Below are 55,443 nucleotides of genomic sequence, written 5' to 3'. Positions count from 1 at the left end.
GTCGCCCAGGTAGAGCGACGCGAAGGCGCCCACGTCCAGGGTGAGGTCCGCGGCGCGGTCCGTACGCGTACAGGTGGCGCCGTCCGGTCCGGCCTCCAGGAGGTAGCGTCCGTCGGCCAGTTCCGCTGCGTCCCTGACCTCCAGGACGAGGGAGCCGGCCACCGGGTACGTACGCGCCTCCAGCAGCCGGGGAATGTCCAGCGGCCGGGTCCACAGGTAGTCGGAGTGCCGCACCGTGCGCGCCGCGCGCGGGTCGCCGAGGCGGTGCGGCAGCAGGTCGTCGGGCGGGCGGAGGCCGGTCCTGACGTGCAGGACCCAGTCGATCGAGCACAGGAACAGCCACAGGGCCCGCTCGGCGGCCGGGGTGGTCGCGGTCAGGCGGTCGACGGTGAGGGTGTTCTGCGGCATCTGGTGTTCCCACACGTCGGTCGTCCGGTACGTGACCAGGCCCTCGACCTCGCCGGACGCGGACCGGTGGACGGCGTGGAAGCGCCGGCTCGCGGGGACGTGCGGCAGCGGGACGACGCCCGTCTGGACCTGCCACCAGACGGCGGGCAGGTCGACCGCGCCGGGCTGCCCGGCGCGGAACCGTTCGTGCAGCGCGGGGCCGATCTCCCGGACCTCGGCGGCGTCGGCGAAGTCGACCCGGCCGCCGTCGTCCGGGCCCGCGTGCCGCGGGTCCAGCGCGGCCCGTGCCACGTCGATGTGCCACTCGGTGGCCCAGGCGGTGGGACCGAAGCCGTACCGCCCGTATATCGGGTACTCCGCGGCGATGAGTGTGGCGAGGGCGTCCCCGCGCTCCTTGGCGGCCCGCAGGTCGTCGGTCATCATCCGGGTGAGCAGCCCGCGCCGCCGGTGGGTGGGCGAGACCGTCACGGACGTGACGGCGTCGGCGGACACGCGAGCGCCGCCGGGCACGGTCAGCTCCTGCGGGAAGCTGCGGAACGTGGCGACCCAGCGGCCGTCTTCGTACGCGCCCTGGGTGCGGTCCGGGACGTAGTTGCCGCGGCGGAACTCGATTTCTTCCTTGGACACCTCGGGCGGCCGCAGGAAGCCCACGGTCACGGCTCGCATCCAACCGGGGATGTCCGCGTCGCCGACCTTGCGCAGCTCGATGCTCATGCCCGTACGGTAGCCACGGTGCTGTACCGCCGTCGCGGCATTTTCGCGGGCGGGCCGGGCGCCCGGAAGGCGGGCGCCGCCCCCGGAAGCGGGCCCCAAAAAGCCCGGCGCCGCACCCCTCGAAGGCCCGGCACCGCCCCCTCAGAACGCCGCGCGTATCTCCCCGACCCGCTCGGCGCCGCCCAGCAGCGGCACCTCCTCGATGCGCTCCAGCACCGGCGACTCGACGCCCATCAGGCGCAGCACCCGGGCGAGCACCGGGCCGAGCGTGCGGCCGGCGCCGTCGTCTACCTTGAACGCCAGCGCTCGCCCGTCCGGCAGCGCCACCGCCTGCACGGCCTCCGCACCCATCTTGGACAGCACGCCGGGCAGCGCCTGCATCAGCCAGGTGTCGGGGCGGCGGGTGCCCGCCACGTACTCCGGGTGGGCGCGCATCGCGTCGGCCACCCGTCGCTCCGGCGTACCGGCGTCGGCCAGCACGAAGTGCCGGAACGAGCGGGCCAGGCCGGTCAGCGATATCGCCATCAGCGGCGCGCCGCAGCCGTCCGTACCGATGTGCTCGACGCGCTCGCCGCTGGCGGAGCGCACCGTCTCCAGGGCCAGTTGCTGGAGCGGGTGGTCGGGGTGGAGGTAGGAGTCCAGCGGCCAGCCGTTGGCGGCGCAGGCGGCCAGCATGGCGGTGTGCTTGCCGGAGCAGTTCATGGTCAGCGGCTCGCGCACCCGCCCGGACGCCAGGTACGTCTCCGCCTCCACCGGGTCCAGCGGCAGGTCGGGCGGGGTCTGCACCAGCTCGGGGGCCAGGCCGTGCTCGCTGAGCATCTTCTGCACGAGGTCGAGGTGAAAGCTTTCGCCGGAGTGGCTGGCGGCGGCCAGCGCCAGCCGTTCGCCCGACAGGTCCAGGCCCGCCCGCAGGATGGCGGCGGCCTGCATCGGCTTGTTGGCGGAGCGCGGGAAGACCGGGGAGGTGATGTCGCCGAGCGCGGTCTCCACACTGCCGTCCGCCGCCAGGACCACCAGGGAGCCGCGGTGCCGGCCCTCGACGAAGCCGGAACGCACGACCTCGGCGAGGACAGGGGACATACCGGGCAGGGCGGGCCCTTCGGTAACGGTGGAGGAGCTCATCGGGGGCCTTCCGGGGAGTGACCCGCGATCCCCCCCCGGAACGGTGCGGCCGCCGGGTCAGGAGAGCAGGTCGTCTACTTGTGCTTCACCTTCACGGTACCTGCGGGCGATCTCGGCACTGCAATCGTCCGCGGTGCGCTGCAACGCCTGGCGCCGCCGGGAGACCTGCTGCTCGTAGCGGACCAGGCGGCCCATCGCGTCGTGCAGCTCCTGGTCCGTGCGGGCCGTGAGGTCGGACAGCTCCACCTCGCCGAGCATCTGCTCCGCGAGCTGGCGGTACTCCTCGCTGTGCGGCATCCCGAGCGTCACATGGCGGGCCGAGGAGCGGTGCTGGGACGGCCCGTCCGTCAGGATCTCCGGCAGCCGGTCCAGCAGGGGCGAGTGCGGGGCCGTACGGCGGGTGCTCTCGGCCCGCAGGATGTCGATCCGGCCCTGCAGCAGCCGCCGCACATAGCTCAGGTCGGCCTCCTCCTGCTGCGCCTCGCGCCGCAGGACGCGCAGGTCGGGCAGGCCCAGCCGGTGCAGGTCGGGCCGCGGGACCGGGCGGAAGCGGTCGCGTTGCAGCGGTGGCCGGTGCGGCGCCGTGCCTGCCTGGAACATGGGGCCGTCCTCCGTGCGGGCGGGCCCGGCGGGTGCCGGGGCCGGCGGGGTCGTACGGGCCGCCGTCGGCGCCGTACGGGCGATCGGTACGGGTCCGGGGGTGTGCCCGGGACCGGCAGTGCTCATGAGTCGTTCCGTCCCCTCGTCCGGTGCGGCCGTGCGGGCACGTTGTCCGCGCGACGCACCGCGTGCACGCATCGTGCCACTGCGGGCGGGCCGTCCGCAGGGCCAGCCATGGCCATGGCACCCGAACGGCCCCGGGAGGGTACGGCTGTCGGAGGCCCGGGCGTGCCGTGCATCATGGGCGGTATGCGAGCTGTGGTGCAGAGGGTCGATGGCGCACGCGTCGAGGTGGACGGCGGGACGGTCGGGGAGATCGTCGGGGAAGGGCTGTGCGTGCTGGTCGGAGTGACGCACGACGACACCCCGGAGAAGGCGGCGCAGCTCGCCCGCAAGCTGTGGTCGGTGCGCATTCTGGACGGCGAGAAGTCCTGCTCGGACACGGGTGCGGGCCTGTTGGTGATCAGTCAGTTCACTCTCTACGGTGACGCCCGCAAGGGCCGTCGGCCCACCTGGAACGCGGCGGCCCCCGGCCCGGTGGCCGAACCCCTCGTCGACGAGGTCGTCACGCGGCTCCGCGCGCTGGGCGCGGAGGTCGCGACGGGCCGCTTCGGCGCGGACATGAAGGTCTCGCTGACGAACGACGGCCCGTTCACGGTGCTCCTGGAGGTCTGAGCCGCGGCTCGACCGCCGCGGCTCCCTCCCGGCTGCCCTACGGCTCGACCACGACCTCCTGCGCCGCCGCGGTGCTCTCCACGAGCAGCGGCGCGTCGACGGGCACGTTGCGCTTGACCAGGGCCAGCGCGATGGGGCCCAGCTCGTGGTGGCGGGCCGAGGTGGTGACGAAGCCGAGCTGGCGCCCGTCGGCACCGTCGGCGGCGAGGCGTACGGGCGCGCCGTGCGGCGGCAGGTGCACCTCGCTGCCGTCCAGGTGGAGGAAGACCAGGCGGCGCGGCGGCTTCCCCAGGTTGTGGACGCGGGCCACCGTCTCCTGGCCGCGGTAGCAGCCCTTCTGGAGGTGCACGGCGGTGCCGATCCAGCCCAGCTCGTGCGGGATGGTGCGGTGGTCGGTCTCCCGGCCCAGGCGTGGCCGGTGCGCCTCGACGCGCAGCGCCTCCAGGGCCAGCGTGCCGACGGCGGGGCCGTTGGCCGTGGCGAAGGCCGCCAGGTCCGCGCGGGGCAGGAACAGGTCCCGGCCGTGCGGGGTCTCCCGGACGACGGCGTCCTTCGGCGCCTCGGCGATGGAACCGGCCGGCAGGTGGACGACCGCGTAGTCGTCCGTACGGTCGGCGACCTCGACGCGGTAGAAGAACTTCATGCTCTCCAGGTAGGCGATGAGCGCCTCCTCGTCGCCCGGCTCGGTGTGCAGCCAGGTCGTCTCCCCGTCGTCGACGAGGTAGAGGGCGTGCTCGATGTGGCCGTTGGCGGAGAGGATCAGGGCCTCGGTGGCATGGCCGGGGGCGAGGTCGGTGACGTGCTGGGTCAGCAGCAGGTGCAGCCAGCTCAGCCGCTCGGGGCCGCTGACGGTGACCACGCCGCGGTGCGAGAGGTCGACGAGGCCGTGGCCGTCCGCGAGGGTGCGTTGTTCGCGGAACAGGTCGCCGTAGTGTGCGGCGACCCCTTCGTCGGGGGCCTCGGCCGGGACGGCACCGGGCAGCGACAGCAGCGGACTGGCTTCACGTGGGCGCGGCATACCCCAAGCGTACGACCGGCTACGCGACAGGCCCCGACCCGCCCTCGGCGGGCGGCCCGCCGTCCGGTGTCCGCGCCGCGCCGGTGCCGGTGCCGGTGCACGCCGCGCAGCGCCCGAAGATCGCGAAGTGCTTCAGGTCCGTGTCGAAGCCGAACGTCTCCCGCAGCGTCGCCGTGAACGGTGCGGCCACCGACAGATCGGCTTCGATCACTTCCGAGCAGTCCCGGCACACCAGGTGGATGTGGTGGTGCCGGGACGCGAGGTGGTACGTGGGCGCGCCGTGCCCGAGGTGGGCATGGCTGACCAGCTTCAGCTCCTCCAGCAGCTCCAGTGTCCGGTAGACGGTGGAGATGTTCACGCCGCCCGCCGTCCGGCGCACCTCGGTGAGGATGGCGTCGGGGGTGGCGTGTTCCAGCTTGTCCACCGCCTCCAGCACGAGCTGCCGCTGCGGGGTCAGCCGGTACCCGCGCTTGCGGAGGTCGCTCTGCCAGTCGCTGCTCACCACACCGACAGTGTAGGAGGACGTTCAGTGGCCGCCTACGTTCCGCAGGTAACCGGAGAGCGCGGCGACGGCTGCCGGGTTGCGCGGGCTCTCCACCAGGTCGGCGTAGTCCAGTACGAAGATGCGGTCGTTCTTGATCGCCGAGACGTTCTTCAGCGGCCCGTACGACTTCAGGAACGCCTTCTTCTGTTCGGCGGTCGGCGTGCCGTAGTCGTTGATGACGATCACGTCGGGGTCGCGTTCGACCACCGATTCCCAGCCGACCGTGGTCCAGGAGTCGTTGAGGTCCTTCATGACGTGGTCGCCGCCGGCCTTGGTGATGATGTCGTGCGGCCCGGCGAAGCGGCCGGAGGTCATCGGCTTGTCCTGGCCGCCGTCGTAGAGGAAGACGGTGGGCCGTGCGCCGTCCTTGGGGGCCTTGGCCTGCGCGTCGGCGATCTGCTTGCGGTACGTGGCGATCAGCGCGTCCGCCCGGTCCTCGACGTCGAAGATCTTCCCGAGGGTCTTCAGGTCGGTGTAGAGCGCGTCCAGCGGCGGCATCACGCCGCGTGCGCTGCCCTGGCCGCCGTCGGATCCGTTGCGGCACGACTCGGTCAGGACGTAGCTGCCGATGCCGAGCTTCTTCAGGGAGGCCGGGGTGACGTCGCTGTCCTCGCCGAAGCCGTAGTTCCAGCCCGCGAAGACCAGGTCGGCCTTGGCGTCCAGGGCGATCTCCTTGGTGATCGTCTTCTTGGAGAGCCACGGCACCTTGCCGTACGCGTCCTTCCAGGCGACGGCGTCGATCCTGCCCCGGTACTCCGGCATGACGTAGCCGGCCATGTGGTCCTCCAGGCCGAGCGCGAACATGATGTCGGCGATCCCGACGTCGTTGGTGACCACCCGCCGCGGCGCCTTGTCGTACGTGGTCCGCGTCCCGCAGTTCTCGATCGTGACCGGGTAGTGGCCGGACCCGCCGCCCGGCCCGGACGCCTGGGCGGCGCCCTTCTTCCCGTCCTCGGCGACGTGCGCGCCGCAGCCGGTGAGCACGGCGAGCGTGAGGGCGGTGAGCAGGGCGGCGGAGCGGTGGCGGGTACGCATGGGGGGCCTCATGAGGTGGTCGGTGCGTCGGTACGGGCGGGCAGGCGGTCGAACAGCAGTTGGACGACGCCGGTCTCCGGATGCGGTACGCGGTGCGCGCGCACCCCGAACACCTCGGCCAGCAGCTCCGGGCCCAGCACGTCGTGCGGCGCGCCGGAGGCGACGATGCGCCCGCCGGAGATGACGTACAGCTCGTCGCAGTGCACGGCCGCCAGGTTCAGGTCGTGCAGCGCGGTCAGCACCGTCAGCCCGCTGTCCCGGACCAGCGCCAGCAGCTCGAGCTGCTGCGCGATGTCGAGGTGGTTCGTCGGCTCGTCCAGCACCAGCACCCGCGGCTCCTGGGCCAGCGCGCGGGCGATCAGCACCCGCTGCTTCTCGCCGCCGGACAGGCTCAGGAAGGCCCGCCCGGCGAGGTGGGCGGCGCCGGTACGGTCCAGCGCGTCCTCGCACACCCGCAGGTCGGCGGCGCTCGGCCGCCCCGACCCGCGCTGGTGCGGCAGCCGCCCCATCGCGACGACCTCGGCGGCCGTGAACCCGAACTCGGTCGCCGACTCCTGGGGCAGCGCGGCCAGGTGACGGGCCCCTTCGCGTACGCCCATGGCGTGCAGGTCGGTGCCGTCCAGCCGTACCGTCCCGGCGGCCGGGCGCAGCGCGCGGTAGGCGCAGCGCAGCAGGGTGGACTTGCCGCTGCCGTTGGGTCCGACCAGCCCGACGACCCGGCCGCTGTCCGCGTGCAGGGTGATGTCGTGCACGAGCCGCGCGCCGGCCACGTCCACGGACACCGCGTCGATGTCGATCCGCATCAGGCACCGCCTCCGTACGTACCGCCGTGGCCCCGCATCGGACACCGCATGGGGCCCCGCACCGGGCACTGCATCAGGACCCGCATCAGGCCCCGCCTCCGAATGTGTAGCCGCGCCGCCGCATCAGCAGCACGAAGGCCGGCACCCCGAGCACCGCGGTGATCACTCCGACCGGCAGCTCGACGGGCGCCAGCAGCACCCGGGACAGGATGTCCACCCACACCATCAGCACCGCGCCCAGCAGCGGCGCCACCGCCAGCACCCGGCGGTGCCCGGCGCCCACCAGCATCCGCGTCACGTGCGGCACCATCAGCCCCACGAAGCCGATCGCCCCGCTGACCGCGACCACCGCGCCGGTGACGGCCGCGGTGACCGCGAACAGCTCCCGGCGCAGCCGCCCGGGGTCCACGCCGAGCGCGGCGGCCGACTCGTCGCCCATGGCCAGCGCGTTCAGCCGGCCCGCGGAGAGCATCAGGTACAGCAGCGCCCCGGCCACCGCCACCGCGGCGACCGGCAGCGAGCCCCAGCCCGCCCCGCTGAGGCTGCCGAGCAGCCACATCATGGCGGACCGCGCCGCCTCGCCCCGGTCGGCGGCGAAGACCATCAGGGTGGAGAGGGCGGAGAAGCCGTAGTACATGGCGGAGCCGGTCAGGACCAGGCGCAACGGGGTCAGGCCGTGCGCGCTGCGGGCCGCCGCGTAGACCAGCACCATGGCCAGCAGCGCCGAGCCGAAGGCGGCGGTGGACAGGGCCCAGACGCCGAGCGCGCCGAGCGAGCCGAAGAGCAGGACGGCGTTGGCGCCGACCGCGGCGCCGGAGGAGATGCCGAGCACGAAGGGGTCGGCGAGGGCGTTGCGCACCAGGGCCTGGACGGCCACGCCGATGGCGGACAGCCCGGCGCCGACGACGGCGGCCAGCAGCGTGCGCGGGAAGCGCAGCTCCCACACGATGGTGTAGGCGGAGACCTCGTCGGAGGTGATGGTCCCGCCGCTCAGCCCGGCGCCGAGGTGGCGCAGCACCTCGCCCCACCCGACACCGGAGGCGCCGAGGCCGACGCCGCACACCAGGGACGCGAGCAGCACGACGGCGAGCCCGGCGGCCAGCGGCACGGTGGGCAGCGGCGAGCCGGTACGGGGCCGGTCACCGTCGGGCCCGACGGGTGCGGAGGCGGAGGCGGCGGTACGGGCTGGGGCGGCCAAGGGGCGTACGCCTTCGGCTCGGGCCGCGTCCGTACGGTCCGGGGTGACGGCGCGTGGCGCGAGGCCCGCGGCGATGTCCCCTCGCAGTCCACGGCGAGTTGATCAGGAACCGGCGCCCCCGCGGGTGATCGGGCTGGCGGAACACGCGGTTCCGCACACCGTTGCGGGTCAGCGCCGGACTCTCACCGGACTTCCCCCGCCGGGGCGCTCTGCGACCTGTGGAGGTCTGCTTGTCTACTTGAAGAAGGCGATGCCGTCGTCCGGCAGGTCCTTGATGTCCTTGGCCCACTCGCGCGGGTCGACGACCTTCTTCAGGTGCGCCGACATGTACGGACGCAGCGGCACCTCGGGGGTGGCCTTCTCGCCGACCCACATCAGGTCGCTGTTCACGTACCCGTACAGGCGCTTGCCGCCGCTGTACGGGCCGGAGGCCGCGGTCCGCGCCACGGCGTCGGTGGCCAGGTCGATCTGCGGCTTCTGGTCGGCCAGCTCGCCGTACCAGACCTCCGCGACGCCGCCGTCGCGGATCATCACGATCTCGACCTTGCGGTCCTTGTCGATGCGCCAGTAGCCGGACTCGGTCTCCAGCGGAGCGACCTTCTTGCCCTCGCCGTCGAGCACCCAGCTGTGCGAGGTGTATTCGAGGAAGTCACGGCCGTCGTGCGTGAAGGTGACCTCCTGGCCGAAGTTGCACTTCTCGGAACCGGGGAAGTCGGCGACGCCGGCACCCTCCCAGTTGCCGAGCAGGAAGGCGAGGGGCACGAGGGCCGGGTTCAGGTCGGACGGGATCTCGATCATCAGCTCAGGCGATCTGTGTCGGGGAAGTCTGGTGTGTTCGGGGTTCTCAGCGCTGGCCCTGGTACAGCTTCTTCCAGGTCAGCCCGGCGAAGGCGACGACGCCGACGGCGACCAGGACGAGCAGGGTGGTGAAGACTGCCTCAAGCACGAGCGCGCTCCTCGGACGGAGTGAGGTGTTACGGACCGGAAGCGAGTCTAATCGGCGTGCTCGGTGGTGGCGCTGTGAGGTCGGTCCCGCCGGGAGCCCCGGGCGCCTGACGCACCCGGGACACCCGGCGCCGCCGGTTCAGCTCAGGAGCTGCTGCTGGAGGGCGACGGTCTGGTAGAAGGCCGTCGGTACGGTGCCGCCGGGGCGGGAGTGGACGACGAGGGCGACGGTGTCGCCGGCGAACAGGTAGGCGTACCGCACGGAGCGGGCGCCTCCGGAGCCGGTCTGCCGGTACACCTCCACAGCGGAGTCGAGGACGTCGCCCGGCCGCGCCTGCACGGCCGACTCGTAACCGTCGTCCCGTACGACGGTCCGCGCGTCCCGCAGGTTGACGACCGTGCCCTTCCAGTCGTTCAGCACCGTCAGGCGGAAGTACTGGGCCACCGCCGCGCTCTCGAACTGGACCAGGTGGACCCGGGCCCGGGTGCCGTCCGGCATGGTCCAGCCGCGGGAGGCGGTACGGCGCGGGGCGTAGTCGGCCAGGTGCCGTCGCAGCAGGTCGCCGGAGGGAGCCTCGTACTCCGCCGTGAAGGCGGCGGTGTCCGGCGCGTCCTTCCCGCCGGTCTTGTCGAGGTCCACCGCGGCACCCTCGGGAGCGGTCAGGCGCAGACCGCCGAGGTCGGCGTGGTGGACGCCGGAGGGACCGCCGGCGGTGGCGCCGGGCGTCTTCGCGAAGGGGGCGGGCGCGCCGTGGGGGAGCGGTGGCCGGTGCTGTTCCGGGTACGGTCAGCGGCCGTCGCCCGGCGTGCCCAGACCGGGCAGGTCGGTACGGTCCGCCGCGGTGATCCCGTAGGCGATGCCGGTGCCGAGGAGGCCGCAGACCACGAGGGCCGCCGCGACGCGTGGGAGGGACCGGCGGAGGCGGCGCGGGCGGCCGGCGGCAGGCGGTGTGCCGGGGTCCGCCGGGCCGGCGGGGCCGTCCACGGTCAGTGAGCTGCTGTCGGTCATGCGGTGCCTCCGTGCGTGCCGGACCGTCGGAGCTGCTGGGACAGGTGCCGGGCCCCGCGCGAGGTGTCCAGCCCTTCGGGCCCGTAGGCGGTCAGGACGACCAGGCGGTCTCGCACTTCCCCGGCGCACAGCATCGCTGCCATGCCTTCCGGGCCGGACTCCGCGGGCAGGACGCAGCGCGCGTCGGGGTGGTCCGCCGCACGCGGCCCGGTACGGACTCCGTCGCCCACGAGGGCGGCGGGGAGGCCGCCGGCGGCGCCCGGCTTCAGGCGCAGGAGCTGCACCTCCAGGATCTGGCCGGGCGCCCGGTACGTGCGTACGGCCGACTCGACGACGCCCCGGCGCCGCAGCGCGGAGAAGAAGGCGTCCCGCCGCCCGTCGGGCAGCCAGGCGGACAGCTGCCGTGCCAGCAGCTCGGACTGCTCGGCGCCGACCGTGCTGTCGTTGCGGAAGGAGCCCGGATCGGGCCCGTACGCGGGCCCTCCCGGGGCGGGCAGCAGCTCGGCGCGGAGCGCGGTGGCTCCCGCGCCGGTGGCCTGCGGATCGCCCATGGTGCGGGGCGGGGCTTGGGCCGGGGCCTTCATGAGATTGTCGAGCTGTCGCTGGGCCAGGGGGCGCAGGGCGGCCTCGTCGAGGGGCTTCGTGTCCTGGAAGGTCATGTCCATGACGACCGTGCCGCGCCGGGCCAGCGCGCGGGCGGTGTACAGGGGCGCGCTGCCCGGGAACTCCCGCGCCTCTGCCTCCACGTGCAGCGCGCCGGAGGCGGTCCCGGTCAGTTTCACCTCGTGCGCGTGCCGCGTCGAACTGTTCTCCCGCCCCTCCCGCACATACCGCGCAGCGCTCGCGTCCCACATGTCGCGGAACTGGACGAGATCGGTCCGGACGGTGAGGCCGCCGAGGCCCCAGATGTCGTGCGCGACCCGTTGGAAGCCGCTCGTGACCAGCGCCTTGAAGTGTTCGCCGGGCCCGGTGTAGTCCGCGGCGAACTCGTCCAGCCGTAGCCGGTGACGGCCGAAGACCTGTGGCCGCGCCCCGGCCGGACGTGGGGCGAGCAGCACGTCCAGATCACCGTCGGACCACGGCGCAGCCGCAGGCCGTGGCGCCGCTTCCCCGGTCGCCTGCGCCGACTGGGCCGCCACGCCCGCGGCCAACGGCGGCAACGGTGTCGGCGGCCGTCCGTACTGGACGGCGTAGCCCGTGGCCACGCCCCCGACGACACCGAGCGCGGCGCCCAGGGCGATCAGCGGGCGCGTACCGCCCGCACGGTGCGCCAGGCGGCGCCATAACCCCGGGCGGGGTGGCTGGTCAGGACGGTCGGGCTGCACGTGGCCCCCAGAAAGATCGTGTGCTGGTCGGACAACTGACCAACTGCGGGGCCGAATGGTTGCGTTGGCAAGCGTTCTAAAGTGGCCGTATGGCGAAGAAGCTGGTGATCAAGGTGACGGCGGGGGCGGACGCCCCCGAGCGGTGCTCGCAGGCGTTCACGGTGGCGGCGGTGGCCGTGGCCAGCGGGGTGCACGTCTCGCTGTGGCTGACCGGGGAGTCGGCGTGGTTCGCGCTGCCGGGGCGCGCGGCGGAGTTCGAGCTGCCGCACGCGGCGCCGCTGCCGGATCTGATCGACTCGATCGTGGCGGGCGGCGGCACGATCACCGTGTGCACGCAGTGCGCGGCCCGCCGGGACATCGAGGAGAAGGACCTCATCGAGGGCGCCCGGATCGCCGGGGCGCAGGTCTTCGTGAGCGAGGTCATGCCGGACGGGGTGCAGGCGCTCGTCTACTGAGGGCGCGGCGGCCCGGGGCGGTCCGGGCGGCGGCCCGGCGGCTGCCCGGGGCGCCGCCCGGCCGACGGCCCGGGACGTGGCTCAGCGGCGGCCCGAGCCGGAGCCGGACCCGGAGCCCGGCCCGGGCCCGTGGTCGTCGATCTCACGCCACCACCGGTCCGACTCCGGGTCGCCCGACTCGTCCCACCAGCGCTCACCCGGCTCCCGCCGGTTGCCGACGATCGCCGCGAACGGCGGGATGACCATGGCGACCACACACATCGCCACGGCCGCCGGCACGGACCACAGCCGTACCACGCCCCACGCCAGGACGAAGAGGGCAAGACAGACGCCCATCAGGGCGAAGTACCGGCGGTGCCGGCGCTGCGCGGGCGGACGCTGGTGCGCGGACATGGTTCCACCGTAGATCCGGCCGGGGTGGCTGGGAAGCGCGGCGGGCCGCACCCCGGCCAAGGCGTCCAACCCCCTGGGGTGCGGCCCGTCGGCCGTACGTACTCGTACCGTGTCAGACGGCGATCGCGACCTCCGCGAGGCCACCGTGCTGCGCGACGACGGTACGGTCCTTCGCGGTCGCGCCCGGGACCAGGGCGCGCAGCGTCCAGGTGCCCTCGGCCGCGTAGAAGCGGAACTGCCCGGTCGCCGAGGTGGGGACCTCGGCGGTGAACTCGCCGGTGCTGTCCAGCAGGCGCACGTAGCCGGTGACGGGCTGGCCGTCGCGGGTCACGCTGCCCTGGATCGTGGTCTCGCCCGGCTTGGCGGTCGAAGCGTCCGGGCCGCCGGCCTTTGCTCCACACATATGAGTCGTCCTTGGTGAGGTGGGGTGAGGGGAACGGGAAGGCGGTGCGCCTACTTCGCGGCGCCGAGCTCGATCGGCACGCCGACCAGCGAGCCGTACTCGGTCCAGGAGCCGTCGTAGTTCTTGACGTTGGACTGGCCGAGCAGCTCGTGCAGCACGAACCAGGTGAGCGCCGAGCGCTCGCCGATGCGGCAGTAGGCGATGGTGTCCTTCGCCAGGTCCACGTTCTCGGTCTCGTAGAGCGCCTTGAGCTCGTCGTCCGACTTGAAGGTGCCGTCGTCGTTGGCGTTCTTCGACCACGGGATGTTGCGGGCGCTCGGCACGTGGCCGGGGCGCTGCGACTGCTCCTGCGGGAGGTGCGCAGGGGCGAGCAGCTTGCCGCTGAACTCGTCGGGGGAGCGCACGTCGACCAGGTTCAGGTTGCCGATCGCGGCGACGACGTCGTCACGGAAGGCGCGGATGGAGGTGTCCTGGGCCTTCGCCTTGTAGTCGGTCTGCGGGCGGTTCGGCACCTGCGAGCCGTCGACCAGGTCGCGGGAGTCCAGCTCCCACTTCTTGCGGCCGCCGTCGAGCAGCTTGACGCTGTCGTGGCCGTAGAGCTTGAAGTACCAGTAGGCGTACGAGGCGAACCAGTTGTTGTTGCCGCCGTAGAGGACGACGGTGTCGTCGTTGGCGATGCCCTTCCCGGAGAGCAGCTTCTCGAAGCCCGCCTGGTCGACGAAGTCGCGGCGCACCGGGTCCTGGAGGTCCTTCTGCCAGTCGATGCGGACGGCGTTCTTGATGTGGTTCTTGTCGTAGGCCGAGGTGTCCTCGTCGACCTCGACGATGACCACCTTCGGGTCGTCGATGTGGGCCTCGACCCAGTCGGCGTCCACCAGGACGTCGCTACGGCTCATGTTGTTCTCCTCCGGGGCAGTTACGGGGCACGCGTACGCCGGTGCGCGCTGCGGCGAGGGACGCGGCGCTGCGTGGGGAAGTGGCAGGTGTGGCCTCAGCGGGCCGGGCGGAGACGGGGGAAGAGACCGCCCGTCAGGCAGTGCGACAGAGCATGGCGGCGACGCGGCACAGGTCGACTGCCCGCCGCTTCGTGAGGATCGCCTGTCCCCGCGAACGGGAACCGCTCAGAGAGCTCTGCATGCGACCGATCGTAGGGAGGGGCGGCGGGACGTGTCACCGGCGTGTCGGATGCTGAGACGTGCCGGTCCGTATGGTGGTACGGAGGGGTGGTGCGAGGGGCGTGCGGACCGTACCGCCGCGGCCCGCGCGCCGGTCGGGGTCTGGCGTGCGGGACGAGGTGTCTCAGTGTGCGGACGGCCGGGCGATGGGTGGCGATTCGACCTGTTTCCGGCGGCCGGGGGTGGGGGGAGCCCCGGCCGGGCGGTGTGCCGGGCGGATCAGCCGGGCAGCTTGACGTCCTTGCCGCTGGCCGAGATCGAGAGGCCCTCCCGCGTCGCGACCACCTTGTCCAGCTTCAGGCCGCCGGGCAGCCGGTTCAGCTTCCACTCGTGGTCGGTCTGTGCGCGGACCTGGTCACGGCAGGCGGAGAGCTGGGAGCAGAGGGCCGGGAGGGTGTCGGCACGCAGCCGGACGGTGTCGCCGTTCACGGTGCTCACCGTGCCGGTGACCTCCAGCGAGTTCAGCATCGGCAGGTTCGGCAGGTTCGGGGAGATCTTCACCTGGCTCTTGCCGTTCTTCTCGCCGCCGTAGCTCACCTTGATGTTCCTGCCCGAGGCGGTGGTCAGGTCCGCGTACGAGATCCGGGCCTCGCCGGTGGCGCTCGCGGCGCGCTCGATCGAGGTGTAGTCGCTGGTCAGCTTCACGTCGTGGAACTGCGCCGACAGCTCCTGGATGCGCAGGGTGTGGCCCTCGGCGGTGGCGTTCAGGCCGTCGATCCTGGCGTCCACCCGGTCCAGGCTGCGGCCCGCGACCTGGGTCAGGAACGGGAAGCCGGTGATGGACACCTCCGGCGTACGGTCCAGGCCCTGGCTGCTGCGGATCTTGTCAGCGGCCTTGTCCTCGGCGAAGTTCACGGCGATCCGGTCGGCGGCCACGAACAGGCCGCCGAGTATCACGACGATCACCAACAGCACTCGCAGTGCGCGCATCGAACCACTACCCCCAGGCGTGGGGCCGAAATCGGCCCGGTTTTTCCGGGTCAGGCCCCCGGTCTGCTGCGTGCGAGCCTAACCGGACGAATGGGGGAGGTGCCTTTTCCGGCCGGTGACCGGGGTGTCCCGGGGCGTCTCGCGGTGTCCCGTGGTGTTCCGCGGTGTTCCGCGGTGTTCCGCGGTGTCCCGTGGTGTCCCGCGGTGTCCTGGGGTGCTCCGCGGTGTCCTGGGGTGCTCCGCGGTGTCCTGGGGTGTTCCGCGGTGTCCTGGGGTGTTCCGCGGTGTCCCGTGGTGTTCCGGGGTGTCTCGCGGTGTCACGCCGCGTGAGCTTCGGGGCTTCGGCGCGGCTACGCCTGGGTAGGCCCCCGGTGGGGGAACGTGTGCGATCGCCCAGTAGGGCGCGCAGCCGACGCCAGCCCGACGCACGCCAGCCCGATGTCAGCCCGAAGCCAGCCCGACGAACGGCCGACGAACGGCCGACGAACGGCCGACGAACGGCCGACGAACGGCCGGAGGCGGGCCCGGGATCGTCACCGGGCCCGCCCATGACAGCCGGCGCTCAGGCCAGCGCCCGCCCCAGCACGTAGATCGCCGGGGCCGCCAGGGTCAACGGCAGGGCGACGCCCGCCGTCATGTGCACGAAGCGGGACGGGTAGTCGTAGCTGGCCACCCGGAGGCCGATCAGGGCACAGCCGCCGGCCACCAGGCCCAGCAGAGCGCCGGACGCGCCCAGACCGGTGAGCTGGCCGGCCGCGATGCCCGCGCCGGCGCCGCCGAGCAGGGCGACGACCAGTGAGGCGGCCGACGGCAGCGGCAGCGCGCGGGCGAGGGCGGTCACCGCGACCGCGACACAGCCCACCGTCACGGCGTGCGCCGTGGCGGCGAGCTGCCCGGCGGCCAGGACCACCAGGGCGCTGGAGGTGAGGCCGGCGGTCAGCGCGTACATCCGCTCGTCCGCGCTGCTGCGGTTGCGCAGTTGGAGGACGAGGACGAACAGGCACCAGACGCCGAGGGTGCCGATGGCGACCACGGGCGCCTGGTCACGTTCGGTGGCCAGCAGCGCGACGTCGGTGGTCACACCCGCCAGGAAGGCGAGGGCGATGCCCTGCCGGGCGGGCCACATGCCGTTGAGGCGGAACCAGCCCGCTGCGGTGACGGCCTGGAGGAGCACTACCGGCACCATCAGGGCCACTCGGGGCAGCGGCGCGGCGAAGGCGAGGAGCAGGGCCAGGACGGCGGTGAGGGCGGCGGGCCGCAGGCCGGGCGGGATGATCGGCGAGCGGCCTTCGGCACGGGCGCGCTGGTTGGGCGCGAGCCGCGACAGGTCGGGCGCGGGCTCGGCCGCGGACCGCTCGGGTTCCGGCGCGGCCCGGTGCCGGGACTGGGCCCGGGACTGCGGCTGCGGGGCGCGGGCGGCGGCCGGTTCCGGGGTCTGCTTCGGCAGGTACGCGGTCTCTTCGGCGGACCGGTCCGGTGCGGACGAGCCGGGGTTCGCCGGGTCCGGGCCGCCCACGACGGGCAACTGGACGCCGGTGTCCCAGGTCGGTGCCGTCCAGATCTGGGTCTGCGGATCGTCCTGGCCGCCGCCCGTGGCGTACGCGTCGGATCCGTACGGGGAGGAGCCGTGCGAGGAGGAGCCGTACGAGCCGGCCCCGGACGCGTGCTGTCCCTGGGCGGGACGGCCGTCCGGCCCGGTGGCGTACTGGCCGGACCGGCCGGTCTGTCCCTGCTGCCCGTACTGGTTCTGCTGCCCGTACTGGCCGGACTGACCGGCTTGGCTCTGCTGCCCGTACTGGCCGGTCTGCTGCTGCTGTCCGGCCGCCGCTGGCCAGGCGGTCTGCTGCGGCCGCCCGTACGCGTCGTAGGTCTGCTGGGGGTGTTGCTGCGGGGGCTGCTGCTGGCCGTACGCCGGGGTTCCGTATGCCTGGTGCTCGTACGGCTGCTGCCCGTAGCCCTGCTGCGGCGCCTGGCCGTACGTGCCGCCGTGACTGCCGTACGACTGCGGCGCCGGTGTCCCGTACGCGTCGCCGGACCCGTAGGAACCGTGCGCGTCGTACGGCGCCTGCGAATCGGCCGCGGGCTGCTGCGGGTGCGCGGGCTGCTGCGGCTGCTGCCGCTGGTCCTGCGGCTGGTACGGGTCGTAGGACCCGTAGGGATTCTGCGGCTGGTTCTCGCTCATGGTCTCGCTCATCCTCCCGCGAACGGCGGCAGGACCTCGACGGTGCCGCCCTCGGCCAGCCGGACGGCCGCGTGGTCGCGGCCGCCGACCGGGTCGCCGTCCACCAGGAACGAGCAGCGCAGCAGGACGCGGGCGAACTCGGGGTTCGCGGCGTGCCGCTCGCGTGCCGCGGCCAGTGCCTCGGCGAGTGTCGCCGCCGCGTACGGCTCCTCGGCGGTGCCGGCGGCGGCCTTCGCCGCGGCCCAGTAGCGCACGGTGCCAGTTGTTGTCACGGCGGCCTCTTCATCTTCATCGTCGTTCGTCGTGCGTCGTCAGGGGCCTCCATGATGGCGTACGCCGCGGCGGGTGCCGTTCCGGGCAACTTCGGCGGCTGTCCGGACAAGTTCTGGCAAAACCTCCTGCTTCGTTCAAGTGGTACAGGGAAATTCGATTGCCGCGGGCAAGGGCTCGCATAGGCTCGAACAGTGTTGGTCCGATTGGCGCGGGCGCATCTGCGGCCCCACATGCGCCCCATATCCCTGATCGTGCTGCTCCAGCTCGTCCAGACGCTGGCCACCCTCTACCTGCCCACCCTGAACGCCGACATCATCGACAACGGTGTCGTCAAGGGGGACATGGGTTACATCCTGGGCCTCGGCGGCGTCATGGTCGCCGTGACCCTGCTGCAGATCGCCTGCTCGGTCTGCGCCGTCTACTTCGGTGCCCGCACAGCCATGGCACTGGGCCGTGACATCCGGGCCGCGGTCTTCGACCGGGTGCAGTCCTTCTCCTCCCGCGAGGTGGGCAGGTTCGGCGCGCCGTCCCTGATCACCCGCACCACCAACGACGTGCAGCAGGTCCAGATGCTGGTCCTGATGACGTTCACGATGATGGTGGCGGCGCCCATCATGTGCGTCGGCGGCGTGGTGATGGCGCTCAACCAGGACGTACCGCTGTCCGGTCTGATCCTGGTCATCGTCCCGGTCCTGGCGATCCTCGTCTCGCTGGTCACCCGGCGGATGCGCCCGCTGTTCCGCGGGGTGCAGGACCGTATCGACACCGTCAACCGGGTGCTGCGCGAGCAGATCACCGGGATACGGGTCATCCGGGCCTTCGTCCGGGACGGGTACGAGCGCGAGCGTTTCGCGGGCGCCAACCACGACCTGTACGACGTGTCGCTGCGCGCCGGCCGGCTGATGTCGCTGATGTTCCCGCTGGTCATGCTGGTGGTGAATGTGTCGAGCGTGGCCGTCGTGTGGTTCGGCGGACACCGCATCGACAGCGGCGGCATGCAGATCGGCGCGCTGACCGCCTTCCTCAGCTACCTGATGTACATCCTCATGTCGATCATGATGGCGACGTTCATGGTGATGATGCTGCCGCGCGCCGAGGTCTGCGCCGAGCGCATCCAGGAGGTGCTGGCCACCGACACCAGCGTCACCCCGCCGGAGCAGCCGGTCACCGAGCTGCGCCGGCACGGTGAACTGGAACTCCGGAACGTCGAGTTCCGCTTCCCGGGTGCCGAGGAGCCGGTCCTCAAGGACGTCTCGCTCGTCGCCCGCCCCGGCGAGACCACCGCCGTCATCGGCTCGACCGGCAGCGGCAAATCCACCCTCCTGGGGCTGGTGCCGCGGCTGTTCGACGCGACGGGCGGCGCGGTCCTGGTGGACGGCGTGGACGTCCGCACCCTCGCCCCCGAGACGCTGGCCACCGCCATCGGCCTCGTGCCCCAGAAGCCGTACCTCTTCTCCGGGACCGTCGCCACGAACCTGCGCTACGGCAACCCGGACGCCACCGACGAGGAACTGTGGCACGCGCTGGAGATCGCGCAGGCCCGGGACTTCGTCGAACGCATGGAGGACGGCCTGGACGCGCCGATCGCCCAGGGCGGCGGCAACGTCTCCGGCGGGCAGCGGCAGCGCCTGGCCATCGCGCGGGCGCTGGTGCGCAAGCCGGAGATCTACCTCTTCGACGACTCCTTCTCGGCCCTGGACTACGCCACGGACGCCGCGCTGCGGGCCGCGCTGGCCCGGGAGACCGGCCGGGCCACCGTCGTCATCGTCGCCCAGCGCGTCTCCACGATCCGCGGCGCCGACCGCATCGTCGTCCTGGACGAGGGCCGGGTGGTCGGCACCGGCACGCACACCGAGCTGATGGCGGACAACGAGACCTACCGGGAGATCGTCCTGTCCCAGCTCACCGAGCAGGAGGCGGCGTGAGCAGCCAGAAGGCCCCGCAGCAGCGCGGCCCCGCGCCGGCCGCCGGGCCCGCGCGCATGATGGGCGGCCAGCCCACCGAGAACGTCATGGACTTCAAGGGCTCCAGCCTGCGGCTGCTGCGGCAGATGAAGCCCGAGCGGGCGGTCATCTGGGTGGCGCTGGCGCTGGGGCTGCTCAGCGTCGCACTGAACGTGGTCGCCCCCAAGGTCCTCGGCCACGCCACCGACCTGATCATGGCGGGCGTCGTCGGGCGGCAGTTGCCCGGCGGCATCAGCCGGGCCGAGGCCGTCGCGCACCTGCGGGCGCAGGGCGAGAACGGGCTGGCCGACATGCTCGGCACGATGCCGGTCGTGCCCGGCGTGGGCATCGATTTCGGCGCGGTCGGCGTGGTCCTGCTGTGGGTCTTCCTGATCTACCTCGGCGCCTCGTTCTTCGGCTTCGTGCAGGCCCGGATCGCCACCCGTGTCGTGCAGCGGACCGTCTTCCGGATGCGCGAGCAGGTGGAGGAGAAGCTGGCGCGGCTGCCGCTGCGCTACTTCGACAAGCAGCCGCGCGGCGAGGTCCTCTCCCGCGCCACCAACGACATCGACAACATCGCGCAGACGCTCCAGCAGACCCTGAGCCAGATCGTCGCCTCGCTGCTGACCATCGTCGGTGTGCTGGCGATGATGTTCTGGATCTCGCCGCTGCTGGCCCTGGTCGCGCTGGTCACGGTGCCGGTCTCCATCCTCGTCGCGACCAAGGTCGGCAAGCGGGCGCAGCCCCAGTTCGTGCAGCAGTGGAAGACCACCGGCAAGCTCAACGCGCACATCGAGGAGATGTACACCGGCCACTCCCTGGTGAAGGTCTTCGGCCGCCAGAAGGAGTCCGCCGAGCTGTTCCGCCGGCAGAACGAGGCGCTGTACGAGGCGGGCTTCAAGGCCCAGTTCATCTCCGGGATCATCCAGCCCGCGATGATGTTCATCGGCAACCTGAACTACGTCCTGGTGGCGGTGGTCGGCGGTCTGCGCGTCGCGTCCGGCGCGCTGTCCATCGGCGACGTGCAGGCGTTCATCCAGTACTCCCGGCAGTTCAGCCAGCCGCTCACCCAGGTCGCCTCCATGGCCAACATGGTGCAGTCCGGCGTCGCCTCGGCGGAGCGGGTCTTCGAGCTGCTGGACGCCGAGGAGCAGGAGCCGGACGCCGCCCGGCCGCAGCGCCCCGGGCACGTCAGCGGCCATGTCGTCTTCGAGGACGTCTCGTTCCGCTACGAGGACGACAAGCCGCTCATCGACGCCCTGTCGCTCGCCGTCCACCCGGGCCAGACGGTGGCGATCGTCGGCCCGACCGGCGCCGGCAAGACCACGCTGGTCAACCTGCTGATGCGGTTCTACGAGGTGCGCGGCGGCCGGATCACCCTGGACGGCGTGGACATCCAGGCGATGACCCGGGAGGGGCTGCGCTCCCACATCGGCATGGTCCTCCAGGACACCTGGCTCTTCGGCGGCACCATCGCCGAGAACATCGCCTACGGCGCTCCCGAGGGCACCTCGATGGACAAGATCATCGAGGCGGCCAAGGCCACCCACGTGGACCGCTTCGTGCGGACCCTGCCCGACGGGTACGACACCGTCATCGACGACGAGGGCGGCAACGTCTCGGTGGGCGAGAAGCAGCTCATCACCATCGCCCGGGCGTTCCTCGCCGAGCCGGCGATCCTGGTCCTGGACGAGGCCACCAGCTCGGTCGACACCCGCACCGAGGTGCTCATCCAGCACGCCATGGCGCGGTTGCGCACCGGCCGCACCAGCTTTGTGATCGCGCACCGGCTGTCCACCATCCGTGACGCGGACCTGATCCTGGTCATGGAGTCCGGCGCGATCGTGGAGCAGGGCACGCACGACGCCCTGCTGGCGGCGGACGGCGCCTACGCGAAGCTGTACGCGGCGCAGTTCGCGGAGCCGCTGGCGGAGGCGGAGTGACCGCCCGCGGCTGAAGCCCGGCCGTCGGTCCGTGCGCGACGGTCCTGTCGACGGCCCGTAGCACCCGGCGGCGGCCCGTACCTCTCCCGGTACGGGCCGCCGCCGTGGTCACGTCGCCTGTTCCGCCACCCGTTCGGCCGTCCATGCCGCGATCCGTTCGAGGAGTTCCCGGGGCGCCGCGTTCTCCGCGTGGCCGAAGCCGCGCTCCAGCCACAGCGTGCTGGTCGCCGGGTCGGCGGCCGCGGCGAGCATCCGGGGGTGGTCCAGCGGGAAGTACGGGTCCCGGTCGCCGTGCACGACGAGCAGCGGGGTGGGCGTGATCCGCGGGACGGCCGCCACGGGGGAGAGCGGCACGGGGTCCCAGTCCTCCGGGTGGACACGGGTGCGCAGCCCCAGGCGGGACACCAGGCGCCCCGTGGGCCGCGTCACCACCCAGTGCAGCCTGCGCATCGAAGCCGTACCGCGGTAGAACCACCGCGCGGGAGCGCTCACCGACACCACCGTGTCGGTATGCGCATCCGTGCGCCCCTCGCGCGCCCCTCCGTAGAGCGCGGCGTGCCGCAGCACGACCGAGCCGCCCATCGAGAAGCCCACGGTCGCGACCCGGCGGTAGCCCAGGGCGCGCGCCCAGCCGACCGCCGCGGCCAGGTCCAGCACCTCGCGGTCGCCGACCGTGGAGCGCCCGCCGGACCGCCCGTGGCCCCGGAAGGAGAACGTGATCACGCCCGCACGCTGGGCGAAGACCGCGGCTGCCCGGCGCAGCGCGGGCCGCTCCAGCGCCCCGGTGAAGCCGTGCGCGAGGACGACGGCCAGACCGTCCGCAGGGGTGCCCGAGGGGGCGTGCGACGGCAGGTGAGCGGCGTCGATCCGGACCCCGTCCGCCGTCAACAACGACGTGCGCCGGCCACTCGAAGTGATCGACGGAACACAAGATCGCGCAAAATCCGCCTCGGGTCCGGAAGTCATGTGGGCTATTCTGCTGGGCAAGAAGGATCCGGGCAGCGTTGCCCCCGGGTCCTTTTGTGCTTTCACCCGCGTTCACGCGCGGATGAGCGCACCGGCGCTCCACAGGGCCCTGAACGGGGCTCGGGAGCCACCCGTACGAAGCAGTGCCGCATACGCCCCCATGGCCAGGAGCGGGCATGGGAGGGGCCCCGTTCGCAGGGACCGAGGAGGAACCAGACGCAATGGGCGAGCGAAGCGTGCAGGACACCAAGGGCAGTAAACGGCCGGCCGGGACCCGGGCGGGTGATCGGCGATGAGCTCGCTGCTACTGCTGACCAACGCCCTCCAGCCCTCGACGGAGGTGCTCCCCGCGCTCGGCCTGCTGCTGCACAGCGTGCGGGTCGCCCCCGCCGAGGGACCGGCCCTGGTGGACACCCCCGGGGCCGACGTCATACTGATCGACGGGCGGCGCGACCTGCCGCACGTACGGTCGCTGTGCCAACTGCTGCGGTCCACCGGCCCCGGCTGCCCCCTCGTGCTGGTGGTGACCGAGGGCGGTCTGGCCGCCGTCACCGCGGACTGGGGCATCGACGACGTGCTGCTCGACACCGCGGGCCCGGCCGAGGTCGAGGCCCGGCTGCGGCTGGCCATGGGGCGCCAGCAGATCACCGTCGACGACAGCCCGATGGAGATCCGCAACGGCGATCTGTCGGTGGACGAGGCGACCTACAGCGCCAAGCTCAAGGGCCGGGTCCTGGACCTGACCTTCAAGGAGTTCGAGCTGCTCAAGTACCTGGCGCAGCACCCGGGCCGGGTCTTCACCCGCGCCCAGTTGCTCCAAGAGGTCTGGGGCTACGACTACTTCGGCGGCACCCGCACCGTGGACGTGCACGTCCGTCGGCTGCGGGCGAAGCTGGGGCCCGAGCACGAGTCGCTGATCGGCACCGTACGCAACGTCGGCTACCGCTTCGTCACGCCGGAGAAGCCCGAGCGCGCGGCGGAGGACAAGGAGCCGCAGGGGCGGCGCGGCGGCCGGGCCGCGGTGAACGGCGACGGTCCGCAGGACGGCGCGGGCGCGGGCGTGCGCCGTTCCGCGCCCTCGCGCGCCGGCGCCGGGAGGGAAGCCGCCGTGGCTCGGCCTGCCAAGAGTTGAGGCCACCCGCGTAGACTGCCGCGCGTGGCCAAGGTGACGCGGGATGATGTGGCAAAACTGGCGGGTACCTCGACCGCCGTGGTGAGTTACGTCATCAACAACGGACCGAGGCCGGTCGCCCCGGCCACGCGCGAGCGGGTGCTCGTCGCGATCAAGGAGCTGGGGTACCGCCCGGACCGGGTCGCCCAGGCGATGGCGTCCCGGCGTACGGACCTCATAGGACTGATCGTGCCGGACACCCGGCAGCCGTTCTTCGCGGAGATGGCACACGCCGTCGAGCAGGCTGCCGCCGAGCGCGGAAAGATGGTCCTGGTCGGCAACGCCGACTATCTCGACGAGCGCGAAGTGCACTATTTGCGCGCCTTTTTGGGGATGCGGGTGGCCGGGCTGATCCTGATCAGCCAGGGGCCCAGTGAGCACGCGGCGGCCGAGATCGACGCCTGGGACGCCCGGGTGGTGCTGCTGCACCGGCGGCCCGACGCCATCGACGACGTGGCCGTGATGACGGACGACGTCGGCGGCGCGCAACTGGCGACCCGGCACCTGCTGGAGCACGGTCATCCGTACGTCGCCTTCCTCGGCGGCACGGAGCAGACCCCGAAGTCCGGCGACCCGGTGACCGATCACCTGGAGGGCTGGCGCCGGGCGATGGAGGAGTCCGGAAAGTCGCTCGAAGGGCGTTATTTCCAGGCGCCGTACAACCGTTACGACGCCTACCGGGTCGCCCTGGACCTGCTGGCCGGTCCGGACCGGCCGCCGGCCATCATGTGCGCCACCGACGACCAGGCGATCGGCGTCCTGCGGGCCGCCCGCGAGCTGCGCATCGACGTACCGGGCGAACTGGCGGTGGCCGGATTCGACGACGTCAAGGAAGCCGCGCTGACCGACCCGCCGCTGACCACGGTCGCCTCCGACCGGGAGGCGATGGCGCGGGCGGCGGTCGACCTGGTGCTGGACGACGGCCTGCGGGTGGTCGGATCGCGGCGCGAGCGGCTGCGGCTGTTCCCGGCCAGACTGGTGGTCCGGGGGTCGTGCGGCTGCGGCCCGGCCGCCGCCGGCGCGGTGCCGGCCGCCGAGCGCGCCGCCCGCGGCTGATCTTCCTTACACCGGGCATACCTACTTCTGTCGGGCCTCTCAGGGCGTTCTCAGACGGTTCTCATGGTCGGCTCGCACAGTCGGGTACATGACCGAAACCTACCGCCGCAGTGGCGACGAGACTCCTCAGCACCAGGGTTACGCCCACGGGCCGCAGGCGCAGGGCGGGACGAGCGGGACGGGTTACCCGCCTCCGCCGCCCCACCCGCCGTACGCCGCGCCGCAGCCGGCGGCCGGCACCCCCGAGGGCCCCGGCACCCCCGGCGGCACCGCCGGTTTCGGCGGCTCGGGCGGTCCGGGTGGACCGGACGGCCCCGACAGCACCGGCGCCCCCGCGCCGCGCCGCCGGGCCCGCCGCCCCGTCGCCCTGATCGCCGCCGTGGCGCTCGCCTCCGGTCTGATCGGCGGCGGCAGCGCCGCCCTGATCGGCAGCGCCACGGACCGGCCGCAGACCAACACCACCACCCCGGCCGTCAACGCGGGCTCCGCCAAGAGCAGCGGCAGCGTCTCCGCGGTGGCCAAGGCCGTCACCCCCGCGATAGTCGAGATCAAGGCGCGGACGGCGAGCGGCGAGTCCACCGGCTCCGGCGTGGTCATCACCCCGGACGGCGAGATCATCACCAACAACCACGTGGTGGCCGGCGCCTCCTCGGTCGAGGTCACCTTCAGCGACGGCACCAAGAAGCAGGCCGACGTGGTGGGTACCGACCCGGACAAGGACCTGGCCCTGATCAAGGTCAAGGGCGCCAAGAACCTCACCACCGCCTCGCTCGGCAACTCCGACAACCTGGCGGTCGGCGACGAGGTCGTGGCCATCGGCTCCCCCGAAGGGCTCACCGGCTCGGTCACCAGCGGCATCGTCTCCGCCCTCAAGCGCGATGTGACGGTCCCCAAGGACGACGGCCAGGAGCGGCAGCCGCAGCGGGGCGGGCCGGGCTGGCCGTTCGAGTTCGGCGGCGAGCAGTACAACGGCGACACCGGGCAGTCGAAGACCACGTACAAGGCCATCCAGACCGACGCGGCGCTCAACCCCGGCAACTCCGGCGGCGCGTTGATCGACATGAAGGGCCAGGTCATCGGCATCAACTCGGCCATGTACTCGCCCAGTTCCGCGCAGGGCAGCAGCTCGGCGGGGAGCGTCGGCCTCGGCTTCGCCATCCCGATCAACACCGTCAAGGCGGACCTCGACAACCTGCGGGCGGGCGGCAGCAACAAGAGCTGAGACGGCGGCCCCCCTCCTCTCCCCTTCCCTCTCCTTCCCCCGCCCCGAACCTCACGCACGAGAGGACCCCCATGGCCAGCAAGATCACCGTCCCGGTCCACCGCGCCCGCCGTGCCGTCGCCGCCGTCATCGCCTGGAGCGCGGGCGCGAAGCGGCACAGCGCGGGCGTGCTGACCGTCGACCACGGCGCGGACGCCCGTACCGGCCCCGCCGACCTGGACCTGGCCCTCGACCTGGCCGAGGCCGACGCCCGGGTGCGGCCGGCCCGCGCCGGGCGTCCCACCGAGGTCGCGGCGGTCGCGCGGCCGCGCCCCAAGCGGGGCAGCGCGGCGGGTACGGCCCGGCCGCCCCGGGCCGCCGCCCGGAGATGACCGGCGCGCCCGCCCACCCCGGCGCCGACCCCCGCGCACCGGGCGCCGTGCGGACCACCGACGAGACCGTGCCGAGCGACGTACCCCGGCCGCCGGCGTGCGAGGCTGACATGCTGGACCGCGGAACCCCCGGTCAGCCGCCCACACCCACACCCGAGGTAGTCACAGCGATGAGTCCCGCCGAGCACGGTGACCAGCCCGCCCGCATCCTGATCGTCGACGACGAGCCCGCCGTCCGGGAGGCGCTGCAGCGCTCCCTCGCCTTCGAGGGCTACGGGACCGAGCAGGCCGTCGACGGACTCGACGCGGTCGAGAAGGTCGCCTCCTACGACCCCGAACTCATCGTGCTGGACGTGCTGATGCCCCGGATGGACGGGCTGACCGCCGCCCGGCGGCTGCGGGCGAGCGGCGTGACCGTACCGATCCTGATGCTGACCGCCCGCGACACGGTGGGCGACCGGGTCACCGGGCTCGACGCGGGCGCCGACGACTACCTCGTCAAACCCTTCGAACTGGACGAACTCCTGGCCCGTATCCGCGCGCTGCTGCGCCGCACCTCGTACGCGGCGGCAGCCGGCGCGCAGCCCGCCGAGGGGGAGGCGCTGACCTTCGCCGACCTGCGGATGGACCTGGCGACGCGGGAGGTGACCCGCGGGGGGCGGCAGGTCGAGCTGACCCGTACCGAGTTCACCCTGCTGGAGATGTTCCTCGCGCACCCGCGCCAGGTGCTCACCCGGGAGCAGATCCTCAAGGCCGTCTGGGGCTTCGACTTCGAACCGACCTCCAACTCCCTCGACGTGTACGTGATGTACCTGCGCCGCAAGACGGAGGCGGGCGGCGAACCGCGGCTGGTGCACACGGTGCGCGGCGTCGGGTACGTGCTGCGCTCCGAGGGCGGCGCCGAATGAGCCACGTGCCCGCCCAGGGCGGTACCGCCCCGAGCGGCGGTGCGTGGCGGCGCCTGAAGGAGCGCGTCGTGCACCGCTACCGGCTGCTGCCGCTCCGCTCCCGGCTGGCCCTGCTCACCGCGGTCGCCGTCGCGCTGGCCGTGGCCGCCTCGGCGGCCGCCTGCTGGCTGGTGACCCGGGACCGGCTGACCGAGCAGTTGGACGAGACGCTGGCCAACCAGACCGTGTCGGCCAGCATCGTGCAGGCACTGGGCGACAAGTGCACCGGTTCGCTGCCCGGCAACGTCTGGCTGGGGGTGCCGACCGACTACACGATCCAGATCGTGACCCCCGACGGCAACGTCTGCACGTCGTGGTCGAAGACCGCCATCCCCGCGCAGAAGGCGGACGTGGACGTGGCCAGGGGTCTGTCCAAGCAGTCGTTCCACACCACCCGGACCGACGAGGGCAAGGAGATGCGGGTCCTCACCCGCTCCTACGGAGGCCCGCTGACCGACCGGTTCGGCCCGCAGGTCGCGATCTCCGTCGCGACCCCCATGGACCCGGTCACCGACCCCCTCAACCAGCTCGCCCTGATCCTGCTGATCGTCACCGGCGTCGGTGTCCTCGGCGCCGCCACCGCGGGCCTGTGGGTGGCCCGGGCCGGACTCAAACCCGTGGACCGGCTCACCGAAGCCGTCGAACACGTCGCCCGTACGGAGGACTTGACGATCCGCATCCCCGCCGAGGGCGAGGACGAGATCGCCCGCCTCTCGCGCTCCTTCAACTCCATGACCGCCGCGCTGGCCTCCTCCCGGGACCTCCAGCAGCAGTTGATCGCGGACGCCGGGCACGAACTGCGGACGCCGCTGACCTCGCTGCGCACCAACATCGACCTGCTGGTACGCAGTGAACAGTCCGGCCGGCAGTTGCCCGCCGAGGACAAACAGGCGCTGCTGACCTCGGTGAAGGCGCAGATGGGGGAGCTGGCCGCACTCATCGGCGACCTCCAGGAACTCTCCCGCACACCGGAAGCCCGGCCGGGCGGCGCGGCCTCCGTACCGGTGGTCGCGCTGCACGACGTCGTGGACTCGGCCCTGCGCCGCGCCCGGCTGCGCGGCCCCTCCCTGGACATCACCGCCGAGCTGGACCCCTGGTACGTACGGGGCGAACCGGCGGCCCTGGAGCGCGCGGTGGTCAACCTGCTGGACAACGCGGTCAAGTTCAGCGCGGCGGACGGCGCCGTCGAGGTCGCGCTGCACAAGGGCGAGCTGCGGGTACGCGACCACGGCCCCGGCATCCCGGAAGAGGAACTGCCGCACGTGTTTGAACGCTTCTGGCGCTCGCCGTCCGCCCGCAGCCTGCCGGGCAGCGGCCTCGGCCTGTCGATCGTGGCCCGTACGGCCTACCAGGCGGGCGGCAGCGTCGAGCTGCGGGCGCCGGCGGGCGGCGGCACGGAGGCGGTGCTGAGCCTGCCGGGGGCGGCTGCCCCGCCGCCGGAGCTGCCGTAGCCGGTGGCCGGTGGCCGCGGGCCCCCGCCCCGTGGCCACCGGCTACTTCTTGCCCTTCGCCGCGCTGCCGATCGGCAGCCCGGAGCCGGTGATCCGCACCCGGATGCCGTCCTTCTCCACGGAGATGTCACGCAGCCGCACGTCACCCGGCGTGTCGGGCAGCCGGAAGGACAGCGACAGCCGGTCCGCCAGTTGCGGCTTGGTCAGCCCGGACAGCGCGCCCAGGATCTTCGGGTCGATGCCGACCTTCTGGAGCAGCCACGGGTGGTCGACCACGACATCGACGAGGTTGACCTGCATGAGCTGCTCGATGAAGCGCGGCGCGCCGGTCAGCTCGTGCAGCTTCTTCTCGTTGCGCAGCGCGTCGTCGATGGCCTGCTGCGGGATGCCCAGGCGCTCCGCGATGGCCGGCACCGCCAGCAGCGACTTCACCTTGGCGGCCTGCCGGCTCACCTCGGCCGCGGCCTTGCGGGTCAGCCGCAGCCCCTCCTCCTTGCCGGTGCCGGGCCGGTAGACGGCCACGTCGGCGATGTCCAGGCGCATCTTGCCGATGTCGGTGGAGATCCCGCGGTCCCCGGCCTGCCGGATGTGCGCCTCCGCCCGTACGCGCAGCTCGTGCCCGGCGATGGGGAGCTGTCCCACGGCCCGTACGGAGTTGGGGCCGAGTTCGCTGAACCGGACCTGTGAGGCGCCCAGTTCCCGGTTCATGTCGTCGAACGACAGCAGTACGGTGCCCTGCACGGAGCCGACCGTCGCGCCGGTGAGGGAGGCGGGCAGGTCGCCGTCGAGCCGTACGTCCCGCGCGCTCGCCTCGACCTTGGCCAGCGACACCCGGTCGGCCGCCAGGTCCGGCACGGTGACGTCCACCCGGTCGAGCCGCTTGCCGAGCACCTGCGTCAGGAAGGGGAAGCCCTTGATGTCGACTTCCGGGTTGGCGTTCAGGTGCAGGGAGTTCTTCAGCTGCTCCTCGGCCTTGTTCTGCGCGTACAGCACGGCGAACCGGTCCGAGAGCGCCAGGAACGCCCCACACACCAGGAGCGCGATCAGGAGTTTCACCGTCTTCGACACCGCCGCGAACCGCCTGATCCCGCGCTTGCGGCGGCGGTGGTTCGGCGGCGTCCAGGCGTGCGGGTCGTCCTCGTCGGAGCGCAGGCCCAGGCCCAGCGGATCGTCGCTGTCGTCGCGCTCGTTGAGGTAGGTGCGCCGGGTGAGCGGCGCGACGCCCGTCGTCCCGTCCGCGCCGGGCTCCGGCTCGGGGTCGGCCAGGGCGGCGAGGTCCGCATACGGATTGATCTTCTCGAACCGCGCGGTGTCGCCGGTGCCGCCGGTATCACCGGTACCGGCTGTACCGGCCGTACTGCCCATATCGCCCGTGCTGCCCTGTTCGTCACGCGTGGCCGCGGTGGGGGACCGCCGGTCCGCCGCTGCCGTCTGCGCTGGTGTCCGTGGTTCCGATGGGTCCGGTGTGGGGGAGGGGTTCGAGGAGGGTGAGGGTATGCGTGTGGGGATGCGCATCAGGACATCCCACCACGGTGACGGCCCTCGAACGCAAGTCCTACTGGCGGTAAGTGAGGTATACGCGGGCTTGTCCCGTCCGCTTGGCCGGAACCCGCCGGTGCCGGCGCCCGGGAATTCCCGCCGTGGCCAGGCGTTGACCAGTGTCGGCACTCCTGTGTCAGTACGCGTACGCCAGCACTCGTACCACGCCTCCTGAAAGGGCGCAGCGATGATCGTAGTAACCGGGGCCACCGGCAACATCGGCCGGAGTCTGGTCGGCCGACTCCTCGCGGAGGGCGCCTCCGTACGGGCCCTGACCCGCGATCCCGAGCGGGCCGGGCTGCCGTCCGGCGCCGAGACGGTACGGGCGGACCTCACCGACCCGGCCGCGCTCGACCCGGCCCTGCGCGGCGCCGACGCGCTCTTCCTCAACCTGGCCGCGGGCGGCGGCGACGCGGGCCCCGCGATCGTCGAGGCGGCGGTGCGGGCCGGCGTGCGCCGCATCGTCCTCAACTCCTCGATAGCCGTCACCGACGGCCCGGAGGACGACGACAACTTCGTCTCGCGTATGCACAGCGTCGCCGAGCGCGCGGTCCGGGCCTCCGGCCTGGAATGGACCTTCGTGCGCGGCGGCGCGTACGCCACCAACGCGCTGATGTGGGCCGAGGAGATCCGGGACAGCGGCGTGGTGCGCGACCCGCTGCCGGACGCCGTGACCTCGCCCGTGCACGAGGACGACCTCGCCGCCGTCGCCGCGGTGGCCCTCCTGGACCGTACGGGCGCCCACACCGGCCAGGCGTACGTGGTCACCGGCCCGGAGGCCCGCACCAGGGCGGAACAGGTCGCCGACATCGGCCGCGTCCTCGGCCGCCCCACCCGGCTGGAGGTGGTCTCCGCCGAACAGGTGGCCGAGGAGCGCGCGACACCGGTCCTGCCCAAGGAAGCCCTGCTCGAACTCTTCGGCCTCTTCGCCACCACCGTCGGCACCACCCCGCCGATCACCGACACCGTTCAGCAGGTCACCGGCCGCCCGGCCCGGACCTTCGAACAGTGGGCCCGGGACCACGCGGCCGACTTCCGCTGATCCGCGCGGCGGTCCGGTCGTCCGCACCCGAAACCGGGCCCGGGGGGCAAGCCGGAACGCGAGCGGCTTGCCTTCCTTCCCGCGCAGGCCACAGGAGTTGTCAGTGGTGGCTGTCAGACTGCGGTCATGACTGACAACGCTGTTAAGGGACCGGCCAGTTACTTCCCGTCGATCGAGAAGAAGTACGGGCGGCCGATAGCCGAGTGGAAGGAGCTCCTGCGTGCGTCGCCGCTGAGCAAGCACATGGAGCTGGTCGGCTGGCTCAAGGGCGAGCACGGGATGGGGCACGGGCATGCCGACGCGCTGGTCGCGCACACCCTGGTGGAAGCCAAGGGGGAGTAAGGGCCGGGCGGGGCGGCGTCCCGTCAGAAGCCGACCCGCGTGCGGTCGTCGATGCGGGCGACCGACTCCTGGCCGAAGCGCTTCATGTAAGCGGTGCGGATCTGCTCGATCTTGGGGTTGCTGGGGCCGGACTGGGAGGTGGGGTAGAGGAGGATCAGTTCGTACGAGCGCTCGCGCTCGATCGTGCCGTGCGCGTCGCGGTACTGGCCGTACCCGTCCTGGACGGTGAGGCCGTCGGGGAAGCGCGGTGTGACGAACTGGTCGACGAAGGCGTGGAACTCCTTGTCGGTGACCGGCGGGCCCCCGTCGGGGCGGGCGGTGCCGAACAGGAGGCTGGTCTCGATGTACGGGCGGCCCTCCACGGACTTCTGGGGCGCTGCGGCGGCCGTGCGCGCGGGCCGGTCCTCCTCGGCCAGCGCCGCGTACGCGGTGGGGGCTCCGGCGCCCAGGAGCGCGGCGCTCAGCACGAGGGCGGCCAGACGCAGGCGGGGGCGGGCGGGGGACGTGCGGGGGCGGGAGTCCGTCGGCATGGGCGTGCCCTTCGAGCGGTGGGGGCCGGGGAGAGATGCGCGATCGCCGAGGGTAGCCAGGTGCCGGTGCCGGCGCGCTGTCCGTTCTGGACATCCCGTGGGGGCGGGCGGCTGTGGGGTGGCTTCGCGGGTGGGGTGACGGACGGGGCGGACGGATGACGTACGGCCCGGCGGTAGCGCCTCAGCGCCCCGCCGGGCCGTACGTGAACCCGCCGACGTCCGTTACTTCACGACCCTGATCCGGTCCGCCTTCGGCGGCGCGAGCGGCGCGTCGGCCGAGGAGTGCGCGGTGAGGTACGCGGTCAGGGCGTCCAGGTCGGACGGGCCGACGTACTTGTCCTTGCCCTCCTTGAGGACGGTGAAGCCGTCACCGCCGCCGGCCAGGAACTCGTTCATGGCGACGCGGTAGGTCTTCGCGGGGTCGATCGGGTCGCCGTTCAGCCGCACCGAGTCCTTGACCACCCGGTCGGCGCCGGACCTGGTCAGGTCCAGGGTGTAGGTCAGCCCCTCGGACACCTGGAGGATCTTCGGTGACGCCTCGTTCGCTCCGCCGACCTGCTGCTGGAGCGCGGTCAGCAGTTGCGCGCCGGTGAGGGTGACGACGTCGGTCAGGTTGGTGAAGGGCTGCACGGTGAACGCCTCGCCGTACGTGACGACGCCGTCCCCCTCGCTCGCGGACGCCTTGTAGGCCAGGTCCGAGCGGATTCCGCCGGGGTTCATCAGGGCGAGCTGCGCACCGCCCTTGTCCGCGGCCCGGGTGGCCTCCAGTTGCGCGTCGGAGATCAGGTCGCCGAGCGGCGACTCCGGGGTCGCCGCGCCGCGGCCGGGGATGTCCGCGGTGACGTGGCCGACCGGCTTGTCCGCCACCGGCGCGGCGAGCTTGTTCCAGCGCTGGATGAGCGCGGTCATGTCCGCGGCCTTGGGCTGGGCGCGGTGCACGACGTGGTTGCGCGCGGCGGCCGACTTCACCGACGTACGGACGATGTCCTTGGTACGGCGGTCGTACGTCAGCGTCGTGTCCGTGTACAGCTTGCCGAACGAGGCCGCCGAGGTGACGGTGCGCGGCATCCCGGACGGGTCCGGGACCGTGCACGCGTACGCCTGGTGGGTGTGGCCGGTGACCAGCGCGTCCACCTTCGGCGTGACCTTCTTGGCGATCTCCGCGATCGGCCCCGAGATGCCGGCGCCCGGCCCGGGGCTGTCGCAGTCGTAGTCGTACGCGGTGGAGGCGGGCAGGCCGCCCTCGTGGATCAGCGCGACGATCGACTTCACGCCCTGCCGGTCCAGCTCCTTGGCGTACCGGTCGATGGTCTCGGCCTCGTCGTGGAACTTCAGGCCCTTGACGCCGTTGGCGCTGACCACGTCGGGCGTGCCCTCCAGCGTGACACCGATGAAGCCGATCTTGACGCCCTTGTGCTTCCAGACGGTGTACGGCTTGAGGATCGGGCGGCCGGTCTTCTCGTCGGTGACGTTCGCGGCGAGGTAGGGGAAGTCGGCGCCCCGGAAGCGCTTGCCCTTCTCGTAGCAGCCCTCGGTGGGGTGGCAGCCACCCTTCTGGAGGCGGGTCAGCTCGGCGCGGCCCTCGTCGAACTCGTGGTTGCCGACGGAGGTGACGTCCAGGCCCAGCTTGTTCATGGCCTCGATGGTCGGCTCGTCGTGGAACAGACCGGAGAGCAGCGGGCTGGCGCCCACCATGTCGCCGGCCGCGGCGGTGACCGAGTACGGGTGGCCCTTGCGCGCCGTACGGAGCGCGGTGGCCAGGTACTCGACACCGCCCGCCTCGATCTTCTTCCGGCTGCCGTCGGCCTGCTGCTCCTCGACGGTGCCGGCGGAGCCCTGCGGGGGCTCCAGGTTGCCGTGGAAATCGTTGAAGGAGAGGAGCTGCACGTCGACGGTGCGGGAGGCGTGGCCCCCGCCGTGGCCGTGCCCGTGTCCGGTGTGGCGGGCGTGGGCGGCGGTGGCGGTGGCGGCGGGTTCGGCGCCGGCCGGTGCCGCGGCCGTGATGCCGACGGCGGCGGCGAGCACCGCCGCTCCTACCGTCAGTCTGCGCGTCGTGCGCCGCCGCTGCGGTCTCGGTGACATGAGGAGGGTCTCCCTTGTGGGCTGGTGTCCGAGCGGACGCAGCCTACGGTCAACGCGCGTAGCGGAACAGGGGTGACAGCTGACGGACCGGTGTGCATCGGGTGTACCGGAGCCCGGGCCGTACCCTTCGGAGCATGACTGACGCAGCACAGGACAAGGGCCGGACGGGCCGGCGGGTCGAGGTCACGGACGAGCTGACGCCGGACGCGGCCGCCGCCGCCCTCGCACTGATCGAGCAGGCCGCGGCGACGGACGGGCAGCCCGCCGTGTCCGAACAGGGGCGCCTCCAGCTGCGCGGCGGGCGGCGCGAGGGCGTACGGCATCTGCTGCTGTACGTACCGGGCGGGCCGGACGACGAGGCCGGGGTGCTCGCCGGGTACGCCCAGTTGGAGGACACCGATCCCGTGGAGGCGCCCGCCGCCGAACTGGTGGTGCACCCGTCGCACCGGGGCCACGGCCACGGCCGCGCGCTGGGCACCGGACTGCTGGAGCAGTCCGGCCGCCGCCTGCGGGTGTGGGCGCACGGCGGCCACGCCGCGGCCCGCCACCTCGCCCAGACCCTCGGCATGACGCTCTTCCGCGAGCTGCGGCAGATGCGCCGCCCGCTGAACGGCCTGGAGCTAGCGGAGCCGGTGCTCCCGGAAGGCGTGTCCGTACGGACCTTCCAGCCGGGCAGCGACGACGCGGCGTGGCTGGAGGCGAACGCCGCGGCCTTCGCCCACCACCCCGAGCAGGGCTCGCTGACCCAGCGCGACCTGGACGACCGCAAGGCCGAGCCGTGGTTCGACCCCAAGGGCTTCTTCCTCGCGGAGCGGGACGGCCGGCTGACCGGCTTCCACTGGACCAAGATCCACGCCGCGGAGGGCCTGGGCGAGGTGTACGTGGTCGGTGTGCGGCCGGACGCGCAGGGCGGCGGGCTCGGCAAGGCGCTCACCGCGATCGGGCTGCGGCACCTGGCGGGGCAGGGCGTACCGACGGCGATGCTCTACGTCGACGCGGACAACGTGCCCGCCGTGACCGTCTACGAGCGGCTCGGGTTCACCACGCACGAGACGGACCTGATGTACCGCACGGAGACGTGAGCGTACGAAGGCGTGAGCACGTCGGGTCGTGAGCGCGCGGCGACGTGAGCGCACAGAACACGTCCTCGCCTGTCGTACAGAACTCGGCGCTACGTTTTCCCTACGGGGACAGACCTCGAACTCAACCGATCGTTTGCCGCCGTGAAGCGGTCCAAGGGCGCCGCCGTTCCGTCCTCCGGCTCGGCGGCGCCGCACGTCCCGCTACCCTCCCGGCTGAGTGCCCGCACTCGGCGCGCCCGAATGCGGAGCGCCGGCACGGCCGGGCCGAAACGGCGGCAGACGTAGGAGAGTTCCTTGCCCTTCCATGCCGAAGAGCACACCCGGATCGTGCCGGTGGAGCGCCTGCGGCCGGGGGACCACGCCTTCGCGAGTTACGCGGACGAGGAGTCGCGCTGGTCCACGATCGGCTCGTTCACGCAGACCGGCATCACCCGCGGGGAGCGGGTACTGCTCTTCGCGGACCCCGAGGTGCCCGAAACCACCGTGCTGGAGCACCTGGAGGCGTACGGCCCGCCGGTCGGACCGCCGCTGGAGCGCGGCCAGTTGAAGCTGCTCACCATGGACCGGATGTGGCGGCCGCGGGAGATCTCGGTGGAACGGCAGATGGCCGGGCTGCGGCGGGAGGTCGAGGAGGCGCTGCGCGAGGGGTACCCGACGGTCCGCAGCGCCATCGACATGGCCTGGGTGGCGGCCTTCGGCGCCGACGTCGAACGGGTCCTGTGGCGGGAGAGCAAGGGCTGCCACTACCTGTTCACCGACGCGCACTACACCGAGATCTGCACGTACGACGAGACCCGGTTCAGCGGCGACGTCCTGGACCGGGCGGCGGCCGGCCACCCCACCGCCCTGCTGAAACGCCCCGGCACGCTGCTGGCCCTGCCGATCACGGAGCCCGGCTCCGGCACGTACGGGCTGCGGCTCGTCGGCGAGGCCGACCTGTCCACCCGTGAACCGTTCAACAACGCCCTGCGCCGTATCGCCGACTCGGCGGAGCCGCGCGTCGTCCTGGACCTCACCGAGCTGTCCTTCCTGGACGTCTACTGCGCACGGGCCGTACTGCGGCTGGCCGCCGAGGGCGGCAGACGTGTCGTCATCCGGTGCGACGGCATACACGCCCACACGTTCCTGCTTCTGGGGGCGCTCGACATCCCGCAGCTGACCGTGGAAGGCGAGTGACGCATGGGACCGACGACCCAGGGTTCCCCCGCCGGGGGCCCGCAGAGGCCGCCAGGGCCGAGCGTGCACCTCGCCGCCGACCACTGCCTGGAGGCCGACTTCACCTCGGCCGACCTGCCGCGGCTGCGCGTCGCACTCGGCGAGTACGCCGCACGCCTGGGCCTGGCCGGGAACCGCCACAACGCCCTGCTGCTGTCCGCCAACGAACTGGCCGACAACGCGGTCCGGCACGCGGGAGGAGGCGGGCTGCTGAAGCTCTACCGCAGGGGGACGCTGGTGTGCTGCCGCGTCTCCGACAGCGGGCCGGGCTTCGACGCGTCCGTCATCCCCGAACGGCCGCCCGGACTGGCGGAGTCCACAGGCTGGGGACTGTGGACCGTACGCCGGCTCACGGACGGCCTGGAGGTCGGCCCGGGCAGCGGCCCCGGCCCGCGGGGCGCCGTCGTCACGTGCTGCGTACGACTGGCGTCCGCGGCGGACTGAATGCAGGACGGGCCGCTGTACGGGATCACCGGGCCGCTGTACGAGATCGCCGGTCCGTTGACGGCCCGGGCCGCCGAGCACGGCACCACCGTCGTGATGTCCCCGCACGCCCGCGCCGGGCTCGGCGGCCGGCCCTGCCCGCCGTGCGGGTGCTGCGGCCCCGCTGAACGGGTGATTCCGTGGCCCCGGTCCGGCCCTCAGCGATCTCACGCAGACCCCGGCCCGCGTGCCCTGCAACCACTGCGGAGCGGTCGGCCTCGTGCCCGACGCCCTCCTCAACGCGGACACGACGACCGAGTTGGTGCCCACGCTCCCGGTGAAGCAGGCTGTACGGAGTGCCGCGGCGTGCGGGCGCCGTCCCGCCAGGCCGTGTTGCCCGCCGCGTGCCGGGCCACCAGCGCCTTGGTGCCGTGGGCACGCCGGGGGCGCACGCCAGAGCGACCGAGCGCCCCCTTGCGCGCCCCAGGGGGCGCGCCCCCTGAAACGCAAGGCACGGGAATGTAAACACCGGGGAGTAGCGGCCCGCTTGCCTGGCCGCCACGTCCGCGTTACCGGCGATTCAACGTCGCTTGCGAGCATCACTGGATGCAGCCCGCTGTCCCGAATGCCGCCGGCCGCCGCCTGCGCCCCGTACCGGAACCCGTACCGGCTCCGTCCGACGGGCTGACAGAGCCTCCGGCGCGGAAGAATAAGGCCATGAACCAGCAGCCCAGCGCCCAGGACACGGACCGGACCGAGCCGACCACGTCCCGGACGGCGGCCCACCTGCCGCCGTCCGCGCAGCCGTCGGTGGGCTCCATAGCGGCGCACCGCCCGCACGCGGTCGCCGTGCCGGTGCCCGAGCTGGAACCCGACCTCGACGCGGACCTGGACGACTACGAGGAGACCGGCGCGGCGGGCGCCGACGGTGCGGAGCTGCCCGCCGGACGTTTCCTGGACCGCGAACGCAGCTGGCTGGCGTTCAACGAGCGGGTGCTGGAACTGGCCGAGGACCCGGCCACGCCGCTCCTCGAACGGGCCAACTTCCTCGCGATCTTCGCGAGCAACCTCGACGAGTTCTTCATGGTGCGCGTCGCGGGCCTCAAGCGGCGCATCGCGACCGGCGTCGCCACCCGCTCCGCCTCCGGCCTCCAGCCCCGTGAGGTGCTGGACCTCATCTGGACCCGCTCCCGCGAACTCATGGCCCGGCACGCGGCCTGCTACCAGCAGGACGTCGCCCCCGAGCTAGCCGACCGGGGCATTCACCTGATCCGCTGGCCCGAGCTGACCGAGAAGGAGCAGTCCCGGCTGTTCACGCTGTTCCGCCAGCAGATCTTCCCGGTGCTCACCCCGCTCGCCGTCGACCCGGCCCACCCGTTCCCGTACATCTCCGGCCTCTCCCTCAACCTGGCCGTCGTGGTGCGCAACCCGGTCAGCGGCCACGACCACTTCGCGCGGGTCAAGGTCCCGCCGCTGCTCTCCCGCTTCCTGGAGGCCGCGCCGCAGCGGTACGTGCCCATCGAGGACGTGATCGCCGCCCACCTGGAGGAGCTGTTCCCCGGGATGGAGGTGCGGGCGCACCACATGTTCCGGGTCACCCGCAACGAGGACCTCGAAGTCGAGGAGGACGACGCGGAGAACCTCCTCCAGGCACTGGAGAAGGAGCTGATGCGGCGCCGCTTCGGGCCGCCGGTCCGCCTGGAGGTCGAGGAGTCCATCGACCCGGCCGTGCTGGACCTGCTCGTCCAGGAGCTGAAGGTCTCCGACTCCGAGGTCTACCCGCTGCCCGGACCGCTGGACCTGACCGGCCTGTTCGGCATCGGCGCCCTGGACCGGCCGGAACTGAAGTACCCCAAGTTCGTGGCGGGCACCCACCGCGACCTCGCCGAGGTCGAATCGGCGTCCGCGCCCGACATCTTCGCCGCGCTGCGCGCCCGTGACGTCCTGCTGCACCACCCGTACGACTCGTTCTCCACCTCCGTCCAAGCGTTCCTGGAGCAGGCCGCCGCCGACCCGGACGTCCTCGCCATCAAGCAGACGCTGTACCGCACTTCGGGCGACTCGCCGATCGTCGACGCGCTGATAGACGCCGCCGAGTCCGGCAAGCAGGTGCTCGTCCTCGTGGAGATCAAGGCGCGCTTCGACGAACAGGCCAACATCAAGTGGGCGCGCAAGCTGGAGGAGTCGGGCTGCCATGTCGTGTACGGGCTGGTCGGCCTCAAGACGCACTGCAAGCTGTCGCTCGTCGTCCGCCAGGAAGGCGAGATGCTGCGCCGCTACTCCCACGTGGGGACGGGCAACTACCACCCCAAGACGGCCCGGCTGTACGAGGATCTGGGGCTGCTGACCGCCGACCCGCAGGTCGGCGCGGACCTCTCCGACCTCTTCAACCGGCTCAGCGGCTACTCCCGCCGGGAGACCTACCGGCGGCTGCTGGTCGCCCCCAAGTCCCTGCGGGACGGCCTGGTGCAGCGCATCACCAAGGAGATCGCGCACCACCGTGCCGGGCGGCCCGCCTACGTGCGCGTCAAGGTCAACTCGATGGTCGACGAGGCCGTCGTCGACGCGCTGTACCGCGCCTCCCAGGCCGGTGTACCGGTCGATGTGTGGGTACGCGGCATCTGTGCCCTGCGGCCCGGCGTCGAAGGGCTCAGCGAGAACATCCGGGTCCGCAGCGTGCTCGGCCGCTTCCTCGAACACTCCCGGGTGTTTGCCTTCGGCAACGGCGGCGAACCCGAGGTCTGGCTCGGCAGCGCCGACATGATGCACCGCAACCTCGACCGGCGGATCGAGGCGCTGGTACGGGTCACCGACCCGGCCCACCGCGCCGCCCTCAGCCGTCTCCTGGAGATCGGCACGTCGGACGCCACCTCGTCCTGGCACCTGGGCCCGGACGGCGACTGGACCCGGCACGCGGTCGACGCGGACGGCGCGCCGCTGCGCAACGTACAGGAACTGCTCATTGACGCCCGGAGGCGCAGGCGTGGCTCAGCGACATGACTTCCCCCCGCTCCGCTACGAGCCCGCGGGGCCCGGCGGCGCGCCTGCCGCCCTGGCCGACGGACCGGCGCGGCCCGGCGGGCCGACGTCCCCCGGCAGCGGCCCGCACCCGTACGGAACCGACGGCTCCGCACTGACCGGACGCACCGCCCGCGACGTCCTCGCCGCCTATCTGCACCACCGGGCGACGGACTTCCTGCGCAGCCTGCGCGCCCACGGGGAGAGCGGCCCGGACGCGGAGAGCGCCCGTGAGGCGGCCCGCCGACTGCGGTCCGCCGCCCGGCGGATCGGTGGCGCACTGCACACCTTCCGCCCGCTCACGGACGAGAGGTGGGCCGACCATCTGCGCGGCGAACTGGCCTGGCTGTCCGGCACCCTGGCCCGCGAACACGCCGGAACGGCACGGCTGGACCGGCTGCTGGGAGCCCTCCAGCGCCTCACCGCCCCCACGGATCTCAGCAGCCCCGCCGCCTCCGCCTCCCGGGACGCGCCGGACCCCGACGCGGCCGAAGCGCTGCTGTCCACCGGGGCCGCGCGCGCCGGCGCCCTGCTGGAACGGCAGATCACCCTCGCCCGCACCCGCGCGCACTCCGCCGCCCTCCAGGCGCTCGGCTCCTCCCGCTTCCACGCCGTCGCCGACGCCGTGGCCGTACTCGCCTCGGAGGCGCCGCTCACCGCCACGGCCGACCGGCCCGCGCCGGACGCGCTGCTCCCGCTGGCCGAACAGGCCCACCGGCGCCTCGCCGAGGCCGTCGCGGCCCTGCCGCTCGCCCGCGCGGGTCAGGCGTACAACGGCGACGCCCTCACCGCCGACTCCCGGCAGGACGGGCCCTGGCACCAGGTACGGCTGCTGGCCCGCCTCAGCCGGTACGCCCAGGAAGTGACCGACCCCGACGACACCGACCCGCGCCTGGCGGAAGCCGGCCGCGCGCTGGAACGCCACCGGGACGCCGCCGAAGCCGCCGCCGCGGCCGCCGCGGCGGCCCGCACCCCGCGCATCGCCCCCGCCACCGCCTACGCCCTCGGCGTCCTGCACGCCGACCAGCGCCACGAGGCCGAAGCGGCCCGCTACGTGTTCGGGCGGGTCTGGCTCCCCGCGCCCGTACCCGAGCCGGGCTCTCCGGTACGGAAGGGATGACGGAGGACATGTCGGTGCCCGCAAAACCCGTCCGCGCGGCCGGCTGCGTCCTGTGGCGCCGGTCCGCCACGGCCGACGGCCTGGAGATCGCCCTCGTACACCGCCCGAAATATGACGATTGGTCGCACCCGAAAGGCAAACTCAAACGCGACGAGGACTGGCTGGCCGGCGCCCTCCGCGAGGTGGCCGAGGAGACCGGGTGGCAGTGCCACCCCGGCGCCCGGCTCCCCAGCACGCACTACCTCGCCAACGGCCGTCCCAAGGAAGTCCGCTACTGGGCCGCCGAAGCCACCCACGGCAGCTTCACCCCGAGCATCGAGGTGGACCGCCTCCTGTGGCTCCCGCCGGACCGGGCCCGCCGTGTCCTGACGCAGGAGCGGGACCGGCGGCTGGTGGACGCGCTGCTGGGGGCGCTCCAGCGGGGACCCGGGGTGCCTTCCTGACCTGGGCTTCTTCGGTTGGCGCGAGGTACGGCGCGGGGGCGTCCCCGCGCCATCGTTCCGTTGCGCCTCAGCAACCTTGAGTCCAGGCTTGTCAATTTTCCTTCTCCGAGCTACAACAGAAGGCAGAAGGGCATCGCACCCAGTGCCTTCGGAAGGAGATGACCCGTGATGCTCATGCGTACCGACCCGTTCCGCGAGTTCGACCGCCTCACCCAGCAGGTGCTCGGGACGACGGCGCGTCCCGCCGCACTGCCGATGGACGCCTACCGGTCCGGGGACGAGTTCGTGATCCACTTCGATCTGCCGGGAGTCGACCCGGAGACCATCGACCTGGACATCGAGCGCAACGTGCTGACCGTCCGCGCCGAGCGAACCCCCACCGCCCCCGAGGGCGCCGAGCTGATCGCGAGCGAACGTACGGCGGGCAAGTTCAGCCGGCAGCTGTTCCTCGGTGACTCGCTCGACAGCGAGCGGGTGGACGCGGCGTACGAGAACGGTGTGCTGACCCTGCGTATCCCGATCGCGGAACGGGCCAAGCCGCGCAAGATCGAGATCGCGGGCGGAAGCTCGCGCAAGCAGATCTCCCACTGAGGTGCGGGACCGGCCCGGCTCGCCGAAGCGGCGGCCGGGCCGAGGCCGGCCACCTCACACCGGCGCGACCGCCTCCCACCGCACGGTGACCTCCCCCTGCCGCCACCGCCGGGGCCCGTCGGCCAGCGGCCACGCCGTGCTCAGGGCGAGGACACTGCGCATCCACCGCTGCCGCGCGCCCAGCGAGGCGTACGGGGCGGCCGCCGCCCACGCCCGGTCGAAGTCGCGCAGGAACGCGTGCACGGGCTGGCCCGGCACATTGCGGTGGATCAGGGCTTTCGGCAGCCGTTCGGCCAGGTCGGACGGGGTTTCGAGCGCGCCGAGGCGGGCCGCGAAGGTGACCGTGCGCGGGCCCTCGGGGCCCAGCGCCACCCACACGTGCCGCCGCCCGATCTCGTCGCAGGTGCCCTCCACCAGCAGCCCGTCCGGCGCCAGCCGCGCGCACAGCCGCTCCCACACGGCGGGCACCTCGTCCTCCGCGTACTGGCGCAGCACGTTCGCCGCCCGGATCAGCACCGGCGCCCGGCGCCCCGGCAGCGGCACCTCGAACCCGCCGTGGGCGAAGGCCAGCCCCGGGCACGCGTACGGTGCCGCGGCGGCGACCCGCGCCGGGTCGATCTCGACGCCGACCACCTGGACGTCGGCCCGCACCGTGCGCAACCGGGCCAGCAGTTCCACCGCGGTCCAGGGCGCGGCCCCGTATCCGAGGTCCACGGCGACGGGGGCGGGGCCGCGGCGCAGTACGGCGGCGTGGGTGGCGGCGATCCAGCGGTCCATGCGGCGCAGCCGGTTCGGGTTGGTGGTGCCGCGGGTCGCGTTCCCTAGGGGGCGGGAGGGCGGGGGAGAGGCGGACGGGCTGCGGACCATGTCCTGACCTTATGCGTCACCGGCCCCGGCTCCACCTTCGCGCCCACTGACCCCGGCCCAACCCCTGTGCCCACTAGCCACAGTCAAACCTCTGTGCCCGTCAGACCCAGCCCAACCTCTGTCCCTACCGGCCTCGTCCCAATCCTTGTACCCATCAACCCCGACCCGACCTTCGTGCCTTCTGCCACCACCCGCCCCACGAGGTCACGCTTTGGCAAAGTGAAGAGGGAGCGGGCTCACAGGGAAATGGATGCGCGGGTTCCGTTGTTACGGGCTTCGGAGGCGCCGCACGCCCCGGCCCAGGCCGTACCGGCTAGGAGGTAGCCCGCAGTGAGCCAATACGTGTCCAGGCTCCGCAGCCGTTCCCACGGTCCGTTCCCGGGCCGCTCCGGGCTGCGCCTGCCGGGCGCGGCCCGCCGCCCGCGCCGGGTCGCCATGCTGAGCGTGCACACCTCCCCGCTGCACCAGCCGGGCACCGGCGACGCCGGCGGCATGAACGTCTACATCGTCGAGCTGGCCAGGAAGCTCGCCTCCCTCAACATCGAGGTCGAGATCTTCACCCGGGCCACGACCGGCACCCTGCCGCCCGCCGTCGAGCTGGCCCCGGGCGTCCTCGTCCGGCACGTGGACGCGGGCCCGTACGAGGGCCTGGCCAAGGAGGAGCTGCCGGCCCAGCTCTGCGCCTTCACGCACGGCGTGATGCAGGCGTGGGCGGGCCACCGGCCCGGCTACTACGACCTGGTGCACTCCCACTACTGGCTCTCCGGTCACGTCGGCTGGCTCGCCGCCGAGCGCTGGGGCGTCCCGCTCGTGCACGCCATGCACACCATGGCCAAGGTCAAGAACGCCGCCCTGGCCGCGGGTGACACCCCCGAGCCCGCCGCGCGCGTCATCGGCGAGACGCAGATCGTGCGCGCCGCCGACCGGCTGATCGCGAACACGGACGAGGAAGCCGCCGAGCTGATGCGGCACTACGAGGCCGGCGCCGACAAGGTCGCCGTGGTGCACCCGGGCGTCAACCTGGACCGCTTCCGCCCCGCGGGACCGGCCGCGCCCTCCGCGGGCGCCCCGGTGACCGACGAGGCCCCGTCCGACACCGCTGCCTCCCGCTCCGCCGCCCGCGCCCGCCTCGGCCTCCCCCAGGACGCCCTGATCCCGCTCTTCGCCGGCCGCATCCAGCCGCTCAAGGCGCCCGACATCCTGCTGCGCGCCGTCGCCGTCCTGCTCGACGAGGACCCGTCCCTGCGCTCGCGCCTGGTCGTCCCGGTGGTCGGCGGGCCCAGCGGCAGTGGTCTGGCCAAGCCCGAAGGGCTGCATAAGCTGGCCGCCCGCCTGGGCATCGCCGATGTGGTCCGGTTCCGGCCGCCGGTCGGCCAGGAGCAGCTCGCCGACTGGTACCGCGCAGCGTCCGTCCTGGTCATGCCGTCCTACAGCGAATCCTTCGGTCTGGTCGCCGTCGAGGCCCAGGCGTGCGGCACCCCGGTGATCGCCGCCGCCGTCGGCGGCCTGCCGGTGGCCGTGCACGACGGCGTCAGCGGCTTCCTCATATCCGGCCACGACCCGGCCGACTACGCCCGCGCCCTCGGCCGCTTCGCCCGCGACACCTCACTGGCCGGCCGGATGGGCGCCGCCGCCGCGCGGCACGCCCGGTCCTTCGGCTGGGACACCGCGGCCGCCGCGACCGCCGAGGTGTACACCGCCGCGATGCAGGAACGACGCCGTCACCTACGATCGCCCCATGGCTGACGAAGCGGCACGACAGGTGATCGAGGCGACTCTCGACGAGGCCGGCCTGACGTGGGAGTCGCCCACCGACGGCACGTACGTGGTGACCCTGCCCGGCACCCGCAAGCTCTCCACGACCTGCTCCCTGATCGTCGGCAAGCACTCCCTGTCCATCAACGCCTTCGTCGTCCGCCACCCGGACGAGAACCACGAAGCCGTGCACCGCTGGCTCCTGGAGCGCAACACCCGTCTGTACGGCGTGAGTTACGCGATCGACAAACTGGGCGACATCTACCTCGTCGGCAAACTGCCGCTCGCGGCCGTCACCCCCGACGAACTCGACCGCATCCTCGGCACGGTCCTGGAGAACGCCGACGGCAGCTTCAACACCCTCCTGGAGATGGGCTTCGCCTCCGCCATCCGCAAGGAGTACGAGTGGCGGGTCGCGCGGGGCGAGTCCACCCGCAACCTCGAAGCCTTCAGCCACCTGACCCGGCGCCCGTCGGCGTAACGCCACCGCGCCGCCGCAGGAACGCTTCCGGCACCGTACGAACCGCGCTCCGGCCACCGTACAAACCGCTCCTGCTCCCGCTCACCGTACGAACCGAATCTCCGGAAAGCGCCCGGAAGGCCCGTCCAGCAGCCCGCTGTCCCGCCCCCGCAGCCACCGGTCGAAGAACGCCGTCACATACGCCCGCTGCGCCGCCACCGAGCGCTCCGGCGCGACCGTACCCACCAGCTCCTCGACGGCCTCGCGCGGGAGCCCCGCCTTCCGGGCCAACTGCGGGACCAGCGACTGCGCGTCCGTGAAGCTCGCGTGCCCGGCGCCGGTCAGGGTGAGATCCAGGTGCCACCCCGAACTGCGCTCCCACACCGCCTTCCAGGACGCGACCGTGTGGTGATCGTCGCCCTCCTTGCCCATGAGGAGCAGCGGGCGGTCCAGTCCGTCCGTGCCGACCGTGGACGGGTTGGCCGGATCGTCGTCCCGCTGGGTGTAGCCCATCACGCCGTCCATGTTCACCGCGGCCCTGATCCGACGGTCGTCATGCATCGCCTGCGCCGCGGTGAACCCACCTCCGGAGTGCCCGAACATCCCGACCGCCCGCAAGTCCAGCACCCCTCCCGGCATCCGCGGCAGCACCACCGCCCGGCCCAACTGGTCCAGCACGAACCGGGTGTCGGCCACCCGCACCGCCGTCAGCTTCTTCAGCAGCGCGACGACCTGCTCCGGCCGCTGCGCTTTCCCGGCCTCCTCCCGCATCCGGCTGTACTCGACCCGTCCGTCCGGGAATTGCACCCCGGGCGCCTCATACGTGTGGTCGATGCTCACGACGACGTACCCACGGGACGCCAACTCGTCGCAGAGCGTGCTGCCGAGCCCGCGCGGATCCGCCGCACCCGGCGAATGGAGAACCACCGGAAAACCCCGCCCACCTGGCTGCGCGACCGGCGCGCCCCGCCACGCATGCGTACGGGTGGCACCCCAGTCGGCCATCCCCTCCGGAATGACCTTCGAAAAGTTGCTCCAAGCCGCGAACGCGGCCGCCTCCCCGGGCAACATCTGCGGCACCCGCGCACACCCACCCGCCGCCCCGGCCGGATAGCGCACGCTCACCATCAGCTCCCGGCAAGCCCGCCCCACCACCCAGGGATCCCGCCGCCCCTCGTCCACCAAGCGAAGGGCCACGCCCCCCACCCCGTACGGCCCAGTCGGCGCCGGCAGCACCATACGGACCGGCACCCCGCCCGAAGCCCCAGCCACCGCCCTCCCGCCTCCAGCCCCGGCCACCGTCCCCCTACCCCCGGAACCGGCCGCCGTCCTCCCACCCCCGGAACCGGCCGCCGCACTCCCGCTCCCGGAACCAGCAAAAGCCAGCCCCGCCACCACGACTCCCATCCCCGTAACCACACAAGCACGCCGCGTACGACCCACCATTCCGCCCCTCCCCGTCCCGTCGCCGTCCTTCGGCTTCCCCCCAACGCTCCCGCAACCCCGAGCACACCGCGACCGTGCCGGCACCCCTGTCGCCCTCCCGCTACCCCGACACCGCCGGCAACCTGTCATGCCCACGCCCTACCCCCCGGCCTCCGGGCCGCGGCGAGCCCATGGCCGGAAGTGGATTACGCTCGAAGGCATGGCCGACGCACCGTACAAGCTGATCCTCCTTCGCCACGGCGAGAGCGAGTGGAACGCGAAGAACCTGTTCACCGGCTGGGTGGACGTCAATCTCAACGAGAAGGGCGAGAAGGAGGCGGTCCGCGGCGGTGAGCTGCTCAAGGACGCCGGCCTGCTCCCCGACGTCGTGCACACCTCCGTCCAGAAGCGCGCCATCCGCACCGCGCAGCTCGCCCTGGAGGCAGCCGACCGCCACTGGATCCCGGTCCACCGCAGCTGGCGTCTGAACGAGCGCCACTACGGAGCGCTCCAGGGCAAGGACAAGGCCCAGACCCTGGCCGAGTTCGGCGAGGAGCAGTTCATGCTCTGGCGCCGCTCTTACGACACGCCGCCGCCGGCCCTCGCCGACGACGCCGAGTTCTCCCAGATCGACGACCCGCGCTACGCGATCATCCCCAGCGACCTGCGCCCCCGCACCGAGTGCCTCAAGGACGTCGTCGTCCGCATGCTGCCGTACTGGTACGACAGCATCGTCCCGGACCTGGCCACCGGCCGCACCGTCCTGATCGCCGCCCACGGCAACTCGCTCCGCGCCCTGGTCAAGCACCTCGACGGCATCTCCGACGCCGACATCGCCGGCCTGAACATCCCCACCGGCATCCCCCTCTCCTACGAACTCGACGCCGACTTCCACCCGGTGAACCCGGGCGGCACCTACCTCGACCCGGACGCCGCCAAGGCAGCCATCGAGGCCGTCAAGAACCAGGGCAAGAAGAAGTAAGCCCCACGCGCACAAGCCCCCTACCTGCGGTTTCGCCGCCGGTGGGGGGCTTCTGCCGGACCGTCGTGCGGGGCACGGCAGGGTCGGGTGCCGACCACCACGGTGCCTCGCCCGGCAGTCTCCCGGGCGAGGCACCGTGCGTCTTGCGGATGCGGTTCTGGTGGCCGCCGGAAGTCGGGTGCGACCGCGGGTGGCGGGCGCTGTCGGTCAGCTGCAGCCGCCGCACTGGCAGGGGCCGCCGGACTGGCAGCCGCAGGAGCAGCTGGGGCCGCAGGCGCAGTTGCCGGGGGCCGGGTTGGGTGCAGGGGAACGCGTCATGACTTGCCTCCTCGGGGAGAGGGCCATCCGAATGTCGTTCGGTGTCCATTGGATGCCCGCCTCGCGAGGCGCATCAACGGCGCGTGGTGGCACGGCCCGCCGCTGTACGGCTCTTGACCGGGGCGTACGTGCCGTGCCGTGCGCGGTGGGGTGCTGCTACGCGCCCTCCACCGGGGCCGGCGGGGCGATCTCGTCCGCGTGTTCGCCGGTGACCAGGTACACGACCCGCTTGGCGACCGACACGGCGTGGTCGGCGAAGCGCTCGTAGTAGCGGCCCAGCAGCGTCACGTCCACGGCCGTCTCGATGCCGTGCTTCCAGCGGTCGTCCATCAGGTGCTGGAAGAGGGTGCGGTGGAGGAGGTCCATCGCGTCGTCGTCCTGCTCCAGCTGGAGTGCGAGGTCGACGTCCTTGGTGATGATGACCTCGGCGGCCTTGGCCATCAGGCGCTGGGCGAGCTGTCCCATCTCCAATATCGTCGCGTGCAGGTCCCGCGGTACGGCCGTGTCCGGGAAGCGCAGCCGGGCCAGCTTGGCCACGTGCTGGGCCAGGTCGCCGGAGCGTTCCAGGTCGGCGCTCATGCGCAGGGAGGTGACGACGATCCGCAGGTCGGTGGCGACCGGCTGCTGGCGGGCGAGGAGGGCTATCGCCCGCGCCTCCAGGTCCCGCTGGAGGTCGTCGACCTTCTCGTCGGCGGCGATGACGGCCTCGGCCAGCTTCAGGTCCGCGTCGAGTATCGCCGTGGTGGCGCGCCCGATCGCGGAGCCGACGAGCCTGGCCATCTCGACGAGGCTCTCGCCGATCGAATCCAGCTCCTCGTGGTACGCGTCCCGCATCAGTGACCTTCTCTCGGTTCGGGTGGTGACGTGTCGCTCGGGGTGGTGAAGTGCCATTCGGCTTGACGGAGTGGGGGCCGGAGTCCCCACGCTCCCACGTTCCGGCCGGAACGCGACCGGTTCTGACCTCCGGAATGAACCGGCGCCGACACCAAGGTGAACTCTGGGCGACGTATGTTCGAGCAGGCCCTCGAACGGCTGGGGAACTGTCACAGCCGACGCATAACCTGGAGTCATGAACGTGGACGCGGCCGTCGCCGCAGTGGCAGCGATCGCCGGACTGTGCACCGGCGTCTTCGCCATGCTGGCGTTCCGCTGGAGCGAGCGGGATCAGGCCAAGCCCACGCGTACGTCGTTGCACACCGACGCGGTCCTGCCGCCCGGTGTGGACACGGTTCTGTCCGTGCTGCGTTCCTCGGCCGTCGTCCTGGACGAGGCCGACGCCGTGGTCAAGGCCAGCTCGGCCGCGTACGCGCTGGGGTTGGTACGGGGCGGGAAGCTGGCCGTCGAGCCGATGCTCCAGATGGCCCGCGACACCCGCCGCGACGGCGAGATACGCCAGGTGGAGCTGGACCTGCCGCGCAGAGGGACGGGCCGGGGCGGCGACGCCCTGGCGGTCTCGGCGCGGGTCGCGCCCCTCGGGTCGCGGCTGGTCCTGCTGCTGGTCGAGGACCTGACCGAGGCCCGGCGCATAGAGGCGGTACGGCGCGACTTCGTCGCCAACGTCAGCCATGAGCTCAAGACCCCGGTCGGCGCCCTGTCCCTGCTGTCCGAGGCCGTCATGGACGCCAGCGACGACCCCGAGGCCGTCGAGCGCTTCGCGGGACGGATGCAGAACGAGGCCACGCGGCTGACCAACCTCGTCCAGGAACTGATCGACCTCTCCCGGGTGCAGAACGACGACCCGCTGGAGGACGCCGAGCCGGTCCGGGTGGACGAGCTGGTCGCGGAGGCGATCGACCGCTGCCGCCAGCAGGCGGGCACGAAGCAGATCACCATGGCCGCCGCCGGCACCGCCGACCTGCACGTCTGGGGCAACCGCGGCCAGCTCGCCGCCGCCCTCGGCAACCTCGTCGAGAACGCCGTCAACTACTCCCCGGCCCGTACCCGGGTCGGTATCGCGGGCCGCCGTGTCCCGGCGCACGGCGGTGGGGGTACCTCCCAGGCTTTCGGCACTGGGGGATTGATCGAGATCGCGGTGACCGACCAGGGCATCGGGATATCGGAGAAGGACCGGGACCGCGTCTTCGAGCGGTTCTACCGCGTGGACCCGGCGCGCTCGCGCGCCACCGGCGGGACCGGCCTCGGCCTCGCCATCGTCAAACACGTGGCCGCCTCGCACGGCGGGGAGGTCACGGTGTGGAGCGCTGAGGGACAGGGCTCCACCTTCACCCTGCGTCTCCCGGAGGCCGGTGCCGTGCGCGATCGCGCACGTCCCGCTTCCGACCCGTCGGCGGAGGGCCTCGACGAAGAGGACCGCCCGTACGAGACCTTCAACGATCCGCTTCCTGCTCACCCTGCCCCGGAGGTCCTTCCGTGACCCGAGTGCTCGTCGTCGAGGACGAGGAATCGTTCAGTGACGCCCTGTCGTACATGCTCCGCAAGGAGGGCTTCGAGGTCGCCGTCGCGGCGACCGGTCCCGACGGCCTGGACGAGTTCGAGCGCAACGGCGCCGACCTGGTCCTGCTGGACCTGATGCTGCCGGGCCTGCCCGGCACCGAGGTCTGCCGTCAGCTGCGCGGCCGCTCCAACGTCCCGGTCATCATGGTGACCGCCAAGGACAGTGAGATCGACAAGGTGGTCGGCCTGGAGATAGGAGCCGACGACTACGTCACCAAGCCCTTCTCCTCCCGTGAGCTGGTCGCCCGGATCCGCGCGGTGCTGCGCCGCCGCGGGGAGCCCGAGGAGGTCTCGCCGCAGGCCCTGGAGGCCGGGCCGGTCCGGATGGACGTGGACCGGCACGTCGTCACGGTCTCCGGCGGCAAGGTCGACCTGCCGCTGAAGGAGTTCGACCTCCTGGAGATGCTGCTGCGCAACGCGGGCCGGGTGCTGACCCGTATGCAGCTGATCGACCGCGTCTGGGGCGCCGACTACGTGGGGGACACCAAGACGCTGGACGTCCACGTGAAGCGCCTGCGCGCCAAGATCGAACCGGACCCGGGCGCGCCGCGGTACCTGGTCACGGTCCGGGGGCTGGGGTACAAATTCGAGCCGTAAGCCGTAAGCCGTAAGCCGTAAGCCGTAAGAGGCGCCGGGCGTCAGAGGCGCCTCTGACGCGGTTAGGTGCGGCGCGGTACGGCGCTCGTGCTGTTGCGGGTACTGAGGTGCGGCGCAGCGCTACTGCGGGTACCGACGGAGGTACCCGCAGCGCTGCGGTGCGGTGCTGCGGCCCGCTACGGGCGTCAGCGGCCGGCCTCGGGCGACTGCGGCGCGCCGCTGTTCGGCGAGGCGTTGTCGCCGGCGTCGGCGTTGGCGTTCGCGCCGGCCGAACCGCTCGGCGTGGCCTTCCCCGACGGGCTGCCGGACGCGGAGGGGCTGCCGGAGGGGCGGCCCGAGCCGGACGGCGACGGAACCTCGCTGGGGCCGAAGTCCTTGAAGTAGCTCTTGGCCGGGACGACGAACGCGCGCAGGGTGACCTTCCCGGCGGCGCTGAAGTCGAAGGTCACGGACTGCGCGTCGCCGTTCTTGACGGACCCGCGGCCGCTGTCCAGTACGGCGGAGGCGTTGTCCTTGCCGCCGATCACGATCGAGCCGCCGGCCGGGACCACGATCGGCCCGGAGCCCTTGGCGGGCGACAGCTTCGCTTCCTTGTTCGTACCGTTGACCTTGATGGACTCCAGCGTCTGGTCCTTGCTGCCGTTGTTGAACACGGTCGCGGTCACCACGGCCGGGCCCTCGGCGTCCGGCTCGGGCTGGGTGACGACGGAGGCGTTCTGGATCTTGAGGTCGCCGACGCTGGTTGCGGCGTTGTCCGGCTTGACCTGGAGCGTCTGGGCGTCGTTCCCGGCTCCGCACGCGGAGAGCGTGGCGATCGAGAGCGTGAGAACGGTGGCGGCGAGGACGCCGCGTCGAAGGCTGCGGCTCACGGCGGCGGCATCTCCTTGGACGAACTACGGCGGCCGAACTTCGAGCCCGGTCGCGGATGGGCGGCTGGGCGGCCGTGCGCGGTCGCCGTACCGGCATCCGCGTAAAGCCGCCCTAAGGGTGTGTCAGCGCCGCTAGGTTACCGAGCCGCCCCCGGGCCGCCGCACCCGACCCGCCCCCAGGACGATCACACCCTCCTCCCGTCCCGCTCCGGCCCGTCCCCACAGGCCGCGACGGCCCTCCGTCGTACGCCCGTTTGCCGCACCTCGTCCGTGCCGCGTCGCATCTCGTCCGCATCCCGTCCACGGCCGCAGGAGTTTCCCGGCCCGCCGTACGGAATGATCAGGAGCCGGCCTCGGAAGAAACCCGAATATCCGGCAAGCGGTCGTTCGGATGAAGCCCGGCCGGTTTCCTCGCAGGTAAATCGGCATTCGCAGGGAATGCGCCGGGTTCCCGTAATTGATCACGTGCGGCGCCTCGCGTGTGGCGGCCGTCCGGTGTTCGTGAGGCGGACGCCTGGTGATCAATTCACGAAACGGCGGACACCCGCCCTCCGGAACCGAACGGAGTAGCGGAACTGCGACATCCGGATCCCGGCAAAACGGGACGTACGGGCGCTGTCGCGGGCTCTTCCAGGGGTGTGACGTACGTGTTTCAGGCTGCGCGCGAAGCGCCTCCGACCTGCGAATTCCTGCACCCGGAGGGCGGTCGAAGCACGTTCCGGGCGCAGTTGTCAAGCCCCGAGATATGCCCTGACCTGCGAAAACGCCATTCAGAACGGCCCGTTCCCGTGTTAGCATGGATAGCCACGGAAGGGGTACCTGTCACATGACGTTCAAGGTTGGCGACACCGTGGTCTATCCCCATCACGGGGCCGCGCTGATCGAGGCCATCGAAACTCGCCAGATCAAAGGCGTGGACAAGACCTACTTGGTGCTGAAGGTCGCCCAGGGCGACTTGACTGTTCGTGTGCCAGCGGACAATGCGGAGTTCGTCGGCGTACGCGATGTGGTCGGCCAGGACGGGCTGGACCGGGTCTTCGAGGTGCTGCGCGCACCGTATGCCGAAGAGCCGACGAACTGGTCCCGTCGTTACAAGGCAAATCTGGAGAAGCTCGCTTCGGGTGACGTGATCAAGGTCGCCGAAGTGGTGCGTGACCTGTGGCGCCGTGAGCGGGAGCGCGGTCTCTCCGCCGGTGAGAAGCGCATGCTCGCCAAGGCCCGCCAGATCCTGGTGAGCGAACTCGCCCTCGCGGAGAACACCAACGAGGACAAGGCCGAGGCTCTGCTGGACGAGGTCCTCGCGTCCTGACGACGTACGAATGCCGCGGCGCCCGAGTGGCGGCCGACTCCGGCCAGGAGCGGTCAGTTGCCGGGCGCTGCGGCATATCTGCGGCGGCATACCTGTACTCGTACCGCACCGGCAGCCCCGTAACCGCATCCGTGCGCGGCGTCCGCTCCTGTGGACCCACGCACGCGCGGAAGCACTCCTGCGGAAGCCGTGCACCACTACCGAACCGTGTGATCGTTCCCCGTGGTGACCGCCCCCGTGCTCGTCCCCGAAAAGATCCGCCGTCGCGCCCGCTTGTGGCGTGCCGGGCTCGGGCAGCTGTCCCGACCGGCGTCACGGAAGGGTCCGATCGGGGCGTCGCGCCCGGCACACTGCGGCCATACCCATGTCGGCTCGGGAAACAAACCTGTCTGCGCTAATTCCGGGGTCTCCCCGGGCTTCGGAGCAACCGATGTCAGACGTATCCCCAGATTCCGCCAACCTCTCCGGTAAGCCCCGGCTCCGTACCGCGGCCGTCATCCCGGCCGCCGGACGTGGCGTACGGCTGGGCCCGGGCGCCCCCAAGGCGCTCCGCGCGCTCGGCGGCACGCCCATGCTCGTCCACGCCGTACGGGCGATGGCCGCCTCCCGCGCCGTCTCCGTCGTCGTGGTCGTCGCCCCGCCGGACGGCGCCACCGAGGTCCGCAACCTGCTGGACCAGTACCCGCTGTCCGAACGCACCGACCTGCTGGTCGTCCCCGGCGGCGAGACCCGCCAGGAGTCCGTCCGCCGCGGCCTGGACGCCCTGCCCGAGGGCGTCGACGTGGTGCTGGTGCACGACGCCGCCCGGCCCCTGGTCCCCGCCGAAACGGTCGACTCGGTGGTCGCCGCGGTGCGGGGCGGCGCCCCGGCCGTGGTGCCGGCGCTGCCGCTCGCGGACACCGTCAAACAGGTCGAACCGCGCACCGGCGGGCAGGCCGGCGAGCCGGAGCCCGTGGTCGGCACGCCGGAGCGGGCCCTGCTGCGCGCCGTACAGACTCCGCAAGGCTTCGACCGGGCGACCCTGGTCAAGGCGCACGAGACCGTCGTCCTTCAGGGGGACGGCGCGACCGACGACGCCGGAATGGTCGAGCAGCTCGGCGCCCCCGTCGTGGTGGTGCCGGGCCACGAAGAAGCGTTCAAGGTGACCCGGCCGCTGGACCTGATCCTCGCCGAGGCCGTACTCGCCCGTAGGAGGGCCACTGATGGCTATGTATGACCCGCGGCAGTCGCAGCCGCAGATGATGCCGCTGGTGGGCATCGGCACCGATGTGCACGCCTTCGAGAAAGGCCGCGAACTGTGGGTGGCCGGCCTGCTCTGGGACGACGCGGCGAGCGACGGGTACGGCCTCGCCGGGCACAGTGACGGCGACGTCGCCGCGCACGCCGCCTGCGACGCGCTCTTCTCGGCCGCCGGTGTCGGCGACCTCGGCGCGCACTTCGGTACGAGCCGCCCGGAGTACTCCGGCGCGTCCGGCGTGACGCTGCTGTCCGAGGCGGCCCGCATCGTACGGGCCGAAGGCTTCCTGATCGGCAACATCGCGGTGCAGGTCATCGGCGTACGCCCGAAGGTCGGCAAGCGGCGCGCCGAGGCGCAGAAGGTGCTCTCGGAGGCGGCCGGCGCGCCGGTCTCGGTGTCCGGCACGACCTCGGACGGCCTCGGCCTGACGGGCCGGGCGGAAGGACTGGCGGCGGTGGCCACGGCGTTGGTGCTGCCGATGAGGTAGGGGCGGGAACCGGGCGGAATCGGTCAGTCCGGCGGCCCGGTGGCCCGGAAGCCAGGTGGCCCGATCGAGCGATGACCGGTGAGCGGTGACCAGCGTCCGGTGTCCGAGGAGCGGTGACCGCTGACCGGTGAGACGGCCGACGGCTCGGCGCGGGTGACACGCGGTGCGGGAACCCCTTGACACGTACGGGAGTTGTCCCAGGTGACAGGGGCATCCGTAGCAGTTGGAGGGGGGGCATGGCCGGAGTGTCCGTACCGCACCGCGGTCGCGCGGGGTGGAATGTCACGCTTCTGTGTCCGTGGCCCCGGTGGTCGCCGGGCACTGTCCGGTTCGGACTACCCTTGTCGCGTGACTATTCGGCTGTACGACACCAGCGCCCGGCAGACTCGCGATTTCACCCCGCTCACGCCGGGCTGTGTCTCGATCTACCTGTGCGGCGCGACCGTACAGGCCGCCCCGCACATCGGGCACATCCGGTCGGGGCTGAACTTCGACATCATGCGCCGCTGGTTCCTGCACCGCGGCTACGACGTCACGTTCATCCGGAACGTGACGGACATCGACGACAAGATCATCACAAAGGCCGCCGACCAGAACCGCCCGTGGTGGGCCATCGGCTACGAGAACGAGGTCGCGTTCAACACGGCCTACGACACGCTCGGCTGCCTGCGTCCCACCTACGAGCCGCGCGCCACCGGCCACATCCCCGAGATGATCGAGATGATGCGCGGCCTGATCGACCGTGGCCACGCCTACGCCGCGGACGGCAACGTCTACTTCGACGTGCGCTCCTTCCCGGGCTACCTGGAGCTGTCCAAGCACGAGCTGGACAACCTGCTCCAGCCCTCCGCCGACAACGAGACCGGCAAGCGTGACGCACGCGACTTCGCCATGTGGAAGACGGCGAAGCCGGGCGAGC

55 protein-coding genes (2 of these 55 cut by a window edge) are annotated in these 55,443 nt (G+C 72.4%); 28 read left to right on the top strand and 27 right to left on the bottom strand.

Annotation, left to right across the window (positions count from 1 at the left end; genetic code table 11):
• The 3 genes from ACZ4QV_RS27705 to ACZ4QV_RS27695 all read right to left on the bottom strand — a co-directional run.
• Positions 1 to 1,122: the 5' portion of a GNAT family N-acetyltransferase gene (locus tag ACZ4QV_RS27705; protein ID WP_361158948.1), read on the bottom strand. The gene continues 120 nt to the left of window position 1, outside the view; the window shows 1,122 of its 1,242 coding nt (coding positions 1-1,122); the start codon lies at positions 1,120 to 1,122; the stop codon falls past the left edge of the window.
• 141 nt (positions 1,123 to 1,263) lie between these two features.
• Positions 1,264 to 2,244 carry an asparaginase gene (locus ACZ4QV_RS27700; RefSeq protein ID WP_361158946.1) on the bottom strand — a complete coding sequence of 327 codons (981 nt, stop codon included), beginning with the start codon at positions 2,242 to 2,244 and terminating at the stop codon, positions 1,264 to 1,266.
• 57 nt (positions 2,245 to 2,301) lie between these two features.
• A complete protein-coding gene (locus tag ACZ4QV_RS27695) occupies positions 2,302 to 2,970 on the bottom strand; it encodes an RsiG family protein (protein WP_361158943.1) in 669 nt (222 codons plus the stop codon).
• Positions 2,971 to 3,153: 183 nt separating this feature from the next.
• Between ACZ4QV_RS27695 and dtd the strand changes: the two genes are divergently transcribed.
• Entirely contained in the window at positions 3,154 to 3,579 is a 426-nt protein-coding gene (gene dtd / locus ACZ4QV_RS27690; protein WP_361158940.1) for a D-aminoacyl-tRNA deacylase, read from the top strand.
• Positions 3,580 to 3,616: 37 nt separating this feature from the next.
• On the opposite strand, the gene ygfZ is transcribed toward dtd, so the two are convergent.
• From ygfZ to ACZ4QV_RS27645, 9 genes are all read right to left on the bottom strand, one after another.
• A complete protein-coding gene (gene ygfZ, locus ACZ4QV_RS27685) occupies positions 3,617 to 4,597 on the bottom strand; it encodes a CAF17-like 4Fe-4S cluster assembly/insertion protein YgfZ (protein ID WP_361158937.1) in 981 nt (326 codons plus the stop codon).
• Positions 4,598 to 4,616: 19 nt separating this feature from the next.
• The gene (locus ACZ4QV_RS27680) at positions 4,617 to 5,102 is read right to left on the bottom strand and encodes a Fur family transcriptional regulator (RefSeq protein WP_361158934.1); all 486 of its coding nucleotides are present in this window, start codon (positions 5,100 to 5,102) and stop codon (positions 4,617 to 4,619) included.
• A 21-nt stretch (positions 5,103 to 5,123) separates the two neighbouring features.
• Positions 5,124 to 6,176 (bottom strand): ABC transporter substrate-binding protein, encoded by a 1,053-nt coding sequence (locus ACZ4QV_RS27675; RefSeq protein WP_361158931.1) that lies wholly within the window; start codon positions 6,174 to 6,176, stop codon positions 5,124 to 5,126.
• Positions 6,177 to 6,184: 8 nt separating this feature from the next.
• The gene (locus tag ACZ4QV_RS27670; RefSeq protein WP_361158929.1) at positions 6,185 to 6,979 is read right to left on the bottom strand and encodes an ABC transporter ATP-binding protein; all 795 of its coding nucleotides are present in this window, start codon (positions 6,977 to 6,979) and stop codon (positions 6,185 to 6,187) included.
• 85 nt (positions 6,980 to 7,064) lie between these two features.
• Complete coding sequence (locus ACZ4QV_RS27665; RefSeq protein WP_361585352.1) at positions 7,065 to 8,096, bottom strand: FecCD family ABC transporter permease; 1,032 nt, start codon at positions 8,094 to 8,096, stop codon at positions 7,065 to 7,067.
• 315 nt (positions 8,097 to 8,411) lie between these two features.
• Complete coding sequence (locus ACZ4QV_RS27660) at positions 8,412 to 8,975, bottom strand: heme-binding beta-barrel domain-containing protein (RefSeq protein ID WP_030592261.1); 564 nt, start codon at positions 8,973 to 8,975, stop codon at positions 8,412 to 8,414.
• Positions 8,976 to 9,261: 286 nt separating this feature from the next.
• Entirely contained in the window at positions 9,262 to 9,762 is a 501-nt protein-coding gene (locus ACZ4QV_RS27655) for a hypothetical protein (RefSeq protein WP_361585267.1), read from the bottom strand.
• A 147-nt stretch (positions 9,763 to 9,909) separates the two neighbouring features.
• A complete protein-coding gene (locus tag ACZ4QV_RS27650) occupies positions 9,910 to 10,131 on the bottom strand; it encodes a hypothetical protein (protein WP_361585264.1) in 222 nt (73 codons plus the stop codon).
• A complete protein-coding gene (locus ACZ4QV_RS27645; RefSeq protein WP_361585261.1) occupies positions 10,128 to 11,456 on the bottom strand; it encodes a hypothetical protein in 1,329 nt (442 codons plus the stop codon). Before ACZ4QV_RS27645 ends, ACZ4QV_RS27650 begins: the two co-directional genes overlap by 4 nt.
• Before the next feature lie 89 nt (positions 11,457 to 11,545).
• Between ACZ4QV_RS27645 and ACZ4QV_RS27640 the strand changes: the two genes are divergently transcribed.
• Positions 11,546 to 11,911 carry a DsrE family protein gene (locus ACZ4QV_RS27640; RefSeq protein WP_030021046.1) on the top strand — a complete coding sequence of 122 codons (366 nt, stop codon included), beginning with the start codon at positions 11,546 to 11,548 and terminating at the stop codon, positions 11,909 to 11,911.
• Between the two features lie 81 nt (positions 11,912 to 11,992).
• Here ACZ4QV_RS27640 and ACZ4QV_RS27635 read toward each other — a convergent pair whose 3' ends face one another.
• From ACZ4QV_RS27635 to ACZ4QV_RS27605, 7 genes are all read right to left on the bottom strand, one after another.
• The gene (locus ACZ4QV_RS27635) at positions 11,993 to 12,304 is read right to left on the bottom strand and encodes a DUF3099 domain-containing protein (RefSeq protein ID WP_361158919.1); all 312 of its coding nucleotides are present in this window, start codon (positions 12,302 to 12,304) and stop codon (positions 11,993 to 11,995) included.
• A gap of 112 nt (positions 12,305 to 12,416) precedes the next feature.
• On the bottom strand, positions 12,417 to 12,707 hold the full coding sequence (locus tag ACZ4QV_RS27630) for a DUF1416 domain-containing protein (protein ID WP_361158917.1): 291 nt from the start codon (positions 12,705 to 12,707) through the stop codon (positions 12,417 to 12,419).
• 50 nt (positions 12,708 to 12,757) lie between these two features.
• Entirely contained in the window at positions 12,758 to 13,603 is an 846-nt protein-coding gene (locus ACZ4QV_RS27625) for a sulfurtransferase (RefSeq protein ID WP_361158914.1), read from the bottom strand.
• Between the two features lie 133 nt (positions 13,604 to 13,736).
• On the bottom strand, positions 13,737 to 13,844 hold the full coding sequence (locus tag ACZ4QV_RS27620) for a putative leader peptide (protein WP_361158912.1): 108 nt from the start codon (positions 13,842 to 13,844) through the stop codon (positions 13,737 to 13,739).
• A gap of 257 nt (positions 13,845 to 14,101) precedes the next feature.
• Entirely contained in the window at positions 14,102 to 14,812 is a 711-nt protein-coding gene (locus ACZ4QV_RS27615; RefSeq protein WP_361158909.1) for an LmeA family phospholipid-binding protein, read from the bottom strand.
• A 562-nt stretch (positions 14,813 to 15,374) separates the two neighbouring features.
• Entirely contained in the window at positions 15,375 to 16,994 is a 1,620-nt protein-coding gene (locus ACZ4QV_RS27610; protein ID WP_467763549.1) for a hypothetical protein, read from the bottom strand.
• An 8-nt stretch (positions 16,995 to 17,002) separates the two neighbouring features.
• Positions 17,003 to 17,248, bottom strand: a complete 246-nt coding sequence (locus tag ACZ4QV_RS27605) for a MoaD/ThiS family protein (protein WP_030021040.1) — start codon at positions 17,246 to 17,248, stop codon at positions 17,003 to 17,005.
• A 210-nt stretch (positions 17,249 to 17,458) separates the two neighbouring features.
• Here ACZ4QV_RS27605 and ACZ4QV_RS27600 point away from each other — a divergent pair, with 210 nt between their 5' ends.
• Positions 17,459 to 19,192 carry an ABC transporter ATP-binding protein gene (locus tag ACZ4QV_RS27600; protein WP_361158905.1) on the top strand — a complete coding sequence of 578 codons (1,734 nt, stop codon included), beginning with the start codon at positions 17,459 to 17,461 and terminating at the stop codon, positions 19,190 to 19,192.
• Positions 19,193 to 19,251: 59 nt separating this feature from the next.
• Entirely contained in the window at positions 19,252 to 21,153 is a 1,902-nt protein-coding gene (locus ACZ4QV_RS27595) for an ABC transporter ATP-binding protein (RefSeq protein ID WP_361159062.1), read from the top strand.
• A 108-nt stretch (positions 21,154 to 21,261) separates the two neighbouring features.
• Here the strand turns inward: ACZ4QV_RS27595 and ACZ4QV_RS27590 are convergent, their stop codons facing one another.
• The gene (locus ACZ4QV_RS27590) at positions 21,262 to 22,119 is read right to left on the bottom strand and encodes an alpha/beta hydrolase (protein ID WP_467763548.1); all 858 of its coding nucleotides are present in this window, start codon (positions 22,117 to 22,119) and stop codon (positions 21,262 to 21,264) included.
• 292 nt (positions 22,120 to 22,411) lie between these two features.
• Between ACZ4QV_RS27590 and ACZ4QV_RS27585 the strand changes: the two genes are divergently transcribed.
• The 6 genes from ACZ4QV_RS27585 to ACZ4QV_RS27560 all read left to right on the top strand — a co-directional run bounded on the left by ACZ4QV_RS27585 (position 22,412) and on the right by ACZ4QV_RS27560 (position 28,337).
• Entirely contained in the window at positions 22,412 to 23,251 is an 840-nt protein-coding gene (locus tag ACZ4QV_RS27585) for a response regulator transcription factor (RefSeq protein ID WP_361158901.1), read from the top strand.
• A gap of 24 nt (positions 23,252 to 23,275) precedes the next feature.
• Complete coding sequence (locus tag ACZ4QV_RS27580; RefSeq protein ID WP_361158898.1) at positions 23,276 to 24,346, top strand: LacI family DNA-binding transcriptional regulator; 1,071 nt, start codon at positions 23,276 to 23,278, stop codon at positions 24,344 to 24,346.
• Positions 24,347 to 24,434: 88 nt separating this feature from the next.
• Positions 24,435 to 25,568: a S1C family serine protease gene (locus ACZ4QV_RS27575; RefSeq protein WP_361158896.1), complete on the top strand. Its 1,134-nt coding sequence runs from the start codon at positions 24,435 to 24,437 to the stop codon at positions 25,566 to 25,568.
• A 71-nt stretch (positions 25,569 to 25,639) separates the two neighbouring features.
• Positions 25,640 to 25,939, top strand: coding sequence for a hypothetical protein (locus ACZ4QV_RS27570; RefSeq protein WP_361158893.1), 300 nt, complete (start codon positions 25,640 to 25,642; stop codon positions 25,937 to 25,939).
• A gap of 170 nt (positions 25,940 to 26,109) precedes the next feature.
• Positions 26,110 to 26,847 (top strand): response regulator transcription factor, encoded by a 738-nt coding sequence (locus ACZ4QV_RS27565; protein ID WP_361158890.1) that lies wholly within the window; start codon positions 26,110 to 26,112, stop codon positions 26,845 to 26,847.
• Entirely contained in the window at positions 26,844 to 28,337 is a 1,494-nt protein-coding gene (locus ACZ4QV_RS27560) for a sensor histidine kinase (protein ID WP_361158887.1), read from the top strand. Before ACZ4QV_RS27565 ends, ACZ4QV_RS27560 begins: the two co-directional genes overlap by 4 nt.
• A 42-nt stretch (positions 28,338 to 28,379) precedes the next feature.
• Here ACZ4QV_RS27560 and ACZ4QV_RS27555 read toward each other — a convergent pair whose 3' ends face one another.
• Positions 28,380 to 29,702: an LmeA family phospholipid-binding protein gene (locus tag ACZ4QV_RS27555; RefSeq protein ID WP_361158884.1), complete on the bottom strand. Its 1,323-nt coding sequence runs from the start codon at positions 29,700 to 29,702 to the stop codon at positions 28,380 to 28,382.
• Between the two features lie 361 nt (positions 29,703 to 30,063).
• On the opposite strand from ACZ4QV_RS27555, the gene ACZ4QV_RS27550 reads away from it, so the two are divergent.
• Positions 30,064 to 30,918: an SDR family oxidoreductase gene (locus tag ACZ4QV_RS27550; protein WP_361633904.1), complete on the top strand. Its 855-nt coding sequence runs from the start codon at positions 30,064 to 30,066 to the stop codon at positions 30,916 to 30,918.
• Between the two features lie 126 nt (positions 30,919 to 31,044).
• The gene (locus ACZ4QV_RS27545) at positions 31,045 to 31,260 is read left to right on the top strand and encodes a DUF4287 domain-containing protein (protein ID WP_361158879.1); all 216 of its coding nucleotides are present in this window, start codon (positions 31,045 to 31,047) and stop codon (positions 31,258 to 31,260) included.
• A 23-nt stretch (positions 31,261 to 31,283) separates the two neighbouring features.
• Here the strand turns inward: ACZ4QV_RS27545 and ACZ4QV_RS27540 are convergent, their stop codons facing one another.
• Both ACZ4QV_RS27540 and ACZ4QV_RS27535 read right to left on the bottom strand, forming a co-directional pair.
• Complete coding sequence (locus ACZ4QV_RS27540) at positions 31,284 to 31,790, bottom strand: DUF3574 domain-containing protein (protein WP_361633907.1); 507 nt, start codon at positions 31,788 to 31,790, stop codon at positions 31,284 to 31,286.
• Positions 31,791 to 32,012: 222 nt separating this feature from the next.
• A complete protein-coding gene (locus ACZ4QV_RS27535; RefSeq protein WP_467763547.1) occupies positions 32,013 to 33,872 on the bottom strand; it encodes a bifunctional metallophosphatase/5'-nucleotidase in 1,860 nt (619 codons plus the stop codon).
• Between the two features lie 134 nt (positions 33,873 to 34,006).
• On the opposite strand from ACZ4QV_RS27535, the gene mshD reads away from it, so the two are divergent.
• From mshD to ACZ4QV_RS27500, 7 genes are all read left to right on the top strand, one after another.
• The gene (gene mshD, locus ACZ4QV_RS27530) at positions 34,007 to 34,954 is read left to right on the top strand and encodes a mycothiol synthase (protein WP_361158872.1); all 948 of its coding nucleotides are present in this window, start codon (positions 34,007 to 34,009) and stop codon (positions 34,952 to 34,954) included.
• 294 nt (positions 34,955 to 35,248) lie between these two features.
• On the top strand, positions 35,249 to 36,130 hold the full coding sequence (locus ACZ4QV_RS27525; RefSeq protein WP_361158869.1) for an MEDS domain-containing protein: 882 nt from the start codon (positions 35,249 to 35,251) through the stop codon (positions 36,128 to 36,130).
• Positions 36,131 to 36,133: 3 nt separating this feature from the next.
• The gene (locus ACZ4QV_RS27520; protein WP_361158866.1) at positions 36,134 to 36,613 is read left to right on the top strand and encodes an ATP-binding protein; all 480 of its coding nucleotides are present in this window, start codon (positions 36,134 to 36,136) and stop codon (positions 36,611 to 36,613) included.
• 696 nt (positions 36,614 to 37,309) lie between these two features.
• Entirely contained in the window at positions 37,310 to 39,592 is a 2,283-nt protein-coding gene (locus ACZ4QV_RS27515) for an RNA degradosome polyphosphate kinase (protein ID WP_361158863.1), read from the top strand.
• On the top strand, positions 39,576 to 40,730 hold the full coding sequence (locus ACZ4QV_RS27510; protein WP_467763546.1) for a CHAD domain-containing protein: 1,155 nt from the start codon (positions 39,576 to 39,578) through the stop codon (positions 40,728 to 40,730). Before ACZ4QV_RS27515 ends, ACZ4QV_RS27510 begins: the two co-directional genes overlap by 17 nt.
• An 8-nt stretch (positions 40,731 to 40,738) precedes the next feature.
• Complete coding sequence (locus ACZ4QV_RS27505; protein WP_361158861.1) at positions 40,739 to 41,173, top strand: NUDIX hydrolase; 435 nt, start codon at positions 40,739 to 40,741, stop codon at positions 41,171 to 41,173.
• Between the two features lie 168 nt (positions 41,174 to 41,341).
• The gene (locus tag ACZ4QV_RS27500) at positions 41,342 to 41,764 is read left to right on the top strand and encodes an Hsp20/alpha crystallin family protein (protein WP_361159056.1); all 423 of its coding nucleotides are present in this window, start codon (positions 41,342 to 41,344) and stop codon (positions 41,762 to 41,764) included.
• A 54-nt stretch (positions 41,765 to 41,818) separates the two neighbouring features.
• Here the strand turns inward: ACZ4QV_RS27500 and ACZ4QV_RS27495 are convergent, their stop codons facing one another.
• Positions 41,819 to 42,631: a class I SAM-dependent methyltransferase gene (locus ACZ4QV_RS27495; protein WP_361158859.1), complete on the bottom strand. Its 813-nt coding sequence runs from the start codon at positions 42,629 to 42,631 to the stop codon at positions 41,819 to 41,821.
• Positions 42,632 to 42,961: 330 nt separating this feature from the next.
• On the opposite strand from ACZ4QV_RS27495, the gene ACZ4QV_RS27490 reads away from it, so the two are divergent.
• A complete protein-coding gene (locus tag ACZ4QV_RS27490; RefSeq protein WP_467763545.1) occupies positions 42,962 to 44,377 on the top strand; it encodes a glycosyltransferase in 1,416 nt (471 codons plus the stop codon).
• Entirely contained in the window at positions 44,370 to 44,867 is a 498-nt protein-coding gene (locus ACZ4QV_RS27485) for a type III secretion system chaperone family protein (RefSeq protein WP_361158854.1), read from the top strand. The genes ACZ4QV_RS27490 and ACZ4QV_RS27485 overlap by 8 nt, the downstream gene beginning before the upstream one ends.
• Before the next feature lie 81 nt (positions 44,868 to 44,948).
• Here ACZ4QV_RS27485 and ACZ4QV_RS27480 read toward each other — a convergent pair whose 3' ends face one another.
• On the bottom strand, positions 44,949 to 46,085 hold the full coding sequence (locus ACZ4QV_RS27480; RefSeq protein ID WP_361158851.1) for an alpha/beta hydrolase family protein: 1,137 nt from the start codon (positions 46,083 to 46,085) through the stop codon (positions 44,949 to 44,951).
• Between the two features lie 406 nt (positions 46,086 to 46,491).
• On the opposite strand from ACZ4QV_RS27480, the gene ACZ4QV_RS27475 reads away from it, so the two are divergent.
• On the top strand, positions 46,492 to 47,253 hold the full coding sequence (locus ACZ4QV_RS27475; protein ID WP_361158848.1) for a phosphoglyceromutase: 762 nt from the start codon (positions 46,492 to 46,494) through the stop codon (positions 47,251 to 47,253).
• 474 nt (positions 47,254 to 47,727) lie between these two features.
• On the opposite strand, the gene phoU is transcribed toward ACZ4QV_RS27475, so the two are convergent.
• Positions 47,728 to 48,405 (bottom strand): phosphate signaling complex protein PhoU, encoded by a 678-nt coding sequence (gene phoU, locus ACZ4QV_RS27470; RefSeq protein ID WP_361158845.1) that lies wholly within the window; start codon positions 48,403 to 48,405, stop codon positions 47,728 to 47,730.
• A gap of 235 nt (positions 48,406 to 48,640) precedes the next feature.
• On the opposite strand from phoU, the gene phoR reads away from it, so the two are divergent.
• Positions 48,641 to 49,945, top strand: coding sequence for a two-component system sensor histidine kinase PhoR (gene phoR / locus ACZ4QV_RS27465; RefSeq protein WP_361158842.1), 1,305 nt, complete (start codon positions 48,641 to 48,643; stop codon positions 49,943 to 49,945).
• 5 nt (positions 49,946 to 49,950) lie between these two features.
• Positions 49,951 to 50,622: a two-component system response regulator PhoP gene (phoP, locus tag ACZ4QV_RS27460; RefSeq protein ID WP_467763556.1), complete on the top strand. Its 672-nt coding sequence runs from the start codon at positions 49,951 to 49,953 to the stop codon at positions 50,620 to 50,622.
• Between the two features lie 185 nt (positions 50,623 to 50,807).
• Here the strand turns inward: phoP and ACZ4QV_RS27455 are convergent, their stop codons facing one another.
• Complete coding sequence (locus tag ACZ4QV_RS27455) at positions 50,808 to 51,491, bottom strand: copper chaperone PCu(A)C domain-containing protein (protein ID WP_361157125.1); 684 nt, start codon at positions 51,489 to 51,491, stop codon at positions 50,808 to 50,810.
• An 826-nt stretch (positions 51,492 to 52,317) separates the two neighbouring features.
• Here ACZ4QV_RS27455 and ACZ4QV_RS27450 point away from each other — a divergent pair.
• The 4 genes from ACZ4QV_RS27450 to cysS form a co-directional block, all read left to right on the top strand.
• Complete coding sequence (locus ACZ4QV_RS27450) at positions 52,318 to 52,800, top strand: CarD family transcriptional regulator (RefSeq protein WP_003953493.1); 483 nt, start codon at positions 52,318 to 52,320, stop codon at positions 52,798 to 52,800.
• A 430-nt stretch (positions 52,801 to 53,230) separates the two neighbouring features.
• On the top strand, positions 53,231 to 54,016 hold the full coding sequence (gene ispD / locus ACZ4QV_RS27445; protein ID WP_361157122.1) for a 2-C-methyl-D-erythritol 4-phosphate cytidylyltransferase: 786 nt from the start codon (positions 53,231 to 53,233) through the stop codon (positions 54,014 to 54,016).
• Positions 54,003 to 54,524 (top strand): 2-C-methyl-D-erythritol 2,4-cyclodiphosphate synthase, encoded by a 522-nt coding sequence (ispF, locus tag ACZ4QV_RS27440; protein ID WP_467763544.1) that lies wholly within the window; start codon positions 54,003 to 54,005, stop codon positions 54,522 to 54,524. The genes ispD and ispF overlap by 14 nt, the downstream gene beginning before the upstream one ends.
• Positions 54,525 to 54,872: 348 nt before the next feature.
• On the top strand, positions 54,873 to 55,443 hold the start of the coding sequence (cysS, locus tag ACZ4QV_RS27435) for a cysteine--tRNA ligase (protein WP_361157120.1). The gene runs 824 nt beyond the window's last position; the window shows 571 of its 1,395 coding nt (coding positions 1-571); it begins with the start codon at positions 54,873 to 54,875; its stop codon lies off the right edge, out of view.

The organism is Streptomyces sp. NPDC026394, from assembly GCF_055567735.1.
Note: the sequence above shows the minus strand (reverse complement) of the source record. Positions and strands in the feature narration are given on the sequence as shown.

Coding starts and splice junctions, on each gene's coding strand:
- ACZ4QV_RS27500 (WP_361159056.1), top strand. CDS start 41,342: ATGCTCATGCGTACCGACCCGTTCCGCGAGTTCGACCGCCTCACCCAG.
- ACZ4QV_RS27630 (WP_361158917.1), bottom strand. CDS start 12,707: ATGTGTGGAGCAAAGGCCGGCGGCCCGGACGCTTCGACCGCCAAGCCG.
- ACZ4QV_RS27565 (WP_361158890.1), top strand. CDS start 26,110: ATGAGTCCCGCCGAGCACGGTGACCAGCCCGCCCGCATCCTGATCGTC.
- ACZ4QV_RS27495 (WP_361158859.1), bottom strand. CDS start 42,631: ATGGTCCGCAGCCCGTCCGCCTCTCCCCCGCCCTCCCGCCCCCTAGGG.
- ACZ4QV_RS27640 (WP_030021046.1), top strand. CDS start 11,546: ATGGCGAAGAAGCTGGTGATCAAGGTGACGGCGGGGGCGGACGCCCCC.
- ACZ4QV_RS27700 (WP_361158946.1), bottom strand. CDS start 2,244: ATGAGCTCCTCCACCGTTACCGAAGGGCCCGCCCTGCCCGGTATGTCC.
- dtd (WP_361158940.1), top strand. CDS start 3,154: ATGCGAGCTGTGGTGCAGAGGGTCGATGGCGCACGCGTCGAGGTGGAC.
- ACZ4QV_RS27560 (WP_361158887.1), top strand. CDS start 26,844: ATGAGCCACGTGCCCGCCCAGGGCGGTACCGCCCCGAGCGGCGGTGCG.
- ygfZ (WP_361158937.1), bottom strand. CDS start 4,597: ATGCCGCGCCCACGTGAAGCCAGTCCGCTGCTGTCGCTGCCCGGTGCC.
- ACZ4QV_RS27615 (WP_361158909.1), bottom strand. CDS start 14,812: ATGCGCGCACTGCGAGTGCTGTTGGTGATCGTCGTGATACTCGGCGGC.
- ACZ4QV_RS27585 (WP_361158901.1), top strand. CDS start 22,412: ATGAGCTCGCTGCTACTGCTGACCAACGCCCTCCAGCCCTCGACGGAG.
- ACZ4QV_RS27675 (WP_361158931.1), bottom strand. CDS start 6,176: ATGCGTACCCGCCACCGCTCCGCCGCCCTGCTCACCGCCCTCACGCTC.
- ACZ4QV_RS27520 (WP_361158866.1), top strand. CDS start 36,134: ATGGGACCGACGACCCAGGGTTCCCCCGCCGGGGGCCCGCAGAGGCCG.
- ACZ4QV_RS27545 (WP_361158879.1), top strand. CDS start 31,045: ATGACTGACAACGCTGTTAAGGGACCGGCCAGTTACTTCCCGTCGATC.
- ACZ4QV_RS27625 (WP_361158914.1), bottom strand. CDS start 13,603: ATGAGCCGTAGCGACGTCCTGGTGGACGCCGACTGGGTCGAGGCCCAC.
- ACZ4QV_RS27650 (WP_361585264.1), bottom strand. CDS start 10,131: ATGACCGACAGCAGCTCACTGACCGTGGACGGCCCCGCCGGCCCGGCG.
- phoR (WP_361158842.1), top strand. CDS start 48,641: ATGAACGTGGACGCGGCCGTCGCCGCAGTGGCAGCGATCGCCGGACTG.
- ACZ4QV_RS27610 (WP_467763549.1), bottom strand. CDS start 16,994: ATGAGCGAGAACCAGCCGCAGAATCCCTACGGGTCCTACGACCCGTAC.
- ACZ4QV_RS27555 (WP_361158884.1), bottom strand. CDS start 29,702: ATGGGCAGTACGGCCGGTACAGCCGGTACCGGTGATACCGGCGGCACC.
- mshD (WP_361158872.1), top strand. CDS start 34,007: ATGACTGACGCAGCACAGGACAAGGGCCGGACGGGCCGGCGGGTCGAG.
- ACZ4QV_RS27535 (WP_467763547.1), bottom strand. CDS start 33,872: ATGTCACCGAGACCGCAGCGGCGGCGCACGACGCGCAGACTGACGGTA.
- ACZ4QV_RS27515 (WP_361158863.1), top strand. CDS start 37,310: ATGAACCAGCAGCCCAGCGCCCAGGACACGGACCGGACCGAGCCGACC.
- ACZ4QV_RS27540 (WP_361633907.1), bottom strand. CDS start 31,790: ATGCCGACGGACTCCCGCCCCCGCACGTCCCCCGCCCGCCCCCGCCTG.
- ACZ4QV_RS27590 (WP_467763548.1), bottom strand. CDS start 22,119: ATGACTTCCGGACCCGAGGCGGATTTTGCGCGATCTTGTGTTCCGTCG.
- ACZ4QV_RS27480 (WP_361158851.1), bottom strand. CDS start 46,085: ATGGTGCTGCCGGCGCCGACTGGGCCGTACGGGGTGGGGGGCGTGGCC.
- ACZ4QV_RS27620 (WP_361158912.1), bottom strand. CDS start 13,844: ATGCAGAGCTCTCTGAGCGGTTCCCGTTCGCGGGGACAGGCGATCCTC.
- ACZ4QV_RS27660 (WP_030592261.1), bottom strand. CDS start 8,975: ATGATCGAGATCCCGTCCGACCTGAACCCGGCCCTCGTGCCCCTCGCC.
- ACZ4QV_RS27550 (WP_361633904.1), top strand. CDS start 30,064: ATGATCGTAGTAACCGGGGCCACCGGCAACATCGGCCGGAGTCTGGTC.
- ispF (WP_467763544.1), top strand. CDS start 54,003: ATGGCTATGTATGACCCGCGGCAGTCGCAGCCGCAGATGATGCCGCTG.
- ACZ4QV_RS27485 (WP_361158854.1), top strand. CDS start 44,370: ATGGCTGACGAAGCGGCACGACAGGTGATCGAGGCGACTCTCGACGAG.
- ACZ4QV_RS27475 (WP_361158848.1), top strand. CDS start 46,492: ATGGCCGACGCACCGTACAAGCTGATCCTCCTTCGCCACGGCGAGAGC.
- ACZ4QV_RS27595 (WP_361159062.1), top strand. CDS start 19,252: ATGGGCGGCCAGCCCACCGAGAACGTCATGGACTTCAAGGGCTCCAGC.
- ACZ4QV_RS27505 (WP_361158861.1), top strand. CDS start 40,739: ATGTCGGTGCCCGCAAAACCCGTCCGCGCGGCCGGCTGCGTCCTGTGG.
- ACZ4QV_RS27695 (WP_361158943.1), bottom strand. CDS start 2,970: ATGAGCACTGCCGGTCCCGGGCACACCCCCGGACCCGTACCGATCGCC.
- phoU (WP_361158845.1), bottom strand. CDS start 48,405: ATGCGGGACGCGTACCACGAGGAGCTGGATTCGATCGGCGAGAGCCTC.
- ACZ4QV_RS27575 (WP_361158896.1), top strand. CDS start 24,435: ATGACCGAAACCTACCGCCGCAGTGGCGACGAGACTCCTCAGCACCAG.
- ACZ4QV_RS27450 (WP_003953493.1), top strand. CDS start 52,318: ATGACGTTCAAGGTTGGCGACACCGTGGTCTATCCCCATCACGGGGCC.
- ispD (WP_361157122.1), top strand. CDS start 53,231: ATGTCAGACGTATCCCCAGATTCCGCCAACCTCTCCGGTAAGCCCCGG.
- ACZ4QV_RS27670 (WP_361158929.1), bottom strand. CDS start 6,979: ATGCGGATCGACATCGACGCGGTGTCCGTGGACGTGGCCGGCGCGCGG.
- ACZ4QV_RS27635 (WP_361158919.1), bottom strand. CDS start 12,304: ATGTCCGCGCACCAGCGTCCGCCCGCGCAGCGCCGGCACCGCCGGTAC.
- ACZ4QV_RS27570 (WP_361158893.1), top strand. CDS start 25,640: ATGGCCAGCAAGATCACCGTCCCGGTCCACCGCGCCCGCCGTGCCGTC.